The organism is Flavobacterium poyangense (assembly GCF_011751075.1).
Classification (GTDB): domain Bacteria; phylum Bacteroidota; class Bacteroidia; order Flavobacteriales; family Flavobacteriaceae; genus Flavobacterium; species Flavobacterium poyangense.
This window is the reverse complement of record NZ_JAALLN010000015.1, coordinates 1-57,671: the sequence shown is the minus strand read 5'-3', so window position 1 is coordinate 57,671 and position 57,671 is coordinate 1. Positions and strand designations below refer to the sequence as shown.

The window sequence follows — 57,671 nt, the reverse complement described above, 5'->3', positions numbered from 1 at the left end:
GCATTTTTAGAATTGTTGCAAGAGCAATCGGTAACAATATTAAATCAGACACCTTCCTCTTTTTATAATTTAATCAATAATGAGTCGGTAGCCGAAAAGAAATGCGATACACTCAGATATGTCATATTTGGCGGTGAAGCTTTAACACCATCCTTGTTGTTGGACTGGCATAAAAAATATCCGGATACAAAATTAATTAACATGTACGGCATAACAGAAACTACTGTGCATGTAACATTCAAAGAAATAGGCGAGAAAGAGATGCGCTCTGAGCAATCTAATATTGGTAAGCCAATACCAACTTTGAACTGCTACATCTTAGACGCTCATAAGAATATGGTTCCAATTGGTGTTACAGGCGAATTATATGTAGCCGGATCCGGTTTGGCAAGGGGGTATTTAAACCTTCCGGAACTAACCGATAAAAAGTTTATACCAAATCCATTTACAGCAGGAGAACGATTGTACGATTCGGGAGATTTGGCTTGTTGGCTGGCAGACGGTAACATTGCGTATTTAGGCAGGAAAGACCAACAGGTAAAGATTCGTGGTTTTAGGATAGAACTGGGGGATATAGAGTATTCTATTTTAGATTATTCAGAAGATGTAAAACAAGTAGTTGTTGATGTAAAAGAGCGTAACGGAGAGAAACTGTTAGTGGCTTATCTGGTATCGGCCTTGGATATTGACAAGTCAGAGCTCCGCAATTTTTTATTGAGTAAGATACCCGATTATATGATCCCGAGTTACTTTGTTTTTTTGAAAGAATTGCCGCTGACTTCCAATGGTAAAGTAAACAGAAAAGCATTGCCGGATGTTACCGGAAGTGATGTTGCTCTAAAAACGTATGTAGCTCCGGAGAACGAACTTGAAGAGAAAATTTTAGCCATTATTAACGGAATGACGCCTGAAAACGAAGGTAAAGTCGGAGTAACGGATAATTTTTTCGAAATCGGATTGAACTCGCTTTCCATTGTCAAAGTGACAAAAATAATCAAGAAAGATTTAGATATCGAATTAAAACTATTGGATTTGTTTCAGTTTCCGAACGTGAAAATGTTAGTAGAAAATATGCTTGATAAAAAAGAGGACACATCAGATGCCTTTCATGCGAATGTATCCGAAGATATGGATTCAATGGTTGATTTATTTTAATAATACAAAGAATGACGGATAATAGAAAAAAAGATATAGCTGTAATTGGAATATCAGGAATGTTTCCAAAATCTACCAACATCAATGAATTTTGGAATAATTTAATAAACGGCAAAGAATTAGTAGAGTTTTTGGACGAAGAAGAGCATGATAAAACGCTTTCTGGTAATTCAAATTACGTTCCTTCCGTTTCACGTGTTACCGGTGAAGATAAATTTGATTATAATTTTTTCGGATACACGGAAGAAGAAGCAAAATACATGGATCCTCAAGTGAGAATCATGCACCAGCAGGTTTACCGCGCGTTGGATGATGCGGGTTATACCAAGACCGATAATCAGATAACAGGTCTGTATCTGGCAGCTTCGGATAACTTAAACTGGAGAATATTTGAAATGATGTATCCCGGAGGGAAAGCATCAAAATTTCTAACGGAAAAATATGCCAATAAAGAGTTTATCAGCACCTTAATCTCTTATAAATTAGGATTGAAAGGGCCTGGTTTCTACCTCGATACAGCTTGTTCCAGTTCTCTTTCTACCGTTCATTTAGCATGTAGAGCACTGCTACTGAAAGAGTGTGAAATGGCGGTTGCCGGAGGAGTGAGCGTGAGGTCTACAACGACCAAAGGCTATTTGTATGAAGAAGGAATGATTGCCTCAAAAGACGGACATTGCAGGGCTTTTGACGACAAATCGAGCGGTACAATATGGGGAGAAGGAGCCGGAGCAGTTGTTTTAAAACGATACGAAGATGCCGTGCGCGACAAAGATTATATCTATGCCGTTGTAAAATCGACATTTGTAAATAATGACGGAAACAGAAAAGTCGGCTATGTTGCTCCAAGTGTAAGCGGGCAAGCAGAATGCATCAAAACGGCCCTTCGGATTGCAGGATTAGAAGCCAATGAAATCAATTATATAGAAGCTCACGGAACGGCCACAAAAATTGGTGATCCTATTGAGTTGGAGGCTTTGAATGAAGCTTTTCAATTTGATAAAGAAGGAAAATGCGCTATAGGTAGTGTTAAGTCCAATATGGGGCATTTAGATGCTGCTGCGGGAATTGCCGGTTTTATTAAAACCTGTTTGATTCTGAATAAAAAACAAATACCACCATCAATAAATTTTGATACACCAAATGCTGATATAAACTTCCATGAAGGGCCTTTTTATGTAAATACAAAACTGTTGAATTGGGAGCAAAAAGCAACTGTTTTCAGAGCAGGGGTGAGCAGTTTTGGTATTGGCGGAACCAATTGCCATGCAATATTGGAAGAGCATGTAAATAATGTGGAAGGCAACAACAATCCAATTAACGTTTTTTTCTTATCGGCTAAAACAGCGCAATCTTTACAATTGTATAAAGAAGCTTTGCTTGATTTTATTGCTGTTTCAGATGCAAATGCAATAGAACAAATCAGTTACTCGGTCAACAGTAAATCTTCTAAAACATTTGCTTACAGAGATTATATAGTAGTTGACAATAAAAATAATGCGGCAGCTAAATCGCAATTGCATATAAAAAATGCACCACATGCAAAGTCTAAAAAGGTAGTCTTTTTATTCCCGGGTCAAGGATCTCAATATTTTGAAATGGCTAAGGAACTCTACCAGAATCTTACAGTGTTTCGAGACATAATGGATGAGGGGTTTGAAATTTTGGAAGCGGTTTCTAAAATCAATTTTAAAGCCATTTTGGGTTACACAGAAGCTGCTGATGTTGATCAGGAACTCGTAAACAATACCTTGTATACCCAACCGGTTTTGTTTCTTGTAGAATATGCACTGGCACGAACGATTCTGAGTTTTGGTATTGTGCCGGACAGTATGATAGGTCATAGCCTTGGCGAGTATGTTGCGGCCTGTATTGCTGAGGTATTGTCTTTTGAAGATGCTTTAAAAATTGTATACAAAAGAGCCCAATTAATGAGCAGTGCAAAACCGGGTGTGATGATTGCTGTTTTAGAAAGCCCTGAAAAGATACAGAATGTAGTTTCGGGTAACTATTCGATAGCGGCTGTAAATAGTGCTAAATCTTGTGTTATTGCCTGCGATCTGACCGATAAGGCTGCTATCGTGTTGCAATTAGAAAACAATGCGATCGGTTTTGCTATTCTGAAAACATCCCATGCCTTCCATTCCTTTATGATGGATGAAATTTTGGAGGATTTTAGAAAGGAATTACTAAAAATAAGCTTTTCAGCCCCTAAGATTTCACTTGTTTCAAATTTCACAGGAGAGAGCTGGAATGCAAAGGAGGCCGTTACACCGGAGTATTGGGTGCAGCACCTCAGAAACACGGTTTTGTTTGAGAAAGGTCTAAAGCATGTGCTGCAAACAGTACCGGATGCTACTTTCATAGAAATTGGACCGGGGAAAACACTCTCCAATTTTCTGAATGCGATTTCAGAAAAAGAAGTTGTGTCAGTTTCAGTGCTCAGAAGTAAAAGAGAAGCGGTACATGACTATGCGCATTGGCTCAATGCTTTAGGTGTTTTATGGAATTCAGGTCATACGGTAAAATTCGAAAATTTATACAATACCGAATGGTCTAAGATTCCGGTTCCGGGTTATGTGTTTGATGAAGCGAGCTTTCCGGCAAGAATTAATGTTTTAGAATTATTAGGGAGTGTATCGGGCAGTTTTGAAGGTATTGTAAAAGGCGATTTCAGCGCTGTTTTTCAAGAGCAAAACGATCTTTTTGCGGCTTCGTCCGATCAGGAGGAAGAATACTCCTCGGATGATGCTTTTCGCCTTAGATTAAGCAGCGATTATGCCGAACCCGAAAATAAAATTCAGGAGCGATTGGTAACCATTTGGAAGACATTCTTTGGAAATAAACCAATAGGCATCAAAGACAACTTTTTGGAGTTGGGAGGTGATTCACTTAAGGCCATGTCAATTGTAAATGCGATCAAAAAGGAGTTTGATTTCGAATTAACCTTGCCGGAACTGTATGAATCCCTTACAATCGAAGTAATAAGTCCGAAGATTGAAGTGGTCAACAAACTTAAAAATAGGATGAGTAATCAATCTCAAGTCAAAAAAATAAAAATCTGATGGATATAATAAAAATATTAAACATACTGGAAGAGCATCATGTTTTTCTGTCCTTAGATGATGAAGATTTAGAAATCAGTTTTGAACAGGATGAAATTCCGGACAGTATCATTAATTTGTTAAAGACCAATAAACCACTGTTGGTTGAATACCTTAAGAAAGCACAAAAACAAGATGTTTTTCAGCATATACCCACTGTTGAGCAGGCAGAAAGTTATGCCCTGTCATCGTCTCAAATGCGATTATGGGTTTTAAGTCAGTTTGAAGAAGCTTCACTGGCCTACAACATGCCTTTTCAGATGGTGTTAGACAGCAGTTACGAAATACCATTGCTAAAAAAGGCTATCAATGCGGTTATAGAAAGACATGAGATTCTAAGAACAGTTTTTAAGTCTAATCAAAGCGGTCAGATAAGACAATGGATTATTCCGGCTTCTGAATTTTCTTTTGAGGCAGAGGTAGTGGACTATTCTCAATTTCCCGATGCCGGCTCATTGGCTGCTAAGGCTATAGCTGACGATGCCAATAAAAAGTTTGATTTAGAAAAAGGGCCGCTGTTGAGAGCTACATTTTTTATACTCAGCCCTTCTGAAACCCTGTTTTATTACAATATGCACCATATTATAAGCGACGGTTGGTCAGTAGATGTAGTGGGGGGAGATGTCATGAATCATTACGAGGTGCTTAAGAATAATTCCGGTACTAAAATAGCGCCTTTGACGCTGCAATATAAAGACTACGCAAGTTGGCAGCAGGATTTATTGCGTTCAGAAAAAGGAGAAGAATCAAAAGCGTATTGGTCAGGCGTATTAGAAAATCCTACTGCTGCTTTTCAATTGCCCGTTGCCGCTAAGAGACCCGTAGAGAAAACTTTTTCGGGCAATAAATTAAAGTACTATTTGGAGGATGAGGAATGTAAAAAATTAAAAGATTTCAGCAATCAGTATGCCGGAAGTTTGTTTAATAGCCTTTTGGCCATCTGGAATCTTGTTTTTTTCAAATTTACCGGAAATAATGAGTGTATAATTGGAACGCCTTATGCGGGTAGATTTCATCTTGATCTGGAAAATCAAATCGGATTTTATGTCAATACGATTGTTTTAAAGAATACCGTAAAGACGGGAAGCACTTTTGCAGACTTTTACAAAACGGTTGTGACAAATACACTGGAAGCTATTAATCATCAGAACTATCCTTTTGACGCCTTGTTGGATACGATTAAAGTAGAGAAAGATTTTTCAAGGAATCCAATTTTTGATGTAATGGTAGCGCTTCAGAATGGTGGTGATGTTGCTGTTGATGTAAGCCAACCATCAGGTGAGATAATTGATCTTGGAAAATGCCATGCTAAGTTTGATTTTGAAATCAACCATTTTGAAGAAGGGAATACCATAGCCATACAATTTGAATACAATACCGATATCTATCAGCGCCAGACCATAGAACAATTGATCCGTAGCTTTCAGTTTGTATTGAATACGGTTTTAGAGCATCCTGATCTGGATTTGTCTGATGTTCCCGTGGCGGATAATGCGGCTCAGTTCGAGGAGATCACTCGCTTTAACAGGACCGAAGTATCCTTGGATACCGCAGCAAACGTACTGGATCTGATAGAAGAGCAAATTGTTGCAAACAGTAGTGGTATAGCATTAGTGTACCATGAGGAGCGATACAGTTATAAAGAGTTTGGCATTTTAGTAAACAAGTTTTGCCATTATTTGAAAGAACAGGGTGTTAGTTCCGGTGATTTTGTGGGCTTGCAATTAGACAGAAGCTCCGGTATGGTAGTGGCTATAGTTGGGGTATTAAAAGCAGGAGGTTGTTATATCCCCTTGGGAGTAGACTATCCTGAAGTAAGGGTGTCACAAATTGTAAGCAGTTCCGGTATAAAAAAAGTAATTCGGGAAGCAGAGATAAGTTTGTTTTTTGAAAACCTCTCCCAGTATCCGGACGACTATACCCATAGTATAAATTCGGAATCTTCGGCCTATTGTATTTACACTTCAGGTTCGACGGGAGTACCAAAGGGAGTAGTAAACAGCCATGCAGGATTATACAACCGCTTGTTGTGGATGCGTTCTTATTTAGGAAATGACAGCAAAGGAATTTATTTCCAGAAGACTCCTTATACGTTTGATGTATCAGTCTGGGAGTTTTTGTTGCCGTTTATGAGCGGAGGAACCTTGGTAGTTTGTGCTCCGGAAGGACACAAGGACCCCGCGTATTTGAAACAGACCATAGAAACCGAAGAAATTTCGGTTATTCATTTTGTTCCGTCTATGTTAGGAGCTTTTCTGGAGCAGATCAATAAAAATGAGGTTCCCGGGCTAAAACAGCTGATCTGTAGCGGAGAGGAATTACCGTCATGGATGGTGGAACAGGTTCGCGAGAAAATGCCACGAGCAAGAATCCATAATTTGTACGGACCAACAGAAGCTTCGATAGATGTGACCGCAATAGATGTTACCGATTTAGAAGTTAGCAATGGAGTAAGTATTGGCCGTCCGGTATGGAACACCAGTATTTACATCGTCGACAATAAGATGAATCTATTGCCGCCAGGCATACCCGGAGAATTGTTGATCTCCGGAGTACAGGTCGCTAAAGGCTACCTGAATCTGCCCGAACAAACTAAGGAACGTTTTATAACTGATCCTTTTAAAGCAGGAAACAGAATTTACAGAACCGGTGACATTGCCTACTGGAAATCCGATGGAACGATACAGTACCTGGGACGAATGGACAACCAGGTCAAAATTAGAGGAAACAGAATAGAACTGGGTGAGGTTGAAAAAGCAATTTTGGAGTACGACGGAATCAAACAAGTCGTAGTAGCGGCTAAAAAGGTAGATGAAGAAAATGTACTCGTGGCGTATTACTTGCCTGAAATTGGATTTGAGATAGATAAAGTTGATTTGCTCAAGTATTTGCGAACAAGACTCTCCGACTATATGCAACCCGGTTTTTATGTCAAAATCGAATCAATACCTATGACCTCTAGCGGTAAAGCCGATAGAAATGCATTGCCCGATGTAAGAGAAAAAGACCTCATCCGACGCAATTATGTCGCTCCTAAAAATGAGACTGAGGAAAAACTAATCGAGCTGTGGAAAGAAGTATTAGGAGTAGAAGAAGTTGGGGTAGAGGACGACTTTTTTGAGTTGGGCGGACACAGCCTCAAAATCATCAAACTTTATGAATTAATCAAAAAAGACCTGTCAGAGGATATCGATGTTACCCATCTGTTTTCAATGACTACTATTCGGTTACAAGCTCAAAATATAAATAAATGCGCAACAAATTCGGTAGTAGAGGACCAAACGAATATTGTTGAAATTGATTTCTAAATACGTATAAAAAATGGAAATAAAAGATATTGCGATTGTTGGATTTTCAGGGGTATTTCCTGAGGCTAATTCTGTAAGTGCGTTCTCTGAAAACTTACGGAATGGAAAATGTTCTATTAAAGAGATTTCAAAAACAAGGCTATTTAATACAGCTATTTCAGATGAACCTCATTTTCGTAAATCAGGTTATTTAGAAGAAATTACGCTTTTCGATTACAATTTTTTTAATGTTGCTTTAGGTGAAGCTGAAGAGATGACCCCTCATCAGCGTCTCCTATTGCATGAAGCTTACAAAACTTTTGAAAATGCAGGATACAGACCCAAAGACCTAAAAGGGTCTAATACTTCGGTTTATGTAGCCAATACCCTGACGAATTACTTCTTATTGGCGCAAGAGTCTTCCCCAACTTTAATAGCTGGTAACACCGCTGCCATGATGGCCAGCAGAATCTCAAGATCGTTTGATTTAAGAGGTTTGGCGATCAATGTAGATACCACCTGTTCCTCGTCCTTAACCGCCATAACCCTCGCCTGCAAAGACATCCAGCTCGGAGAGTCGGATCTGGCATTGGTATGCGGTGCAAACATTGACGCAATTCCCGGACTCAAAGACAATAAAGTAGTACTTGGCGTAGAAGCTAAGAACGAGAGTTGCAATCCTTTTTCAGCCAATGCAGAGGGAACGATGATGGGAGAAGCAGTTAGTTGTATTCTCCTTAAATCAAAGCAACAGGCAGAAGCTGATGGCGATATGATTTATGGCGTAATAAAAGGATTTGCTTTGAATCAGGATGGCGGACAATCTTCCAGCATCATGGCGCCAAGCAGTGACGCTCAGGCCGATGTAATTAAATCAGCACTAAAAAAAGCAGGTCTTTTACCAAATGATATAACTTTTATAGAGGCGCACGGAACCGGTACAAAACTTGGAGACCCTATTGAAATCGCGGGTATTGCAGAGGTTTTTAGCCCCGTGCTTGACAAGGACGAAAAAGTATATGTTTCTGCAGTCAAATCAAATATAGGACACACTGACGGCACTGCGGGAATTGTTGGCGTGATAAAGGTTTTACTTTCTTTTAAATACAATACAATATTTCCATCAGTCAATGCGCTGCCTCTGAGCCCTTTTATTGATTTTGAAAAAGCCAGGGTAAAAGTGGTTACCGATCCTGTAAGTTGGGATGAGGTGCAAAAAACAGCTAAAAAACGAGCCGGTGTTAGTGCTTTTGGCTTAATGGGAACCAATGTGCACCTGATTTTAGAGTCCAGCGATAAAGCAAATGCAACACCTTTAGAGCATGCTCAGGTGTCCTATACTTTATGTTTTAGCGCAAAGAGCAAGCTAAGTTTAATTCATTATCTGGACAGTTTTAGAAGTTATTTAGATGCTACCGAAGATAGTCTGCACGATATTGCATTTACACTCAACAATTATAGAGCGTTGTACCAGTATCGCTATTGGGTAACCGTAAAAAGTAAAGCTCATTTAGCAGAAGTTCTGGCAGAAAATACCAATGAAACTATAACAAACAGTGCCGAATATGTTCAGGAAAACATAGTGGTTTTTGATGATGCCATAGTGGTAAAACAGGAAATACTGGAGCAAATAACCGCTTATGCAGATTATAGAGAGCAACTGGTCAATGATGCCCAAAAATCATTATTTGTGCAATATTTCAGTTATCTGTCTCTTTTAGAATCAGGAGTTTATATCAAAGAGATGATTGGTATTGGCGTAGGAAAATTGATTTTACAAGTGTTAAAGAAAGAGATTTCCTTAGAGGAAGCACTGAAAGTTTTGGGCACCGGTACTCAGGAACTTCCAATCAGCAAAGAGGAATTAGAAATACGTGCAAAAAAACTGGCAGACAGATATCCGGACGGTTTAACTATAGTTGAAGTTGGTTATCAGGGAGCACTGGGGAAAGTTTTTGAGCAGTTGGGCAATACTCGTTTACACTACTTTTTAGTGGGCTATGCGCAACCGTTGTATAAAAATCTTAGTGCCTTATTCCAACTGAATTTTGAGATCGAACCAAGAGTATTCTCCGGCAATGAGCAGTTTACCAGAGTAGAATTACCATCGTATTGTTTTGATAATAAAAGATGTTGGATTCGCTCTACGGCTAATCCGTACAATCCAATTGCGGGCACTTCAGAAAATACAGTATTGTCTGAAGAAGCAGAGCAACTTTCTGTACTGGACCAAATGATCGGGTTGTGGAGTGAAATTCTAAAAACGGAGATGCAGGAAGAGGATGATTTTTTTGAATTTGGCGGACACTCATTAAACGGATTGCAATTAATAAATAAGATCAATAAAAGGTTTTCATTAGATTTTACTATTGATACTTTATTTGATAACGGTACGCCAAAAGAAATGGCGGCAGCAATAGAAGCAGAGCGTAAAGAGCATATCACTTTGCCGGTGAAAAGTGTAATAACAGAGAGTGCGGATGTTATTGAAATCTTGGCAGCTCAGGAGTTTTACGAGGTATCTTTTGCGCAGAAAAGACTTTGGCTATTGGCTAAAATGTCTGATAATACGTCAAGTCTTAACGTTCCTGTAATCATTCAGGTTGAAGGAAAGTTAGATTATCTTAATTTAAACAAAGCCTATCAGACGGTTATTACCAGACATGAATCGCTAAGAACCTCGTTTATTTTTACCGAAGATAAACTGAAACAAAAGATTCATGCTTTCGACGAAAGTCTAAACAGCATAGTGTACGAAACAAAGGAAAATTGGGGTACAGATGCACTAAACAACTATCTGCGTGATTTAATCGTACTGCCTTTTGATCTGGAAAGCAGCAAGCTGATTCGGGCTAATCTGATTAAAATTGAAGAAGATCGTCATATTATCGTCATTGCGTTGCATCATTTAGTTTGCGACGGCTGGTCGGTTACCGTATTTCAGAAAGAATTCTTCAGCATTTACAATACCTTATGTTCACATAAAGAAGTAACGCTGGAGCCTTTAAAAATTCAGTATAAAGAATATGCGGCGTGGCAACTGAAAGAGTCAGGAAAGACAGCCTTTCAGCAAAGCGAATCTTTTTGGCTGGAACAATTCAAGGCGCCATACCCGATGTTGGAGTTGCAATTGCAAAAAAACAGACCTGCAATGAAAACTTATAACGGACATGTAGATTACTTTAAAATTCCGCAGGAATTGGTTGTTTCCATAAAAGAGGTTTTGAAAGAGGAAGGGATCACTTTGGCTATGTTCTTTGGAGGAATGCTAAATCTGTTTTTGTCCAAATTGTCAGGAGAATCCGATGTAGTGCTCGGATTACCCATCACCAGCAGAAGTCTGACACAATTAGAAAATCAGGTAGGGCTTTATTTGAATACAATAGCAATTCGATCCCGATTTAGTGAAGAAATATCGATCAAAGAATTTCTTAAATATGTTGCAAACAATTTTAAATCAGCTTACAAACATCAGGAGTATCCTTTTGAACTTTTGCTGGAAAAGTTGCAGTTGCAAAAGAATCTTAGCCATTCACCTTTGTTTGACATTGTATTTACGGTTCAGAATTTCTTAAATATTGACTTATTAGACAGTCTGGATAATTTGACCAATGACGATTTAAAATTCAAACATTATGAGTTAGACAATCAGTCCGGAGCTCAATTTGACTTGTTTTTTAGATTTTTCGATGCAGAAAACGACTTGTCTTACGAGTTAGAATACAATACCGATTTATTCACCAAAGAAACGGTTGTCAAGTATCATGAATTTTTGGTCAACATCATACAGCAATGTGTTCAGAGCAGTGCATTAAAAATTAAAGATATTTCGTTAACGTCAGCTAACGAATTAAAACAAATTGAAGCGACGGTAAACGGATTTAATGATACGCAGGTTGCTTATCCGAAGGATAAAACGGTGGTTACTTTGTTTGAAGAACAAGTTAAAAGAACACCCGATAATCCAGCCTTAAAAGACGATTTCAAAACCTATTCGTACACGGCACTAGACAAGCTGTCTAATCAGATTGCGGAGCATCTTTTGTCGGTTTACGGTCAGGAGGACAAAACGCCTATAGCAGTTTTACTCGGAAGATCGGCCGATATGGTAGCGGTTTTATTGGGAATTCTAAAAACGGGAAGATCGTACATACCGCTGGATCCTAATTTCCCGAAAGACCGATTAGAATACATTATCGACAATAGTCAAAGTCAAACGCTTATTTACGAAAAACAGTACCGCTTAAGCAGCAGTGATGCGGTAACAAAGCTTGCTCTGGAAGATCTTTTAGAAGTGATTAAGGAGTATGAAGGAGTGGTGTCTGAAATAATTTCGCCAAAAGATACGGCTTATATTATTTATACTTCGGGCTCCACAGGAAACCCAAAAGGAGTAGAAATCGGACATCAGTCATTGGTTAACTTTTTAACCAGTATGCAGAGTGGATTAAAGTTTAGTGCAACAGATATCTTGTTTTCTGTAACCACTTATTCTTTTGATATTTCGATACTGGAATTTTTTACGCCATTATTGTCAGGTGCAGTACTGTATGTTGCACAACAGCAAGTATTGTCCGATGCTCATTTGGTAGTGGAAAAAATAGAAGAAATACAACCTACCATCATTCAGGCAACACCAAGTTTTTACCAAATGTTATTCAATGCGGATTGGAAGGGCAATAAAAACTTAAAAGTTTTGTGCGGAGGAGATTTGTTAAGCGAATCTTTAGCCGATAAACTGGTGCAGCATAGTTTAGAAGTTTGGAATATGTACGGACCGACCGAAACGACTATCTGGTCGAGTATGAAAAAAATAGAAGTTCCTGGAGATGCTTCTAATATAGGAAGTCCAATACACAATACACAGTTTCATATTTTAGATGCCTTCTTAAATCCACTGCCTATTGGTTTTACAGGCACAATTTACATTGCCGGTGACGGATTAGCCAAAGGATACTATAAAAATGAAGCGCTCACAAAATCGAAATTCATCACGAATCCGTTTCAAGAGGGTACTTTGTTGTACGAAACAGGCGATGTGGGGAAATGGAACGCTAAAGGAGAAATTGAATTTCTGGGCAGAAATGACAATCAGGTCAAAATACGAGGCTACCGAATTGAACTGGGTGATATAGAGAATGCTATATTGCAATATTCGGAAGCTTTAAAAGAAGTAGTTGTCGGGGTAAAAGAGGTAAATTCTGAAAAGGCATTGGTGGCTTATTTGGTAGGGACACAAGAAGTTGATAAAACCGAATTGCGAACCTTTCTCCAAAAGAAATTACCGGAGTATATGATTCCGGGATTTTATCTCACCTTGGAGGCTTTTCCGTTAACACCTAACGGAAAAATCAACCGAAAAGGATTACCCGATATATCCGAGCACGATATTGTAAAAAGAGAATACATAGCACCGCGAAATGCCACAGAAGAAAGTCTGGTGGTGGTATGGCAGGAAATGCTGAATGTTGAAAAAATTGGGATTGTAGATGATTTTTTTGCATTAGGAGGACACAGTCTGGTGATGGCACAGGTCATTAACAGGATCCAAAAACAATTGGGACAAACCGTATCGTTTACCGCCTTTTTTGAGAACCCGACGGTAGGAGGTTTAAGCGAAAGGCTGCAAAATAATGCCTATCAGGCCATACCAAAAGTACCGGAAGCTCAGTCCTATCCTTTGACAGCTGCGCAAAGCAGATTGTGGATTTTGAGTCAGCTCCCGGGGGGCTCGCTGGCTTATAATATGCCCGCTGCTGTTGAACTGAAAGGAGTGGTAGATACCGATAAATTTAAGCAATCGTTCCAAGTGTTAATAGAACGACATGAGATATTAAGAACGTATTTTAAAACAACCCGGGAAGGAGAAATTCAGCAATACATAGTGCCGTTTGAAGAAACTGATTTTGTGATTACAGAAAAAGACTTCAGTGTTTCAGATGATCAGGAGAATACCATTGCTGCGTATCTGAAAGAAACCAATAGTATCCGTTTCAATTTAGAGCAGGCACCATTGGTAAGAGCCTCTTTAATTAAAGCAGATAAGGAACGGTATGTATTTTTCTTATCCATGCATCATATTGTTGGAGACGGCTGGTCTGTACAGTTGTTAATTTCAGAGGTTGTAAAAATTTACAATGCCCTGATGTTGGATACAGCAGCAGGTTTACCACAATTAAACATACAGTACAAAGATTATGCGGTATGGCTCAATGATGCCTTGCAGCAGGAAAAACAGCAACAGTCTGAACAGTACTGGCTGAAACAGTTTGAAGGAGAATTACCGGTTCTCGAATTACCAAGTTTCAAAACTCGTCCTGTAATTCAGACCTACAACGGTGATTATAGGATACAACAGTTTTCTGCTTCGTTTTTAGAAAAACTAAAAGCATTTTCGAAAGAACAGGACGTTACCTTATTTATGACTTTAATGGCCGGTATAAATGCTTTGTTGCATCGCTATACGGGTCTGGAGGATATTATAGTGGGAACTCCGATTGCAGGAAGAGACCATCCGGACTTAGAAAATCAAATGGGATTGTATCTCAATACACTTGCGATCCGTACGAGATGGAAAGAAAAAAGCAGTTTTCTGGATTTACTATCCGTTCAGAAAGAAACTTTATTGGAGGCCTATGACCATCAGCGTTACCCTTTCGATGAGCTGGTAGAAAAACTAAAACTAAGAAGAGACACCAGCCGCTCTGCTTTATTTGATGTGTTGATTGTACTGCAAAGTCAGGGTCAACTCAATAATAGCAATAAAGAAGGATTGGCCAATCTGGAAGTCAGCGATTACAATTTTGCCCGAAAAACATCTCAGTTTGACATGAGTTTTACTTTTGTTGAAGGAGCGGGATTAGGACTTACAATTGAGTACAATACAGATATTTATGACGCATATCTGATCGAAAGAATGTTTGAGCATTTTGAAAGCCTGCTGTCTCAATTTTTAGAAAATCCGCAAACATTGCTCACCGCTGTTGATTTTGTTTCCGGGTCTGAAAAACAGCAACTTCTATTTGATTTTAACGATACACAGACAGCTTATCCGTCGAACCAGACAACGATCGATTTATTTAGAGAACAAGTAAAAAGAACGCCGAATCAAAAGGCACTAAAAGACGATAGCAAATCTTACTCGTATGCAGAGCTTGACCATTGGTCCGATCAGATTGCAGAGCATCTGATTACAGCCTATGGCAAAGAGGATAAAACACCTATCGCCGTACTGTTAGAAAGATCGGCCGATATGGTAGTTCTTTTGTTAAGCATATGGAAAACAGGAAGATCATATATACCGTTGGATCCGAATTTTCCAAAAGACCGCTTGGAGTATATCATAGACAATAGTCAAAGTAAGACACTTATTTACGAAAAAGAATATGCTTTAAAAAGCAGTAATGAGGTAACGACGGTAGCGTTGGAGACTATTTTAGAAACCGCTAAGCAGTACAAAGGAGTGGTAACTGAAAAAGCTATCGCATCCGACACCGCCTATATTATTTATACTTCGGGCTCAACCGGAAATCCAAAAGGGGTAGAAATTGGTCACCAATCGTTGGTTAATTTTTTAACCAGTATGCAAAAAGGATTGCAATTTAGTACAGCAGACACCTTGTTTTCGGTAACCACTTATTCTTTTGATATTTCGATATTAGAATTTTTTACGCCTTTATTGTCCGGTTCTGTACTGTATGTAGCCAATCAGCAAGTAGTAGCTGACCCTCGTTTGATTATCGAAAAAATAGAGGAAATACAGCCTACTATTATTCAGGCAACGCCAAGTTTTTACCAAATGTTGTTCAATGCAGATTGGAAGGGTAGTAAAAAATTAAAAGTGCTTTGCGGAGGAGATTTGTTAAGTGAGGCCTTAGCCGAAAAACTAATACACCATAGTTTAGAAGTCTGGAACATGTACGGACCAACCGAAACCACTATTTGGTCGAGTATGAAACAAGTACTGCAGCCCAAAGACGCTTCCAATATCGGAAGTCCTATACAAAATACGCAGTTTTACATTCTGGATCAATTTTTTAACCCACAGCCTATTGGCTTTACCGGAGCGATTTATATTGCCGGTGACGGACTGGCCAAAGGATACTATAAAAATGAATCTTTAACCAAAACGAAATTCATCCACAATCCTTTTAATGAAGGCAGTTTGTTATACGAAACAGGCGATGTCGGCAAATGGAATACCAAAGGAGAAATTGAGTTTTCGGGACGAAATGATTTTCAGGTCAAAATACGAGGGTATCGAATTGAACTGGGCGATATAGAAAGCACGATTTTGCACTATTCCGAAACTTTAAAACAAGTAATAGTAGAGGCCAAAGAAGTAAATGCAGAAAAGGTTTTGGTGGCCTACATCGTATCGGCTTCGGTACTTGATAAAGCCGAACTGAGGGGCTTTCTTCAACAGAAATTACCGGAATATATGATTCCGGGCTTTTATGTTCAATTAGAAGAAATGCCGTTGACGGCTAACGGAAAGATCAATAGAAAGGCTTTGCCGGGTATACTCGAAAATGACCTTATCAGAAGAGAGTACGAAGCACCGGGCAATGAAGTCGAACAAAAACTGGCTACGATATGGCAGGATATCCTGAACATTGAGAAAGTCGGGATCACCGATAATTTCTTCGAATTGGGAGGTACTTCTCTTCAGATTATCAAATTGCATCACAGGATTGATTTGTTGTGGCCGGGCGTACTGAGCGTTCCGGATTTGTTTGAGTTTAATTGTATAAGAGACATAGCCCAGTATGTGTACAGAAATGGGGAACAGGTCACTTTAGAAGCAGAAACAGAAGAAATGAAATTTTTTGAAATATAATAAGCAGGCATATGGATATCGCAATAATCGGATTAAGTTTAAAATGTGCCAATATCAGTACATTAGAACAATATATTGAGCTTTTGAGAAATTGTGGTGTGAAGACAATTCAACCCACAGAAGAGCGAATTGTAAATTCAAAGCTTTTAAGAAAAGAATCCTATCATCCTTATGGATTTTTGGACCGGGTAGATCTGTTTGATCACGATTTTTTTAATTTATCAAAAGCAGAGGCCAATACAATTGACCCTAACCACAGGATGATTCTGGAAGTCATCTGTGAAGCAGTAGAAAACAGTGGATATAATCTCGAAGAGCAGACTTTCAGATCGACCGGTTTGTTTACTTCATTTCCTGCGACGGTTTATAATGTACTTTACCAATCTGAAAATAAAGGATTGGATTTTGTGGGAGGAATACCTTCAATTGGAGGAGGAAGGGTAGCCAATATTTTAAATATCAGAGGGCCGGTAATGAATATCGATACAGCCTGTTCCTCTTCGTTGGTGGCGGTACATGAGGCGCTTCAGTATTTAAAGCGGGGAGAAATAGAAAAGGCTATTGTTGCCGGTTCTCATATCAGGTTTATGTTCAGTGAAGCCAATAGTCTTGCGAATGACCCGATCATGGCGGCTGATGGAATTTGCAGAGCCTTCGATGATCTTGCTTCCGGGACCTCGGGAGGTGAAGGGGTCGCTGCTATTATCTTAAAACCATTAGAGCAGGCCATACGAGATCAGGACAATATTGTCGGGGTACTAAAAGGCTCGGCCATTAATAACGACGGGAACCGATCCAGCAGTGTAACAGCACCCAGTCCTGTGGCGCAAAAAGAAGTAATCCTGACTGCCTGTAAAAATGCGGGTATTCCCGTAGCATCAGTCGGGTACATCGAAACGCACGGAACCGGAACAAAACTGGGAGACCCTATTGAATATAAGGGAATAAAAGATGCTTTTTCATCACAGACCGAACCTTATGCGGTGCGATTGGGAAGTTTAAAACCCAATATCGGACACCTGGATAATATGGCAGGATTATTTGGTCTGTTAAAAGCAGTTGCCGTACTCAAAGAAAAAGAATTTTTTCCGCTGGCCAATTTTACAAATGCGAACAGATTTATTGAGCAAGAGCAGCATGTAGTACTTCAGAAAGAAGGGAACCCCTGGATTAGTGCGATCAGCAGAAGAGCAGGTGTGAGTTCGTTTGGATTAAGCGGAACAAATGCGCACGTAATTCTCGAAGAGTATGTGCCCAAAGAAAAGCAGAATCTAAAAAACAATAATAAAGACAATTGGTTTAAAATAGCGGCAAAAAGTAAAAAGGCATTAAAGCAGTATATTGACAATATACACTATTTTGTTTCTGAAACGACCAATATTGAGGATCTGGCCTATACGTTAAATAACGGTAGAGCAGACTATAAATACCGATTGGCAGTAAGCGGTGACAACATAGAGCAGTTAAAAGAATCGCTTTCAGTTCAAAGGGAGAAATGTGATAATTTAAATACAACGAAATACAGTAAAATTGCGCTGTTGTATCTTTCAGATGATCTTGGGAATATTGAAAACGCCTTAGGTTGCGTTGCATTTAACGATATTTTCCGGGCTAAGGAAAAAGAAATGGAATCCGGCACCATTAAAGCTGCCGTTGCTCAGACATTAGCATTTCAGACGGCGTTGTTCCGCTATCTTTCAGAAAAAGGCTTTGTGATAGATCAATTGATCTGTAACGGAAATGCAGCAAAAGTTTCTAAGGCTCTTATTGAAGGAAAGAGCAGTATTCCGGTAGATTTAGACTTTGAGGAGAAGGCACAGCTGGATTTTGAAAGACTAAAAGTATTGGCTAAAAACTGCAACGAAAACAACATCTTATTACTGTTGGCAGGGAAGGGAACTTTGGTACAAAATATCCTTGCTATATTAGAAGAAGAGCAAATTCCGGCTACTGATGTGGTACAACTCCTGTCAGACAAAAACTGGAGTGCGTTGTGGAGTACCCTATACAACAACGGGCTGTCATTTGACTGGAATAAATTTTATCAGAATGAATCGTTCAGTAAAGTGGCTGCGCCAACCTATCCTTTTGAGAAGATATCCTGCTGGAATGAGATAGAAAACCCTTTGGTCTTTCAAAGTACTGAAAACAAAGCAGCCAATCCGGAAGTAAAATCCCTCTCTGAAAACAGGAACGAGGAAGAAGTGGTTATGGATATTCTGAAAGAAGTTTTACAGAATTTTGAGATTAAAGGTACTGATGATTTTTTTGAATTGGGAGGGAATTCAATAGTAGGAATTCAATTCATCAACAGAATAAACGAACTTTTTGCTATAAAAATCATTTTTGATGATTTGTTTGAGTGTTATGAAATAAATGACATTATCGCACTGGTAAAGAAGGAAATCCTTAAAAAAGAAAATACTGCCGTGACCCCTAAAGAGGAGCATGTGGTGACAATAGACAGATTTGAAGCCTCCAATTCGCAAAAGCGAATGTGGGTCGAATCACAGTTTGACGGATCTTTTTACAATATTGATTTAACCTATAGTGTAAACGGACCGGTAGACACCACTGTTTTTAAGGAGACATTGGTCGAATTAATAAAAAAACACGCCTCTCTGCGCTCCTTTTTCTTTCTGGATGGAGACGGTACTATACAGCAAATAGCCGGAGATACTAATGCCATTAACATTGATGAATTTTTTGTTCTTGAATCCGAAACGGAAGTTTCAGCTGTAGAAATAAAAAAAGAAGAGGCAAAAAAATTCAGGTTTGACTTAGAAAAAGGACCATTGTTTAAGGCAACCTTACTACAGTCGGATCAGGACAAGTATAAACTTATTTTTGTTTTTCACCACATTATTTTTGACGGCTGGTCCGTAGGAATTTTTGTCAAAGACTTTGTGACCATTTACCAGCAAATTCTAAACAAAAACTATACTCCCGAATACAACAAAAGTGATTATTTAGAGTATCTGGCCTGGCTAAAGGAAAGTTTAGCTCCTGAAAAAATGGAGTCCTGCCAATTGTATTGGCAAGATAAATTAAAAGACATTAACTCCAACCTGCAATTAGGCAATCCAAACCCGGAAACAGATAAAGGGGCAAAAATAAAATATGTGATAAACGAACAGCTGCGAAATAAGCTGAATGATTTGGCAGGTAAGAACCGAACCACATTGTTTGTGGTCTTAATGGCCTCAGTACGAGCCTTTCTGTATCGGGTGTCTCAGGAGAATTTTGTGATCGGAACACCAATCTCCGGACGCGTTAAAAAAGAGTTTGAATCGACTATCGGGATGTTTATCAATACCTTGCCTATCTACGTCGAAGTAGACCATGATAAAAGTTTTACAGCCTGTTTGTCTGAAGAAAAAGCAAGCATAAATAAAGCTCTAGAATATCAGATCTATCCTTACGACAGAATATTGAATGATTTGAAAGTGGTTAACAAACAAGCCTTCTTTGATGTGCTTGTCGTGCTGCAGAATCAGGACAACAGAGCGGGACTGCTTAGCAGAGGCGACTTGCCGTTTGATATTGTTATGGACACCAATCTGGCAGAGCAGCTTTCGAGATTTAACATGACATTTAATTTCTACGAGGCCCCGGATTTTATAGAGCTGGAGCTGGAATACAAAACAGCTGTATTTGGTTCTGCATTTATGGATTCGTTATTGGATTCTTATTTCTATTCGCTGGAACAGTTTATAGCATTGCCGGAGGAAAAGATTTCTCAACATTCCATGTTAAACGATAAACAACACAATCAGATCGTAAATGAATTTAACGAACTGAAAAGGGATTATCCGGCAGATAAAACGATGATAGACCTGTTTGAAGTGCAAGTCGAAAAAACACCGGATAACATTGCTGTTGTATTTGAAGACAATGAATTAACCTATCGTGAACTTAATACACTGGCCAACCAATTAGGTCATTATCTAAGGGAAAAATACACGATAAAACCCGAAGATTTAATCGGAATCAGACTGGATCGAAGCGAGAAAATGGTGGTTGCTGTCTTAGGTATTCTAAAATCGGGAGCGGCTTATGTGCCGATTGATCCGAATTATCCACAAGAAAGAATCGAATATATAGAGAAGGACAGTGATGCTAAAGCTGTAATTGACGAAAACAGTTTAGCATTATTTTTAAGAGATAAGAATGAATATGCGAATACTAATCCTGAGAAAATCAACCAGCCGCATGATTTAGCTTATGTGATCTATACTTCAGGTACCACCGGAAACCCAAAAGGGGTAATGGTTGAGCATTTTAGTGTGGTTAGCATTGCGGAAAATTGGAGAAAACATTACGAATTAGATCGCTTTGAAGTCAATCTGCTGCAATTGGCCAGTATTTCATTTGACGTATTCGTGGGAGACGTTTGCAGGTCTTTGTTAACGGGTGGTAAAATGATAGTATGTTCCAACGATATCAAACTAAATCCCGAACAGCTTTTTGAAGTAATGGAAGCACAAAAAGTATCCATTTTAGAGGGAACTCCCGCTTTGTTATTACCGTTAATGGAGTTTATAAAAAGTGAGGAGAAAGATTGCAGCTTCTTAAAACTGTTGATTTTTGGTTCAGACAGTTTTAACAATAAAGACTACAACGACTTAAAGGACCGATACGGAAACACGATGAAAATCATCAATAGTTATGGTGTTACCGAAGCTACTATTGATTCAACGTATTATGATGATTATAAAACGGAGCTGAATGGAGTTACACCAATTGGCAAACCCTTTTCGAATACCGAAATCAAAATACTGGATGGCTATCAGAATTTAGTGCCTCAAGGCGTGATTGGCGAAATAGTAATTGGAGGTGACGGATTAGCACGTGGTTATTTTAAAAGGGATGATTTAACGGCGGAAAAGTTTGTAACAGATCCGTTTGATGCCCAAAAAAGAATATATAAAACCGGAGATTTAGGAAGATGGTTGCCCGATGGCACTATCGAATATCTGGGCAGAAAAGACAATCAGGTAAAAATAAGAGGCCACCGTATAGAGTTGGGCGAAATTGAAAATACCATTTTGCAGTTTTCACCCATTTTAAAACAAGTAGTGGCTGAGGTGAGAACCAATAAAGGCGAAAAAGTATTGGTTGCTTATCTGGTAGCTGAAGCTGAGGTAGATAAATCGGCTTTAAGGGCTTTTTTATTAGACAAGCTGCCGGATTTTATGATTCCCGGGTTTTATCGCATTCTGGACGTATTGCCTTTAACGCCTAATGGAAAAGTCAACAGAAAGGCACTACCGGAGATTTCTGAGGAAGATATCGTAAAAAAAGAATACATCGCGCCAAGAAATGAAACCGAAGAGAAGTTAGTTGCGATCTGGCAGGAAGTCCTCGGAATTGATACTATCGGTATGGCAGATGATTTTTTTGAATTAGGAGGGCATAGTTTAAATGCAACGAAACTCATCAGTATTATTCACAGGCAATTTGATATAAAATTATCCATAGTCGATTTGTTTGACTATACCACCCTGGAGAACTTGGCATTGTTGCTGGAAAACACTATAGCCTATAGTACCTGCGAGAAAGGGGATGTCTCTGTTGAAGAAAGTGAAAATTTCACTTTGTAACTTTTTTATCTAAATATTAATATTTTAAAAAATTAAGAATGAATCGTTTATTATTTGTTTTATTTATGTTGAGCAGTGCATTAAGCGCCCAGGTCAAAGTTTCCGGAAAGGTAGTTACAGTAGAAAGCAGCCCTCTGGAATTTGCTGAGGTTACCCTTTTTTCAGACAAATCTGTTCCCGTGATCAATCAGTTGACCAATGAAAAAGGGGAGTTTCTTATCGAATGTGAGAAAGGGACCTACAGACTGGAAATTCGTCAGCATCAGGAACTTTTACATACTTTGAATATAGATGCAAATTCGGATTTTGATGCGGGAACGATCAAAGTAAATGTGACAAATGTACTAGAAACCGTTGTCATTTCTAAAGCTAAAAAAGTGGTGGAAAGAAAAATTGACCGACTCGTTTTTAATGTCGAAAACACCATCAGTACCGTAGGGGGAGATGCATTGGATGCCATAAAAATTACACCGGGAATGCAAGTCCGAAACGACAATATTATGATGGTCGGCAGAAGCTCTGTAAGAGTTTTGCTCGACGATAAATTGCTTGAATTAGGAGGTGAGGAATTAGCCAATTTATTAAAATCAATTCCGGCTGACAATATTAAAAGTATTGAGGTAATAACGACTCCACCGGCTAAATATGATGCCGCAGGAAATAGTGGTTTAATCAATATTAAACTAAAAAAAGCTAAAAAAGATTTAACGAGTCTTTCATTAGGAACTAGTTACCTGCGCCGTCAAAGTGATGATGAAGGCGCTGTTACGAGTAATTTCATGTACAATAGAGACAAGCTGAGTTTAACAGCTTCGGTAAATTACAGAAAAGGAGGAGAAACTTTTAACTATACTGATTTAATACATTTTCCGGACGAATTATGGAACTCGGATCAAATTTATGCAAGAGATTACAAAAGAGCCAACGGAGTGCTGAATATCGAGTATGCGGCTAGTCCAAAATGGATCACAGGAGTTCAGTACATTACCAATTTTAATCAGGTAGAAGGCTTAAGGACTGGAAATACTGTTGTTAACGACTATGATTCAAATGCGGTTTTAAAAAATGTATTATCAGATACAGATGTCGATCAGAAAGCAACCTTTCATTCGCTAAACATATTTAACGAATTTAGATTGGATACAATTGGGAAAAAAATGATTGTCAATCTGGATTATTTTAAATTCGGTAATACAGATACCCGTCCTTATGACGGAACCATAACCGAGTACAATCCGTATTCGAGACAATATTTCAGAGGGATTAACTCTAACGATCAGAAAACCACCAATTTTTCAGGTAAGGTTGACTTTGAGCTGCCTACAAAAGCAGTAAACTGGAGCTTTGGAGGAAAAGTGACTATTGTAAAAACAGCCAATGATCTTTCTGCCTTCAATAGCGGATTGGTTGCTGCACCGGTACAAGATATGCCACGAACCACGAACGAATCCGAGTACGACGAAAACATACAGGCCGTTTATTTTTCCGGAAATAAAAAATTTAAAAACAATCTCGAAGTGCAGTTCGGTTTACGATACGAAGCCACACAAACCAAGTCATTTAATGCCAATTTAGCTCAATCTGTGACAAATAATTACGGAAAACTTTTTCCTACCGTTAATATTTCCTATAAGGCAGGAGAAAATTCGACCTGGGGATTCAATTACAACAGAAGGATTGTGAGACCAAACTTTGCCGAACTAAATCCCAACGTAACTTACATTAATCCATTCCTGACGATTGAAGGAAATCCTTTTTTGAGACCTTATACAGTTGATAATTTTGAGTTGAATTATGCCTACAAAAAACTCGAAACGAAATTTTATTTCAATATAGAAGACAACGCCTACAATCAGATCGGTTTTCCCGATTCCGGTACGTATAATGTGCGTTTGACCAATAGAAATATGGTTAACATCAGAAGATATGGAATATCGGAGCTTTACATTTTCGATAAGTTGAACTGGTGGAGCAGTTACACCACCTTTGATTTGAGTTACTCTACTTCTGAAACGATTAACATACCGGCCAAAGGAGTAGACGGCTATTACATTAACTTTTCTACGAATAATGATTTTATTTTAAACAAAGAGAAAACCTTGTTGTTTAATTTGTATTTCGAGTGTATGCCTGTAGGAACCTGGGGGATAAACCGTTTAGATTTATCAAGTTCAACTTCGGTTTCGCTTCAATATCTGTTACTCAACAAAGACTTAAGAATTACGCTGAGAGGCAACAACATCTTCAAAACCGATCAAATGAAGTTTAATTCAACCGTAAACGGGGTATACAGAGATGCGAACTATTATACAGATACCAGACTGGTACAACTTTCTGTGAATTACAAATTTGGAAACAAAAAGGTAAATGTGAGAAAAAGAGACACCGGTAATATGGATGAAAGAGCCAGAGCAGGAAATTAAAGTTATGGGCAGCAGCCCTTTTTATGCTGTGTCAGTGAAAAAACAAACCAGTACTCCTTACGAACTGCCCTATTAATTAAATAAAAAACATGCAAACATTACTCAAAAAATTAAATTCCCTAAATATAAAGCTCTCTTTGTATGGTGAGAAGCTTGATATAAATGCTCCCAAAGGAGTAATGACTTCTGAATTGCTGGAAGAAATAAAATTAAACAAACAAAATATAATTGATTTTATTAAACGTTCACAAAACGTAAGCAGCAGTCATATAAGCATCCCCGTTTTAGAGCAGCAGGAAACCTATACCATATCTTCGGCACAAAGAAGGCTGTGGCTTTTGTGTCAGCAAGAAAGCCAGAACGCAGCGTATAATATTTTCAGAGTACTCGAATTTAAAGGCAGTTTAAACACAGAAGCACTTCAGAATGCCTTTATAGCATCGCTGGAACGTCATGAATCTTTGAGAACTGTTTTTGTCGAAACACCGGATGCCGAAATCAGACAGCGAATAGTGGGCATAAAATACCTCGGTTTTCAGATTCAGCAGTTGGATTTGAGTGCCAATTATTCCGATAAAAAGCTCCGTACTATTGTGGAGAAAGAGACCAAACGTCCGTTTGATTTAGCAAAGGATTGTTTAGTTCGTGTAACCTTAATAAAAACTGCAGCTGACAGTTATGTATTTGTTTTGGTGATTCACCACATCGTGAGCGATGGCTGGTCTATGGAGCTAATGGTCAATGAACTGTTTGTTTTTTACAATACCTTTTTAAATGGAGGAGCAAATCCGCTACAACCACTGCCGATTCAATATAAAGACTATGCCCTTTGGCAACAAAATCAGATTAGAGAAGAGCAAAATTCAGAACATAAAAGCTACTGGCTGAACCACTTTGAAGGATACACTTCCTGTTTAGATTTACCTGTTAATACAACAAAATTTGAAAATGAAACTGTTGAGGTTAATTCAATAAACAAGAGGATTGATACTGAGGTTTTAAAGAAATTCTCAGCCCTTTGCAAATCGCAGGAAAGTACCTTGTTTATGGGCTTAGTAAGTGTCTTGAATGTGTTGTTTTACAAATACACCAATCAAAGCGATATTGTAATCGGAAGTCCTATTGCGGGACGAGTACATGCCGATTTACAGAATCAGATCGGATTTTATGTCAACACGCTGGCTCTGCGAACACAATTTGAGGAAAAAGACAGTTTTATCGACCTCTTGTCTAAGGTCAGAGCAGTAACTTTAGGAGCCTTTGAGCACCAGATATATCCGTTTGACGAGTTGGTGGAGAACCTGAACATTAAAAGAGAAGCCAATAGAAATCCATTATTCGATACCCTCTTAACACTCGAAAATATAGATAATTTTGAAAAAAAATCACATCGTATTGGAGGTTTAGATATTCAGGATTATACACTTGAAGAAAAAGTACTTAGCAAGTTTGATCTTGAGTTTACCTTTAACGAGTTTAATGACGAATTAAACCTCAATTTGGTTTTCAATAGCAACCGTTATAGCTTCAGGTTTGCAGAGAATATGGCAGCACATTTTGGTACTATACTAGAAAATGTTCTCACAGCATCTCAAACTCCGTTAGCAGAGCTTCACTATTTAGCGCCAAGCGAAATAAAGCAATTGACCGTAGATTTCAACCCTGCAAAGACAGTCTATCCGGAGGATAAAACCATTGTAGAATTGTTCGAGAATCAGGCCAGTGCAACACCGGATACTATTGCACTTGTTTTTGAAGAAGTCAGCTTAACGTACAAAGAACTTAACGAGCAATCGAATGCGTTAGCTCATTATTTGCGAAAAAATTATGCCGTTGCACCAGACGATTTGATCGGAATAAAATTGGAGCGCAGCGAGAAAATGATTGTAGTACTGTTGGCTATTCTGAAATCAGGAGCAGCTTATGTGCCTATAGATCCGTCTTACCCGCAAGAAAGAATAGCCTATATCGAAAAAGATTCAGGCTGTAAAATTGTGATTGATGAGGGCGTTTTGGAACAATTTGATACGGTTCAAGGGGAATATTTCAATTCAAATCCTGAAAAAATCAATCAATCGGCCGATCTGGCTTATATTATTTATACCTCGGGAACTACCGGAAATCCAAAAGGAGTTATGGTGGCGCACAACAATGTGGTGAACTTAATAACATCGCAGACCAAAGAATTTAAAGTTGAAGCAAACGAAAGAATTCTTCAGGCTTCCAACCTTTCGTTTGATGCTTCGGTAGAGCAAATCTTTTTGGCACTTTTAAACGGAGCCGCCCTGTATGTTTTACCAAAAAGAATGTTGTTGGATCCCATCGAATTAGAAAGGTTTTTAGTCGAAAATAAAATTACACATTTCCATTGCGTGCCATCGGTAGTGAGCACTGTAACACCTTCGGAAAAATTCAGTTTAAAACGAGTAGTGTCGGGAGGAGATACCTGCTCAGAAAAGCTCGCCGCATCTTGGGGAACAATTTGTGATTTTTACAACGAATATGGTCCTACTGAAACCACGGTTACCTCTATCGAATTTCTGTATCGTGAAAATGCACCTTTTAGTATTGGTCGCCCGATTGGTAATACTCAGGTGTACATACTGAGCAATGCTTTATTGGTAAATCCATTAGGTATTTGGGGCAAAATATACATTTCGGGAGCAGGTATTACCAGAGGGTATTTGAATCGTGACGAACTTACCGCCGAAAAATTTATTGACAATCCGTTTATTTCCGGTATCAAAATGTACGATACGGGAGATTTGGGGCGTTGGCTCGCCGATGGTACCATCGAATTTTTGGGCAGAGACGACCATCAGGTAAAAATAAGAGGGTTCAGGATTGAGTTGGGTGAAATCGAAAGCAGTCTATTGCAATTTTCAGAAGCAATCAAACAAGGAGTTGTGGAACCCAAAGAGGTTAATGGAGAAAAAATACTCGTTGCCTATTATGTAGCCGAGACCGAAATAGATAAAAGTGAAATCAGAGCCTACCTTCAAGGAAAATTACCGGAATACATGGTTCCGGCTTTTTATATAGCCTTAGAAAGCATACCCTTAACGGCTAATGGCAAAACAGACCGAAAAGCCTTACCAGGTATTTCAGGCGAAGACAGAATTAGAAAAGAATATGTGGCGCCAAGAAACCAAACAGAAGAAATAATTGCCGGAATATGGCAGGAAGTCCTTGGAATTGAGCAGGTAGGAATTACCGATAATTTCTTTGAATTGGGTGGACATAGTTTGATTGTAGGACAGATAATAAGCAGAATAAACAAACAATTAAACCAAACTGTATCGTTCAAAAATTTCTTTGCTACGGCAACTATAGAAGCCTTATGTAAAGTTTTAAATCAGGATGATTATGTAGCTATACCTCAAACTGTTAATAAAGAAAGTTATCCGTTAAGCGACTCGCAATACAGACTTTGGATTTTGAGCCAGTTAGAGAATGGTTCAGTAGCCTACAATATGCCCGCAGCGGTAAAATTGACAGGAGATCTTGACAAAGCTAAATTCAACGAAACCTTTAAGCAACTAATTCAAAGACACGAAATTTTAAGAACGAGTTTCCGAAACAATTCAGAAGGACAGATTCAGCAGTATATCACACCAAAAGATCAAATTGACTTTGCTGTAACCGAAGAAGATTTTAGCAACCGTAACAATCAGCAGCAAGCGGTTATAGACTACCTGCAAGAGCAGAACAGTTTAGAGTTTGATTTAGAACAGGCTCCGCTAATAAGAGCTTCGTTGATAAAATTAAGTGAAAAAGAACACATTTTCTTCTTCTCCCTGCACCATATCATTGGTGACGGTTGGTCGATGCAATTGGTCGTTACCGAGGTCGTTAAAATATACAATGCGATTAACGAAAATCAGGCTGTTGCTTTACCGGAATTAAATATCCAATACAAAGATTATGCTGTTTGGACGACCCAAAAGAAAGCAGAAGAAAAGTATGAAAAATCAAAAGCCTATTGGCTGAACCAGTTTAGCGGAAAATTACCGGCATTAGTACTTCCAAGTTTTAGAAAAAGACCTTTGGTACAGACGTATAATGGGGACGATCGATCGTATGCATTCCCGCAAGAGCTTTTAGAGAAACTGAAAACTTTTTCTAGAGCTCAGGACAGCACCTTGTTTATGACCCTTATGGCGGGTATAAAAACGCTGTTGTACCGTTACACCAATGAGGACGATATTATTGTGGGAACCCCGATAGCGGGAAGAGACCACCCGGATTTGGAAAACCAAATCGGACTTTATCTGAATACCTTGGCGATTCGCACCAGGTTTGAGGAAGGAGATGACTTTTTGACGATCCTGAACAAAGAAAAAGAAACCTTGTTAAACGCCTACCAGCATCAGGATTACAGCTTTGATGAACTGGCCGGAAGCCTGAACCTGAAGCGAGACCTTAGCCGTTCGGCTTTGTTTGATGTATTGGTCGTGCTCCAGAATCAGACACAGCTTAAAAATTTAGCAAACAATACAGCCTTGACAGGACTGGAAGCAGAAGAGTTTATTCTTGAAAGCAAGACCGCAAAAGTTGATGTGAGTTTTACTTTTGTTGAAACGGAGCAACTGCAGCTTACCATCACGTACAACACCGATATTTATGACGCGTTGTTTATCGAGGCAATATTCGGGCATTTGGAAAACCTGTTTACAGAAATTACAGCTCATCCTGAAATAGCGATAGAGGAGCTGGATTATTTAACAGTGGCAGAGAAAACAAAGGTATTAGCTGATTTTAATGATACTTGGGCAGCTTTTCCGCAGGATAAAACTATGATTGATTTGTTTGAAGAGCAGGTCATAAAAACACCGGATGCCGTGGCTGTGGTTTTCGAAGAGAAGGTATTGACGTATAACGAACTTAATAAACAAGCCAATCAATTAGGACATTACCTTAGAGCGCATTATAACATTGCAACCGACGATTTAATTGGAATTAAATTAAACCGTAGCGAGAAAATGATTGTTACACTGCTGGGAATCCTTAAATCAGGTGCGGCTTATGTGCCAATTGATCTGGCTTATCCTGAGGAAAGAATTGCCTACATCGAGCAGGACAGTAATAGCAAAATTGTAATCGACGAAACGGTACTCGAATTATTTTATAACAATCGGGACCAACAGGCTGACTCAAATCCCGAAAGAACCAACACGGCAAATGATCTCGCTTACATCATTTACACCTCCGGTACTACAGGTAATCCGAAGGGGGTAATGATCGAGCATAGAAATGCCGTAGCCCTTATTTACTGGTCACAGGCAGAATTTGATAGTACTAAATTTGATACTGTATACGCCGTAACCTCTTATTGTTTTGATTTATCAGTTTTTGAGTTGTTTTACACGCTTTCGACGGGTAAGAGAATAAAGCTGTTGAAGAATGGTCTGGAATTAAAAAATCATATTGAAACTGATAAAAACACCTTGGTCAATACGGTTCCATCGGTTGTAAATCAACTTTTAGATGACGGAGTTTCATTTGAGTCCGTAGGCATTTTGAATATGGCAGGAGAACCCATTTCGCACAATGTGATCCGAAGACTGCCTTTGGATCAGGTCGAAGTATACAATTTGTATGGCCCGTCTGAGGATACTACTTACAGTACTTATTTTAAAATCAAAAAGAAAGAGTATGTATCGGTTCCTATCGGTAAAGCAATTTCGAATAGTCAGGTTTATATTTTGGACTCCAAACTACAAGTGGTTACTACCGGAGTATATGGTAAAATATACGTTGCAGGAGCCGGAGTAGCAAGAGGTTATCTCAATAAACCGGAGCTTACAAAAGAGAAGTTTGTCGATAATCCGTTCGAATCCGGTACGATCATGTACGATACAGGCGATTTAGGACGTTGGTTGCCGGATGGTACAATTGAATTTTTAGGAAGAAAAGACCATCAGGTAAAAATAAGAGGCTTCAGAATAGAATTGGGCGAAATAGAAACCTGTCTTTTACAATTTTCCGACCAAATGAAACAAGTGGTTGTAGAACCAAAAGAAGTCAATGGAGAAAAAGTACTCGTGGCGTATTATGCAGTTGAAGGCGAGACAGACAAAGCCGAAATCAAAACGTATCTGCGAAGCAAACTGCCGGAATATATGTTGCCTTCTTTTTACGTAGTCTTAGACAGTTTGCCTTTGACTCCAAATGGAAAAACGGATCGAAAAGCGTTGCCGGAAATCTCCGGAGAGGATGGCATTCGAAATGAATATGTGGCACCAAGAGACCAAACCGAACAAAAAATGGCCGAAATCTGGCAGGAAGTTCTTGGACTTGAGAAAATCGGGATTACAGATAATTTCTTTGATCTGGGTGGAAACAGTTTAACTGTGGCTCAGGTAATCAACCGATTTGGTAAAGAACTGAATAAAACAGTATCGTTTAAGGATTTCTTTGTGAACACCACTATAGAAAGTTTGTCTAAGGTTTTAAATCAAGATCAATATTTGGCAATACCTGAGGCGACCGTTAGCGAAAACTATCCGTTAACCGGCTCCCAATACAGACTTTGGATTCTGAGCCAGTTAGAAAATGGTTCTGTGGCTTACAATATGCCCTCAGCCGTAAAATTGACAGGAGATCTGGATATCGCTAAATTCAATGCCACCTTTACGCAAGTAATCCGCAGGCATGAAATCCTGAGAACGAGCTTTAAAAACGATACAGAAGGTCAGGTACGTCAATATATAAAAGCAGCAGATGAAGTTGACTTTGCTGTAAACGAAATTGATTTTACCGATCACAGCAACCAGCAGGAAGCCGTTTTAAATTACGTGCAAGAGCAGAACAATTTGGCTTTCAATTTAGAACAGGCTCCACTTATAAGAGCTTCGTTGATTAAATTAAGCCCAAAAGAACATGTTTTCTTCTTCTCAATGCACCATATCATTGGTGACGGATGGTCTATGGAACTTTTGGTTACTGAAATTGTAAAAACATACAATGCAATAGTAGAGGGAAATACGGTCGATTTACCAAAATTAAATATTCACTACAAGGATTATGCGGTTTGGAGCAATCAGAAAAAAGAAGAACAAGAATATCAAAAGTCAAAAGAGTACTGGTTAAACCGGTTTAAAGATGAGATCCCTGTATTGGAGCTTCCCGGTTTCAGACCAAGACCTTTGGTACAAACCTATAATGGAGCAGATGTTTCCTACCAATTTTCGGATGCATTTTCAGAACGCTTAAAATCGTTTTCAAAAGAACACGATCTTACCCTGTTTATGACTTTGATGGCCGGAATAAAAATATTGTTTTACCAATATACCGGTCAGGACGATTTTATTGTGGGAACCCCGATAGCGGGAAGGGAGCACCCGGATTTGGAAAACCAAATCGGACTTTACTTGAACACCTTGGCGATTCGCACCAAGTTTGGCGGAAGCGATACACTTTTGGAAATCTTAAATAAAGAGAAAGAAGCACTCCTAAACGCCTACCAGCACCAAAAGTATCCTTTTGATGAATTGGCCGGAAGCCTGAACCTGAAACGAAACCTTAGCCGTTCAGCACTGTTTGATGTACTGGTAGTACTTCAGAATCAGGCACAGCTAAATAGTTTTGCCAATCAGACCATGCTAACGGGACTAAAGGCGGAACCTTTTAATTTTGAAAACCATTCGGCAAAGTTTGACCTTACTTTTACTTTTGTAGAAACACAACAAGTAGGACTCACCATTACCTACAATACAGATCTTTACGATTCGTTTTTTGTGGAGCGGTTTTTTACACATTTAGAAAATATCTGGATCGGAATAATGGATAATCCGCTGCAGTTGGCAAAAGATTTAGAGTATGTGTCGGCTTTTGAGCAAACACAACTGACTCTGGATTTTAATCCTGCAATGACGGCCTACCCTGAGGACAAAACGATTACGGAATTGTTTGAGTATCAGGTCAGCGTTACACCGGATGCTGTGGCGCTGGTTTTCGAAGATGTAAAATTAACATACAAAGAACTCAACAAACGATCTAATGCGTTAGGGCATTATTTGCGAAAAAATTATGCCGTTGCACCGGACGATCTGATCGGAATAAAACTGGAGCGCAGTGAGAGTATGATTGTAGTGCTGTTGGCCATTCTGAAATCAGGAGCAGCTTATGTACCTATAGATCCGTCTTACCCGCAAGAAAGAATAGCCTATATCGAAAAAGATTCAGGCTGCAAATTGGTGATTGATGATCGTGTTCTGGAGCAATTTGATGCGGTTCAGGATACTTATTCCAATTCAAATCCTGAAATAATCAATGAGTCCGCCGATCTGGCTTATATTATTTACACCTCGGGCACTACCGGAAATCCAAAAGGAGTGATGGTGGAACACAGCAATGTGGTGAACTTAATATCGTCGCAAACCAAAGAATTTAAAATCGAGGCAAACGAAAGAATTCTTCAGGCCTCCAACCTTTCTTTTGATGCCTCGGTAGAGCAAATCTTTTTGGCACTTTTAAATGGAGCTGCCTTATATGTTTTGCCTAAAAAAACACTGCTGGATGCCATCGAATTAGAAAGGTTTATAGCAGAGAATAAAATTACACACTTCCATTGTGTGCCATCGGTAGTGAGTACCGTAACACCTTCCGATAAATTCAGTTTAAAACGGGTAGTGTCGGGAGGAGATACCTGCTCAGAAAAACTGGCAGCATCTTGGGGAACAATTTGTGATTTTTACAACGAATACGGTCCTACCGAAACCACAGTTACCTCTATCGAATTTCTGTATCGTCAAAATGCACCCTTTAGTATTGGTCGTCCAATTGGCAATACTCAGGTATACATACTCGGCAATACTTTACAGGTGAGTCCGTTGGGGATTTGGGGTAAAATATACATTTCAGGAGCTGGTATTACCAGAGGGTATTTGAACCGTGACGAACTTACTTCCGAAAAATTTATCGACAATCCGTTTACTGCCGGTACCAAAATGTACGATACGGGAGATTTGGGTCGTTGGTTGCCTGACGGAAACATCGAGTTTTTAGGCAGAGATGACCATCAGGTAAAAATCAGAGGGTTCAGGATTGAATTGGGCGAAATTGAAAGCAGTCTATTGCAATTTTCGGATGCCATTCAACAAGGCGTTGTAGAGCCCAAAGAAGTTAATGGGGAAAAAGTACTCGTTGCTTATTATGTAGCCGAGGCCGAAATAGATAAAAGTGAAATCAGAGCGTACCTGCAAGGAAAATTGCCGGAGTACATGGTGCCGGCTTTTTATGTAGCCTTAGAAAGTATGCCTTTAACGGCTAATGGCAAAACAGACCGAAAAGCACTACCAGGTATTTCAGGCGAAGACAGAATTCGAAAAGAATATGTGGCACCAAGAAACCAAACAGAAGAAATTATTGCCGGAATATGGCAGGAAGTCCTTGGAATTGACCAGATAGGAATTACCGATAATTTCTTTGAAATGGGTGGACACAGTCTGATTATTGGACAAATTATAAATCGACTGAACAAACAACTTCATAAAAATGTCACGTTCAAAAACTTTTTTTCTAATGCGACGATAGCCACATTAGCAGAAGTGTTAAGTCAGGAGGAATACGAAGCCATACCACAAGCCGTATTGATGGACAGTTATCCTCTAACAGGCTCGCAGTACAGACTTTGGGTACTCAGTCAGTTCGATAATGGTTCATTGGCTTACAATATGCCTTCGGCTATAAAATTAATGGGAACTTTGGATAAAGCCAAATTCAATGAAACAATTAATTTGCTGATTCAAAGACATGAAATACTTAGAACAAGTTTTAGAAATGAGAGGGAGAATGAAGTCCGTCAATTCATAACGCCGGCAGATCAAATTGACTTTGCTGTAACCGAAATGGATTTCAGTCACTACAGCGATCAAAATGGGGCTGTATTGTCCTATTTAGAGGAGCAAAACAATATCACTTTCAATTTAGAGCAGGCTCCATTAATAAGAGCTTCATTGCTTAAACTCAAAGACAATGAGCATGTCTTTTTCTTTAGCATGCACCATATTATCGGTGACGGATGGTCGACGGAATTGATCGTTACCGAAGTAGTTAGGATTTATAATGCTATTGTTGAAAATCAGCCGGTTGATTTACCTGAGTTAAAGATTCAATATAAGGATTATTCGGTTTGGCATAACGATAAAATGAAAAAGGAGGGTTACCTAAAGGCAAAGGAATATTGGCTGAATCAATTTTCGGGCACATTGCCTGCCATAGAGCTTCCAGTCTTTAAGAAAAGACCATTGGTACAGACTTTTAACGGGGATCATAAGTCACATCAGTTTTCAGAAGAATTTGGTAAAGACATAAAGGCTTTTGCTAAAGAAAATGAGGCTACACTCTTTATGGTATTGATGGCCGGTGTGAAAACGTTGTTGCATAAATACAGCGGTCAGGAAGACATTATTGTCGGAACTCCTATTGCAGGAAGAGAGCACCCGGATCTGGAGAACCAAATCGGATTGTATCTCAACACACTGGCTATAAGAACCGGATTTGAGCAGGGTGATGACTTTGCACGAGTTTTAAACAGAGAAAAGGAAACCCTTTTAAATGCTTACGAGCACCAGGAGTATCCTTTTGACGAATTGGTGGGTAATCTGAACCTAAAGAGAGACCTTAGCCGCTCGGCTTTGTTTGACGTAGTGGTAGTGCTGCAAAATCAGACGCAACTAAACAATCTGACCAATACCACTGCTTTGACCGGATTACAGGTTGAATTGTTCGATTTTGAAAGTACTACAGCAAAGTTTGATCTGACTTTTACCTTTTTTGAAGCAGAACAACTACAGCTTACCATCACGTATAACACCGCTATTTACGATGGCTGGTTTATTGAGGCCTTATTGAAGCATCTGGAAAATATTTACAAGGAGGTAATTAAAAATCCGAAGCGAGCGATAGCAACAGTAGATTATTTGTCAAAAGCGGAGAAAACAAAAATAGTGACAGACTTTAATAATACACAGTTGGATTATCCGGGTGATAAAACAATAGTGAGTTTGTTTGAAGAGCAGGTCGCAGACAGACCCGATGCTATTGCTGTTGTTTTTGAAGATACAAGATTAACTTATGAGGAACTGAACAAAAAGGCGAATCAATTAGGTCATTATCTAAGAGAAGAATACAAGATTATAGCTGATGATCTGGTTGGAATCAGGCTGGATCGAAGTGAAAAAATAATAATAGCCATTATGGCCATCTTAAAATCCGGAGCAGCTTATGTGCCTATTGATTCCAATTATCCGCAAGAAAGAATCGACTATATCGAAAAAGACAGTGCATGTAAACTGGTTATTGATGAGGCGGTATTAGCCGGATTTGAGAAAATAAAACAAGCTTATTCGTGCTCTAACCTTGAAAGAATCAACCAACCGGATGATTTAGCCTATATCATGTATACTTCGGGAACTACCGGAAATCCAAAAGGAGTTATGGTAGGACATCGAAATGTAATCAGACTGGTTAAGCCTTCTTTTGCACTTCCTTTAGATCCGGATAGTGTGTTGCTCAGTACGGGATCTATCTCGTTTGATGCCACAACGATAGAGTATTTCGGTACCTTATTGAATGGGGCAAAACTAATAATTGTGCAACAGGATGTGCAGTTAAATCTAGACCGACTGGCAGAAGCTATTCAGACCCATCAGGTCAATAGTATTTTTATGACAGCGTCCTGGTTTAATCAGGTAGTGGAAAGTAAAATTTCACTTTTTGAAACCATAGCCAATATGATGGTGGGTGGTGATGTCGTTTCGCCTGTACACGTGCAAAAAGTGTACGACCATTATCCGGCTATTAAAATAGTAAATGGTTACGGTCCGACTGAGAATACGACACTTTCTACGAGTTATGCCATTACGACAAAATCATACAGTACCATTCCGATAGGGAAACCGATTCCAAATTCACAGGTTTATATTTTAGACGATGCATTGCAAGCTACCGCCATTGGTGTTATAGGAAAGATGTATGTGTCAGGCGACGGTGTCGCAAGAGGTTATTTGAATAAACCGGAATTGACAGCAGAAAAATTTATCGATAATCCGTTTGGTACGGGCACAAAAATGTACAATACCGGAGATTTGGGGCGTTGGTTACCGGATGGAACCATTGAATTTTTAGGAAGAAACGACAATCAGGTCAAAATACGAGGATTTAGAATCGAATTGGGCGAGATCGAAACCTGTCTATTGCAATTTTCGGATGTCATTAGAGAAGCTGTGGTCGAGGCGAGAGAAGTGAAGGGAGAAAAAGTGTTAGTAGCTTATTATAGCACAGACGCTGAGATCGAGAAAACAGCAATACGAAGCTATCTTCAAGATAAGTTACCGGAACACATGGTACCTGCTTTTTATGTGGCTTTAGAGCAAATGCCTTTGACTTCTAATGGTAAAACCGACCGCAAAGCACTACCTGAAATTTCAGGAGAGGATCGCATTCGAAAAGAATATGTAGCCCCAACCAACCCAAACCAGCAAGCTATTGCCGAAATATGGCAAGAAGTGCTTGGGATAGAAAAAGTGGGGATTACCGACAATTTCTTTGAACTGGGCGGAAACAGTTTAATTGTGGCACAGGTCATCAACAGATTGGGTAAGGAACTTCATAAAACGGTATCGTTTAAGAGCTTTTTCTCGAGTCCTACAATAGAATTGTTGTTTGCGGAACTAGATCAAAAAGAATACAGCGCTATACCGCCCGCAGCTGTTATGGAAAACTATCCTGTAACAGCATCTCAGAACAGGTTTTGGATTCTGAGCCAGCTTGAAGGAGGTTCGCTGGCTTACAATATGCCAGCTGCTATAAAATTAAAAGGAGATTTGAATACAGTAGAGTTCAAGGAAACTTTTAAACGGGTAATTCAGCGACATGAGATTTTGAGAACAAGTTTCAAAAACAACGCCGAAGGACAAATTCGTCAGTATATAACCCCTTCGGAAGAGGTGGATTTTGAAGTCGCAGTAGTTGATTTTACAAATATGGAGGAGCAGGAAAAAGCAGTTTCCCAATATTTACTCCAACAGAAGAATATCGCTTTCAATTTTGAACAGGCTCCGCTGATGAGCGCGTCATTGCTTCGATTAAGTGAAAACGAACATATTTTTTTCCTTAACATACACCATATTATTGGTGATGGCTGGTCTATGGAACTTTTGGTTGCTGAAATTGTAAAAACATACAATGCAATAGTAAATGGAAGTCCTGTTGATTTGCCCCATCTAAATATCCATTACAAAGATTATGCGGTGTGGATTAATGAAGCAACGCAGCAAGTTAAATACGAAAAATCAAAAGCCTACTGGCTGAATCAGTTTAGCGGAAAATTACCGGCATTAGTGCTTCCAAGTTTTAGAAAGAGACCTTTGGTACAGACGTATAACGGAGATGATCGATCGTATGCATTCCCGAGAGCGCTTTCAGAAAAACTGAAAACATTTTCAAAGGAACAGGACAGCACATTGTTTATGACTCTTATGGCCGGTATAAAAACGTTACTGTTTCGCTATACTAATGAGCACGATATTATTGTCGGAACCCCGATAGCAGGAAGAGACCATCCGGATCTGGAAAACCAAATCGGACTTTATCTGAACACCTTGGCGATTCGCACCAGGTTTGAGGAAGGAGATGACTTTTTGACGATTCTGAATAGAGAAAAAGAAACGCTGCTAAATGCCTATCAGCATCAGGATTTTAGCTTTGATGAATTGGCCGGAAGCCTGAACCTGAAGCGAGACCTCAGTCGTTCGGCGCTGTTTGATGTATTGGTAGTGTTGCAGAATCAGGCGCAGCTTAAAAACGTAGCCAACAACACAACCTTAACAGGACTGGAAGCAGAAGATTTTAATCTGGAAAGCAAAACAGCAAAAGTTGATGTAAGTTTTACTTTTGTTGAAACGGAGCAACTGCAGCTTATCATCACATACAACACCGATATTTATGACGCTTTGTTTATTGAAGCAATATTCGGGCATTTGGAAAACCTGTTTACAGAAATTACAGCCCATCCTGAGCGCGAGGTAGAAGAGCTGGATTATTTAACAACCGGAGAGAAAACAAAAGTATTGGTTGATTTTAATGATACTTGGGCAGCTTTTCCGCAGGATAAAACCATGATTGATTTGTTTGAAGAGCAGGTCATAAAAACTCCGGATGCCATAGCAGTTACTTTTGAAGATACAGTACTGACGTATAACGAACTTAATAAACAAGCCAATCAATTAGGACATTATCTAAGAGCACAGTATAAAATCGAAACCGACGATTTAATTGGGATTAAATTAAACCGCAGCGAGAAAATGATTGTTACACTGCTGGGAATCCTCAAATCGGGTGCGGCTTATGTGCCAATTGATCTGGCTTATCCTCAGGAAAGAATTGCCTATATCGAGCAGGACAGTAATAGCAAAATTGTAATCGACGAAACGGTACTAGAATTATTTTATAACAATCGGGACGAATACGCTGACTCAAATCCTGAGAGAACCAACACGGCAAATGATCTCGCTTACATCATTTACACTTCCGGTACTACAGGTAATCCGAAGGGGGTAATGATCGAGCATAGAAATGCCGTAGCCCTTATTTACTGGTCACAGGCAGAATTTGATACTACTAAATTCGATACTGTATACGCCGTAACCTCTTATTGTTTTGACTTATCAGTTTTTGAGTTGTTTTACACGCTTTCGACGGGTAAGAGAATAAAGCTGTTGAAGAATGGTCTGGAGTTAAAAAATCATATTGAAACAGACAAAAATACCTTGGTCAATACGGTTCCATCGGTTGTAAATCAGCTTTTAGATGACGGAGTTTCATTTGAGTCCGTAGGCATTTTGAATATGGCAGGAGAACCCATTTCTCATAATGTGATCCGAAGACTGCCTTTGGATCAGGTTGAAGTGTACAATTTGTATGGTCCGTCTGAGGATACCACTTACAGTACTTATTTTAAAATCAAAAAGAAAGAGTACGTATCAGTTCCTATCGGTAAGGCAATTTCGAATAGCCAGGTTTATATTTTGGACTCAAAACTACAAGTGGTCACTACCGGAGTGTATGGAAAAATATACGTTGCCGGAGCCGGAGTAGCAAGAGGTTATTTGAATAAACCTGAGCTAACAGCCGAGAAATTTATTGACAATCCATTTAAGTCGGGTACAATAATGTACGACACAGGTGATTTAGGACGTTGGTTGCCGGACGGTACAATTGAATTTTTGGGAAGAAAAGACCATCAGGTAAAAATAAGAGGATTCAGAATAGAATTAGGCGAAATAGAAACCTGTCTTTTACAGTTTTCCGACCAAATGAAACAAGTGGTTGTAGAGCCAAAAGAAGTCAATGGAGAAAAAGTACTCGTGGCCTATTATGCAGTAGAAGATGAGACAGATAAAGCCGAAATCAAAGCGTATTTGCGAAGCAAACTGCCGGAATATATGTTGCCTTCTTTTTATGTAGTCTTAGACAGTTTGCCTTTGACTCCAAATGGAAAAACAGACCGAAAAGCGTTGCCGGAAATCTCCGGAGAGGACGGTATCCGAAATGAATATGTGGCACCAAGAGACCAGACCGAACAAAAAATGGCCGAAATCTGGCAGGAAGTGCTCGGACTTCAGCAAGTTGGTATTACCGATAATTTCTTTGATTTGGGCGGGAACAGTATTTCGGCCATAAACACCATCGGAAGAATGAACAGGGAGTTTTTAACCACTTACCCATTAGACCTGTTGTTTCATCACGGCAGCATTGGAGAACTGGTAAAATACCACGTAGATACAGCTTTAAACAATGCTTATTACGAATACGGTAACCCTGAGGCTGATCATATAATTTTTGCATTTCCTGCTATATCGGGTTATGGAAATGTGTACAGAGAGTTATTTCATGCTAATGAAGACTGGAAGTTTTTTGCCTTTAATTTTATAGAGAATGAAGCTGAGGTAACGGCCTATTATGCCAATAAAATTAACGAATTACAACCACAGGGAGCGATCATTTTATTTGGTTGGTCGGCCGGCGGAACTCTGTCTTATGATGTTGCTGCTTATTTGACCAACACGCTGAACAGAAAGGTTTCCAGAATAATAATGTTTGATGCTTTGGTTTTGGATCCGGAACTGCTGACAGATGAAGTGCTGATTGGTTTGCATGATCCCGAAAAGGAAAGCGAGGCGCTTATGCAGGAAGCGCTGCTACGGGCTAAAGAAAAGCAAAAAAGCTATCTCAAGTATTTAAGAACCGTACCGTATAACAACAAAGTTCCGACTGAAGTCGATCTGGTAAAACTTAGTGATGCTGCTTATGACAAATGGGAAGAACTCTTTGAGAAGGTTAATTATGTTATTGGACAAGGAGAACACTATCTGATGCTGGAAGGAGAAAACCTGGCATACAATAAGGATTTGTTAAATCAGGTATTGGGCAACATATTACAGACAGGGAATGTTTTGGAAACGGCTTCCCAGGATTAAAAACAATTAAAAATTTTAGAAAAAAACAATGAAGAATATCCTTTTTTATTTAATGCTGGTACCGTTTGTAAGTTTTTCGCAAGTACAGGTTGCAGATCAGTCAACGGCGGCAGTTCAACAGACGGATTCGGTAAAAAGTCAGGCTGAATCCCCATACAGTGTAACGTTAAATACGAGTTATAAGCAGAATAGATATGCCAGTTTTAACAACGACATCAACATCGTATACGAGTTTAAAAAGTGGAAAATCAATTCAAGTATCGCGCATGGATACGAGAATAGTTTTTGGGAGAATGATCGGGAGACATTTTATCCCGATATTACTTTTATCGGTAAAAAAAGAAGCAGGGCAAAGTCTAATGGCTTGACGACCTTTATCGATGTGCAATACCAGATTTCAGACAAAACAAAAATTAATGTCTACACCGGAAATGATATAAGCAGTGGGGTACTAACATCTTATGACGGGATTAATATGTATACTAATGCTAATGCCTTTGCAGGAAATTATACAGGCGACAGAAGGATGGACTCCGATAGTAACCGGAATACGGTGAATGTACTGTTAAGACACGATTTTGAGAGTCCTAACAAATATTTTACGGTCGAAGGAGATTGGTTGCATAAAGCCGGCTCTTACGATCAGCATACCTATGGACAGAATTATACCTTTAACGGTGTTGCAGTGCCTGATTATCCTTATTCCGTATTTACAGATGGCGATTTTGATTTTGATGTGTATGCTTTAAATGCACTGTTTAATGCGCCTGTAAAATGGTTTGATTTTGCGATCGGGGGTAAGGTAGTGCTGGCTGACCTGAATTTTGATGCCAATTTTTCCAGAAAGTTTTTAGATGTTATAAGATATCCTCAATTTTCGCCGGTGACGCGTTATAAAGAAAACAGACAATCTGTTTTTACGGATTTCAAAAAAACGCTTGGTAAATGGGAATTTCAGACCGTTCTTAAATTTGAGAATACCGTAATAAACGGAAACGTTTCGGATATAGCGAAAAAAGACATAGACCATAACTATTTTAATTTTCTGCCTTCTGTAAGTGCGAAGTACAGCTTTGATGAAGGAAATAATATAAACTTTTCTTATGATAAAAGTATTAGCAGACCCTCTTTCAGATTTCTGAATCCTGCTATCGGAGTGTATAATGAGTATGAAAATTATAGAGGTGACCCGTTTATGAAACCCTCTCTGTGGGATAATCTGAGCTTGGTGTATACCTTCAAATCAAAGTATAACATTGGTTTTTCGTATTCAAAAGTAAAAGACAATATAGGCGGACTGGCTACTTTTAACACAGATCATGTAATACGTCACAGATTAGCGAATTATTTTGATTTGCAGACTTATCAGCTTACGGCAAATGCCAGTGTGACGGTTCTGAAGTTTATTGAAACAAGTGCACAATTACAGGGTTTTTATAAAGCGAATGAATCGCAGATTCCTGCAATTAACAATAATTACATCTGGGGATGGTACGGGATGTTAAACAATCAGTTGACACTGAACAAAGCCAAAACACTGACAGCGAATTTAAATTTCTGGTACAAGTCCAAAACCAATGAGGGTGAATTTCTTTTTCAGGAGCGTTATGCTATGGATTTAGGGATGCAGGTGGCTTTACCCAAACAAAACTTAACAATTAATTTTAATGTAACCGATGCGCTGCGATCTCTCAATGAGTATGCGGAATCTACCGTGGACAATATTAACCAAAAGTTCAGAAATTACTGGGAACCAAGGTCTTTTAAGATTTCGGCTACCTACAAATTCGGAAACAGCAAATTGTATTATAACGCCAGGACGGCAGAAAATGTAAACGACGATTACAGATAAAATCCTGTATAAAGAGTAAACTATTTAGTAACACATCAAAACCACTTTATTATGAAAACAAAAGGAACATTTTTAGTAGTGCTTATCGCAATTTTTTTCAGTAGCACTGCACAAAGTCAGGAGAAAACGCTTATCGAAAAAACGATCGAAACCTATTTTGATGGCTGGCAGACAGGGGACACTCTTAAGTTGGGAAAAGTAATACACGCGACCTGCAGATTAAAAAATGTCACAGACGATCAGATTCAGGTAATAGACAGAAAAACATATTTAGGAAGATTTGAGTTACATCCTAAGCAGGAAAACACAGGAGGCAAAATTATTAGTATCGACATTACAGGAAATACGGCAGCGGCAAAATGTCAAATCAATACGCCGACAATGTTAATTACAGATTATTTCAATTTGCTGAAAATAAAAGACCAATGGTTCATTGTAGATAAAATTTACAGCCGCGCTCAAAGCAAATAGAATGTCAGATTTTGAAAAAAGGGTACAATAGAGAGTTAAAAAGAACAGTAAGATGAATACGCAAACTAAATATCAGTTGTTTTTGCTTCATTACGCAGGGGGAAACCGATATTCATTTGAATTTCTAAAAAAAGAAATAACAAATATCGACTTTATTTCTCTGGAATTACCCGGAAGAGGAAAAAGACATCGGGAGAAATTAATCAAAAATAAAAGTCTGGCTATAGAAGATTATTACAATCAAATCAGCGCTTTAAGAAACGGAGAACCCTATTTGATTTATGGTCATAGTATGGGAGCAATTTTAGGATTTTCTGTAGCAGCAAAATTAGAAGCTAACGGAGACAGCCCGGAATCACTTATTGTTTCCGGTCACCCGGGACCCGGTGTTAGTAGTAAAAAAGATTTTCTCTATCATGAACTTGACGATTCTAGGTTTAAAGAAGAGCTTTTAGATCTTGGAGGTGTCACTTCTGAAGTCATTGAGAACGAAGAATTGTTTAATTATTTCGCTCCTATAGTCAGAGCTGATTTTGAATGCCTTGAGAAAGATTCTTTTTCTGAAAAACAGCTGAAACTGAAAACACCCATATACGCATTAATGGGATCCGATGAAGAAAATGCTGATTTAATAGCCACGTGGAAAGATTTTACGTATAAAAGTTTTACGCATAAAATAGTAAAGGGGAATCATTTTTTTATCCATAATCATGCGACCGAACTGGCAAATATTTTTGCAAACGAATTTAAAAAACAACTAACTCACTAAAACAACTATGCTTAAGCTAAAATTTTCAGAGGTTATGTACCTTTTGCTCTACGCTATTCCAAATACCATTCTTAGCTTCGGAATCATATATATTATGAACAATGTAATTTCCGGTAAAGAAGAGTTCTTAACAGATTATATGGGAATCGTATTTGGAGCAGTAGTAATTTACACCTATCAGTTGAACATTATTTTTCAGAAGAAAATCAACAAACACTCTTTTGAAATATTATATGAGAATGAGAAAAAAATATTCGACAAGATATTAAAAACCCCATTGCTTACGCTCGAAAAATTGGGATCACAACGATTTTATACCGTAATCGAGGATTTGAGAATGTTTTCGATTTTTCCGCAGATTGTAACCCACACAGTCAATTCTTTGTTGATGCTGTTGCTTTGTATGATCTACCTGTTTACCTTATCGGTTTCATCGGCACTGACCGTTATTGCACTCATCGTTTTAATTGCCATTACCTATTTTCTGGTCATTAATACGATGTCTCAGAAAGTAGAGGCCCTTAGAAAATTTAATGAGTTTTATTACGAATATGTAGATGATGTAATCAAAGGATTTAAAGGCTTTAAATTAAGCGGACTAAGGAGGGAAAATTTAATGAACCGACATTTGTCTCCTAACAGAGAAGAGGCAAAAGTTTTGGATTTTAAAGTAAACTATGTCTTTTTATCCATCAATCTGATAAGTCAATACGGACTATATCTGGTAATCGGAGTGATACTGTTTTTATTACCTGTAATCGGACTGCTGCCAAGAGAAGATGTGATTTCTTATGTGGTGATTCTCTTATTTCTTTCAGGGCCGATAAACAACCTGATTAATATGCAGAACATGTATACAAGATTATTGGTGGCCAATAACAGAATCAACGCCTTTTCAGAGGATTTTGACACGGTAGAAGTGACGTCTGAAATTCAAAGTGCAAAGCCGGAAACCTTCAACTCATTAGCTTTTAATAATATCAGTTTTGCTTATGAAAATGATACAGAGGAGAAAACATTTGCTTTAGGCCCAATAAATCTTTCTATAGAAAAAGGAGAAACCATATTCATTATCGGAGGAAACGGTAGCGGTAAAAGTACTTTTATCAACATTTTGACCGGTATGTATCAGCCTTCGGAGGGTGAAGTAGTATTAAACGAACAGAATACAAATAAACAAAGTACACCTACACAAAACCTAATTTCGGCCGTTTTTACAGACAACCATATTTATTCTAGTAACTATGATGATTATGCATTAGAGAACAATAAAGAGTATCAGGAATTGCTGAAAATAATGGAATTGGATAAAGTGATTTTAGATGACGCGGAAGATTCAGCAAGACGACCTTTTTCTAAAGGACAAAGTAAAAGAATGTCATTGATCTTTGCTCTTTTGGAAGACAAACCAATATTGGTATTAGACGAATGGGCTGCCGATCAGGATCCTCATTTCAGAAAGTATTTTTATGAAAACTTACTCCCAAAATTAAAACAAGAGGGTAAAACGATCATTGCTGTAACGCATGATGATACTTATTTTAAACATGCCGACAGAATTCTAAAATTTGATTATGGCGAAATTGTAGCGGATTTTAAAGTAGATGGCGAAATCTTACACGCCGGAAGTTTATGGCATAACGAAAATGTGAACTAAAGGTTGAATTGCTAAAGTTTAGATTTAAGAAGCCATAATTTTTGTAACAGATATTATTTAAAACACAACTTTTACAATGAAACTTACTCTTCCTCAACAAGATGTTTATTTCGAACAGTTATTATTCCCTGGTGAGCCCATATATAATATTGGAGCCAAAATCGAAATCAAAGGAATTATAGATGCCGAAGTATTCAAAAAAGCATACCTGGCGCTTATTGATCAGCATGATTCTTATAGAAGTATTCTTGTGAAAAATCAAGATGATATTGCCATTAAAGTAGTAGACGAGCATCAGTCTGAATTGGGATTTGTAGATTTTTCTGAGGATGAGAACCCAATAGAAAAAGCTACAGCCTATATGCAGCAGGAATTTATAAAGCCCTTTGATTTATTTGATGAAAACCTTTTGCATGTTTTTACTTTAGTAAAAGTGAATGAAAGTTTTCATTATTTGTTTTCCGTGTATCATCATATTATAACCGATGGTTGGGGGACCTCATTGATGTTTCAGAGGTTAGTTCAGAATTATAACGAAATTTATGAATTTGGTGCGGTTAACACGGTTTATCCATTTAGTTATAAAGACTTTATGGAAGACGATGAGAAGTATCAGGATTCAGAGTCTTTTGCAGAAGATAAAAACTATTGGTTAGAGACGTTTAAATCGATGCCGGAATCTCTTCTGGAAAAAGAAACGGCATCAGATCACGCATCACTGACGCATAAAAGCTCCCGCAAAGAATTAATTATTAAAAGAGAGTTGTACAATCAATTGACTCAATTGGAAACGGAATATAAATGCTCTTCGTTCCACTTAATTTTGGCTGTTTTATATCTCTATTTTGGCAGGAAACATCAAAATGATGATTTTGCAATAGGTTTACCGGTTTTAAACAGGAGCAAGTCTGTTTATAAAAAAACGGTAGGTCTTTTTATGGGAGTTTCTCCTTTAAGGATTCAGTTAGATTACGATATGACTTTTGAAGAATTAATCATCAAGATAAAGAATCAATTGAGAGCCGATTATCGTCATCAAAGATTTCCTTTAGGCAAATTAATTCAGGAACTCCAAATTTTTAAAGAAAAAGACAGAATATTTAATATCACGCTTTCGTATGAAAAGCAAAATTATTCCAATCATTTTAAAGATACAGAGACCCGCGTAATACCATTAACCCATCAATCAGAGCGCGTGGCTTTGGCCATTTATATTCGGGAATTTGATGAGTTGGAAGATGTCAAAATTGACTTTGATTACAATCTGGACTATTTTAATGAGGTACGAATTACACAAGTAGTTCATCATTTTGAAAACCTTCTTAAAGGCATTCTATTGCATCCGGGTAAAAAGTTAAAAGAGTTCAGCTATCTAACAGAAGAAGAAAAACACCAGGTTCAGGTTGCATTTAATGACACAAAGTTTGATTATCAAAAAGAAAAAACAATACTAAATTTATTTGAAGAACAAGTTGAAAAATTCCCTGTAAGAGAAGCTTTAAAAGACGATTCAAGATCGTACTCTTATAATGAACTTGATCAATTATCGAATCAAATAGCCGAATATTTGCTAACTCATTTTGGCAAAAAAGATAAATCTCCTATTGCTGTGCTGTTAGGACGATCGGCCAATATGGTGGTTGTGCTATTAGGCATATTAAAATCGGGGAGATCCTATATTCCCCTGGATCCGACATTCCCGGAAGAACGATTAAACTATATTATTGAAAACAGTCAAAGTAAAGTACTAATAACAGAAAAAGACTATTCTCTGGATACAACTAGTGGTGTGACCATACTTTCGTTGGAAAATATTTTTGACCAGTTGGATCTGTTCAAAGGAGATCAGGATCCGGGAATAAAAGTTGCTCCGACAGATACAGCTTATGTTATTTACACATCAGGTTCAACAGGAAACCCCAAAGGTGTTGAAATTGGGCATAAATCGTTGCTTAATTTTTTAATTAGCATGCGGGAAAAACCGGGAGTATCTTTAAATGATGTATTGTTTTCTGTAACTACTTATTCTTTTGATATTTCAATTTTAGAGTTTTTTACACCCCTGATCTCAGGTGCTACGACATATATAGCAAGTCAGGAAGTTTTATCAGATCCTCAATTAATTATCGAAAAATTAGAAGAAGTACAACCTACAATAATTCAGGGAACACCAAGCTTTTATCAAATGTTATTTAATGCGAATTGGCAGGGAAACAAAACATTAAAAGTATTGTGTGGAGGTGATTTGTTAAGTGAATCATTGGCAGAAAAACTGCTGTATCATTGCAGTGAAGTTTGGAATATGTACGGACCAACTGAAACTACTATTTGGTCCAGCATAAAAAAAATACAGCATCCAAAAGAAGCGTCAAATATTGGGAAACCGATACATAACACCCAATTTTACATTTTAGACCAATACCTAAGTCCAAAACCAATAGGTACGACAGGGGCAATCTATATAGCTGGCGAGGGATTGGCAAAAGGGTATTATAATAATGAAACATTAACCAAAGAAAAGTTTATTACAAATCCATTTGATGCGACAAGTTTATTATACGAAACCGGTGATGTAGGGAAATGGAATGATGAGGGTGAAATAGAATTTTTAGGAAGAAATGACAATCAAGTCAAAATTAGGGGATATAGAATTGAACTTGGGGACATAGAGACACAATTAAATCAAATCGAAGGCATTCAGGACTCTGTTGTAATTGCTAAAAAAAGTGCACAACAAGAAGCTTTTTTGGTAGCCTTTATTCTAAAGAGTGAGAAAGAAAGCAATGAAAAAGAAATCACTACGCTATTGAAGAAGAACCTGCCGTACTATATGATTCCGAATGTGATCATTCCATTAGAAAAATTCCCATTGACGCCCAACCAGAAAGTAGACAGAAAATCGTTGTCGCAAAGAGACATTCAACAAAGTAGGGATGAAGATGATTTTAAAGCTCCGACTTCTGATTTAGAGAAGAAACTTTCCGAATATTGGAACGAGGTATTAAATACAAAAGCACCCATAAGTATAACCGAAAATTTCTTTTCGCTCGGCGGACATTCATTGAACGCAGTAAAATTAATTGGATTAATCAACAAAGAGCTTTTATTTTCAATTAGTTTGAAAACGGTTTTCGACTATCCAACAATTGAGTTATTAGCCAATTATCTGCAAGAACTTAAACCGAACCAATCTGCTGTTATGTCTGTCGCTGAGGTTAAAAGTTTTTACAATGTAACCCCTTCTCAATACAATATTTGGTTTGCCTCTCAACAAATAAAGGGGTCAATTGCTTACAACATGTCAGCAGCTTACAAGGTAGACAGTTTCGTAAATGTTGCTACTATTGTAAAATCAATCAATAAAATAATTAATAAACACGAAATCTTAAGAACAAATTTTATTGAAATGAACGGGGTTCCATTTCAAAAAATTAATTCATTTGAAAACGTTAGGTTTGAAGTAACAGTTGCTAAAACAACAAACGAAGAAGTTACCGATACCATAAACCAATTAATTAACACACCATTTGATTTAGAAACTGATTTATTAATCAGAGTACAACTTCTTCAGTTAGAAGCAGATCAGTTTCTATTACTTTTTTCTACGCATCATATTATAATGGATGGTATGTCGTTGGAAATTTTCATCAAAGAATTTATTGAAAACTATAATGACAGTAACTCTCTTGACGTATCTAAAGAAAATGCGTTAGAATTTCAATTTAAAGATTACTCCGAATGGTTTAACAGAACATCAAAAGAAAATGCCGTTAAAAGTGAATTGTTTTGGGAAAATTATCTTCAAAATTATCAACCCAAAGATTCTTTTGAAAAGGATTTTGGTATGGAAAGCAACCAGCAAAACGGAAGTAACTGTTTTTTTGAATTAACAGTTGACACTACTTTGGCGTTAAAAGCATTAGCCCTTGCAGAACAAACTACTTTTTATACCATTCTGGTGACAGCTTTAAATATTCTGATTTATAAATTTTCCAATCATAATGATATTTGTATAGGAACTGTAAACTCCGGAAGAAATAGCACTGAGTTAAACAATCAAATCGGAATGTTTGCCAAAACACTTGTTTTGAGAACCAAAATAGAGCCGGAGCAAACGGTTGCTACCATGCTTAAAAATACACAAAACAATTTATTGGAAGTAAACGAGAATCAGGATGTCCCATTTTATAAGCTTCCTCCCTCAGTTTTTGATATAATGTTAGTATATCAGAATCCGGAATTTTCTTTTGTAGATATCGATGCATCTAACGGGTTTAAATTAATTTCTTATCCTATTGATAACAAATACAGCAGAATGCCGATCGTGCTTAATTTAGCCGAAAGTGACAATAGGCTAAAAGGTGTTATAGATTATAATTGTGATTTGTTTGACAAAAACACGATGCAAACCATAGCATTAAAGTACAGTATGATTTTAAATGAAATATTAAATAACCCACTAACGAAAATAGACTTAATTGATGCTAAACTGGATATTGAAAAAAATACAGCATTAGACTTTGAGTTTAATTTCTAAAAAAATGTAAAATGTTATACTGTGAAATGTAAGATGTATACTGTAAGATGTATACTGTAAGATGTATACTGTAAGATGTATACTGTAAATTGTAAAGTGTGATATGATAGTTTTGAAAGGACAAATGCTTTAATTAACGGATTTTCTTGTCTTTAAGCAAAGCGTTAGATTGTTGCTGTATTTCAGTGATTTATATGTTCGTACAATGTAAGATAGTAATCAATTAAACAAACTCATTACTTCTCACATTTTACATCTCACATCTCACATTATACATTTTACAGTATACATTTCACAACTAGCTACTTGAGTTAAATAGTACCGAAATATTAATTATTAAATAACATAAAACCAATACTATAATGAAAAACCAACTAAACAATCTAATAAGGTTTCTTTTATTGCTCTGTCTGTTCCCAACATGTTTATTTTCTCAATCAACTCCTTATAAATTTGAGAAAACGGCCACCTTTTTTCCTGATGAAGAAATTATCAATAACGATAATATTGAATGGGGATATCTAACCGTTCCTGAAAACTGGGATAAACCTGAAGGAAAAAAAATCAAATTAGCCGTTGCTGTTTTAAAGAGAAAGGCAAAGACCGGTGACGCAAATCCGGTTCTTTTTATAGAAGGAGGGCCGGGTGCCGGCGAAATTGCTTCAATATGGACTTGGTTGCAACATCCGTTAAGAGAGAAAAGCGATATTGTTCTGGTAGATTTAAGAGGAATTGGTTTTTCTTTTCCTAAGTTCTGTCCGGATCTGGGGAAAAAATTCCTTGAAATTCTCGCAAAAAATCAAAACAGCACGCAAGACGAGCAGCAAAAAGTCATGGCTGCAATGGCTTGTAAACAAGATTTAGTCAATAGGGATATTGACCTAAACGCTTACAACAGTAAATCGATTGCCAAAGATCTGAATGCTTTAAAAACAGTATTAAAATATGACAACTGGAACGTTTACGGCGTATCCTACGGGACTTACACCGTTCAGGTTTATGCCAATGATTTTCCCAATGATGTAAAAACACTGGTATTGGATTCTACTATTCCGGATATTGCTAAAGACTATTACAATAAGAATACTTCAAATTATATGAGTAGCCTGCAGAAAGTTTTTGACGCCTGTAAGGAAGATCCTAATTGCAACAAACAATACCCGGATTTAGAAAAAATCTATTACGAAACAATAGAAAAATTGAATAAAAAACCTATTACGGTTAAGGTAGATAAAAAAGTAGTGCCCAGCGGATCGTTTACGTATAACCCGGAAGATTTTAAAGTGTGTATTCAGCAATCTTTATACCGCCAGAATCTGATAGAGATTATTCCGTTGTTAATCACAGAATTTAGTAAGGAAAACAAGGCGACTTTGGCATCACTTGTTGCTGCTTTTTCAGGAGCTTTAAGCTTAGATTATGGGGTGTTTTATTGCACGGCCTGTGAGGAATCTTTACCTTATAATTCGATCGGGGCATTTAATAAAGACGCGCTTCAGTACAAAAAGCTACAAGGCGGGCTGTCGTTTTATAAGTCTGACTTTTTGGTATGTGACAAATGGAATTTAGGACTTAAAAGAACGTCAACGACCCCAAATGATTTATCGAAGTTGTCTACATTAAACATACCGGTACTAGTACTTTCGGGTAAATTTGATCCAATTGTTCCGGTTGAAAACGGAGAAATCACAAAGGATAGATTTAAAAATGCATTTTTGGTAGAAGGGCCTATTTTGGGACACGGCTCCAGTTTTTCAGAATTTGGATTCGAAATAATAGCGCATTTTGTAAAGAATCCGAAGCAAAGACCGGATACAAAAAAATTAGAGGCCGATAACAAAGTTCATTTTGTTACAGATGTAAATATTAACGGTGGAATATCAAATTTTGCCAATAGTGTAGGGCAGTTAAACCTGTTGTTTTTTGCTCCGCTCTTTATTGCGATTGTTATCCTGCTAATTTCAATTTTGAATTTTTGTTATGTATTAATCAGAAACCGGAAAGATGACACCAAAAATAAATTGATAAAGTATTTAATTATAATAACTTCTTTATTGAGTTTGTTTGCAATTGTCGGGTTAGTTATGGCCTTATACAGCACCGTAAATATCAATTTTTACATACTTGCTTTTGGGTTACCCGCTAAGTTTGCTTATTTATTTACGGTTCAATGGATCTTTTTTGTACTTACGATACTTTCAGTGGTTTATTTTGTATTCAATATTAAGACCATTGCTAATAGAAGTGTAATCAGTACGATCTTGTTTTCATTTGTTCTTATAAATATATATTTTCAATACTGGGGGCTTTTATTTTAAAGTATAACTTAGTAGCAGAACCAAGAAATAAAAGAGAGGGAATTAGTGCTATTGGTACTTGCTTCCTCTTTTTTACTTTAAATTAAAAAGTTAAAGGAGAAGTAAAATTTATTAAGCTTCCTGGAAGCGACATGTTTATAGAAAAATTCTAAAAAATTAAAAAAACGCAGATATGTACAAATCAAAGTTCAGGTTATCGCTTTTAATAAACATTTGTTTTTGTTTATTCTCTTCCTTTGTTTTTTCGCAAGACAAAATACTATTTGTAGTTTCTAACCAGGACTACTATGGAACTTCACAGATTAGAACTTCTAATCACTTTGGAGAGATTGTTGTGCCCTACGACGTATTTACAAAATCAGGATTTACGGTAGATTTTGTAAGTCCAAATGGTGGAGCTGTTCCAATTGGCTATATCAATGCTTCAGACAGTATTCATAAAAAGTTTCTGTATAATAATTTTTTCATGAGTAAACTCAAAACTACGAAGAAACCTAACGAAATTATTCCTGAAAATTATAGTGCGATTTTTTATGGCGGCGGGGGAGCAGCTATGTTTGGTGTAGCAGAAAACACAAGCATTCAAAACCTTGCGAAACAAATTTTTGTGAAAAACGGAGTGGTTTCGGCTATTTGTCATGGTACGGCAGGTTTAGCATATTTGAAAGACGAGTCGGGGAAATCCCTTTACAAAGGCAAGAAAATAACCGGTTTTGCTGATAAATTTGAAGACAGACAAGAGGAATATTACAAAACATTTCCTTTTGCCATTGATGATGCTATAAAAAAGAATGAAGGCAACTTTGTACATTCTGATAAATTAGGAGAGGGTTTTTATGTAGTAGACGGTCGGTTTGTGACGGGACAAGACCCAAGTGCTGCTTCAAAAATGGCTTCAGAAATCATCACTCTTATAGAAAAAAACAAAGCTGTTGCACAACCGGAAGTCATTAGAAATTTGGATAAAGTATTCTCTGAGTGGGATAATGTTAAGGCAAAACCGGGTGTAGCAGGAGCTCTTCTGAAAGACGGGCAAATTGTGTATACAAAAGGTTTTGGAAGTGCAGATATAGCCCACGAAATTCCCGTAAATACCGATACCAAATTTCAAATAGGGGCAATGAGTAAACAATTTACAGCTTTCACTATTTTGTTGCTGGAAGAACAGGGAAAATTGTCTTTATCTGATGATGTGCGCAAATACATTCCGCAACTTCAAGATTTTGGGTCTAAAATCACCATAAAACATTTGCTAAGTCAATCGAGTGGTTTGCATGATTTTTTGGCTTTAAAAGAAATTGCAGGTTGGCAGGAAAAAGATGTTTTTACACAAAAAGACGCTTTGGATTTAATTTTTCGTCAAAAAGTATTGGATTATGAACCGGGAACAAAGTTTTCGCAGACGTCATCAGGGCTTATTTTATTAGCTGAAGTTGTTAAAAAAGTTACAGGTCAAACACTTGCTGAATTTTCTCAGAAAAATATTTTTCAACCTTTAGGCATGACCAATACCTTGTTTTGTGATGATAATGAAATGATCATCCCCAATGCAGCTGTTTCGTATCAGGTATCCAAAAACGGATTGAAGAATAATCTTATCAATTATTCCATCGTCGGGACTACCAATCTTTATACTTCGGCGGCTGATTTGAGCCGCTGGTATCTCAATTTTGAGAAACCCAAAGTTGGCAGTAAAAAATTGATAGAAAAATTAACTTCTCCGGTTACTTTAAATGATGGTAAAACTACTTTTACCCCGACCTCGGGAAGGCTTTTGTATGGACAACAGTACTTACATGCTGAACGCGGTGTTCCAAAAATCTGGGCATATGGTTTAGAAGGCGGTTATGCAAGTAACATTTTCATATTCCCTAATCAAAAAGTTACTTCGTTTGTGCTTGCAAATAATAACAGATATAATGGTATTCTTGCTATGAATATGGCTGTTGAAGTCCTTGGAAATGCATTTCCGCAACCTCCAACTATTGACTTTAGTAAGCTTAAAACCATAAAAATGACACCCCAACAATTAGAAGTTTACAATGGCTTTTATTGGGATAATGAGAGAGTGTCCGGACGCAGGGTTTTTGTAAAAAATGACACTTTACGCTATCAGGTATTGGGCAGTGCAACTGAAAGTTTGTTACTACCTATTGCAGACAAAAAGTTTCAAATGGTGGTTGATGGAGACGATGTAATTATGGTCGAATTTCGCAAAGAAAAAGATCACTTTAAATTGATTTACACTTCCGGTGAAAGCGACGAATATGTCTATGAATACTATACTCCAAAAGCATATTCTACAACAGATTTAGAGGAGTTTTCAGGTACCTATTATTGTAAAACTTTGGGATCAGGTTATACATTGGCTAAAAACGAAAAAGGTTTATTTACCAATAATAAGAGTCAAACTATGATTAATTTCACTCCGATTCAGCCAGATTTGTTTCTGAGTAGCGCAAGAAATTGGGGAGGCATTCGGTTTGTTCGTGATAAGCAACAAAAAATCACAGGATTTTATATAAATTCTGATAAGATTAAGAATTTACTTTTTGAGAAAATCTAGCAGAAGAGCTATACATTATTGATAGTTGTGAGATGTGGGTTGTGAGTTTTGGGTTATGGGTTTTGAGTTATGAGTTTTGAGTTATGAGTTTTGAGTTATGAGTTGTTAGATGCTAGGCGCTGAATATGGTAATTTCTGTTTATCGTTGGCAAACATTTATGTATACAATAATAATACAAGTAGAATTATCAATTTAACAAAAATTAGTATAAGCTTTTGTTTTCTAAATATTCTATTGATTAGGATTTGGCTACCGTAAATAAAACGGACTACTTTTTAGACTTACATTTCACAACTCACAACTCACAACTCGCATCTCACAACTCACATCCACAACTCACATCCACAACTCACATCCACAACTCACATCCCACATCTTACATCCCACATCTCACATCTCACATTTCAGATCCCACAACTCAAAACTCACAACTCAAAACTCACAACTCAAAACTCACAACTCACAACTCACAACTCAAAACCCACAACTCGAATTAATTCCTAGTACTTCCAATACAATTAAATAGAGCAAGTTATTAAATCGTTAAGTTTTGTGAGAAAAAGTCCGTAATTTTTTTAATAAAACTCCGTAATTTCTTTATATATGTAGTTGCTACTTTAGTAAATAATCTATGCATGTTACAATTTGAACGTCATAGATGATTTATGGTAAGAATCAAAATAAGGATACTATAGAAGTATTTAGTCTAGTAAAATCCTTAATACTTATCAAATAAACACTACAAAAGAGTACCGGTTCTGATTAAAAACACGAATGTGAAATTTATGGATAGAAACATGGAGTCAAGTAATATTTATTTAGTTTCAAAATATTGGAATAAAAAGATATCAAATAGAGAAAAAGTTCTTGGGTTGCAACACAAACAAAATAGTCTTCCCTGTATTACTATTGATACCAAAGAATTACATTATTTTAATAAGATTACCAATAAAAACGTAATAGCTCAGTATACAGTTATAAATTCTATTTATTCTTTTTTATTGAAGAGATTTATCAATGAATTTGATGGTTATCTGGTGTCAAACTATAACGATCAATATAATTCTTTGCTTCTGTCATTTCCGACAGATTTAAAAATGTCATTTAAAGAATATCTTCAAAATGTAAAACTTGAAATTTTAGAGACATTAAAACATTCTGATTCTAATAATGCCCTTATTGCTGAAAAAATAATTGGTAATGATTTAAGTCTTTTGTCTAACTACGGGATCAATTTCAACTCCGACTCTAAGTTAGATTGCAATGGTATTTTGTTTGATATAAAGATAAACGATACTATTGAAATTCATGCATCTTTTTTAGAAGGTTTTGTAAAAAAAACAATAGTTGCATATTTAGCTCAGCATTTTAGCCATTTTATTGTCAATTTAGAGCATAATATAGCATCTGATTTATCCGAATATCCTCTACTGTCTGTAAAAGAAAAGCACCAATTAGTAGTAGATTTTAATGATACCGATATAGCATATCCGAAAGATAAAACGATACTAGCCTTATTTGAAGAGCAAGTAGCAAAAACGCCAAATAATGTCGCTGTTGTATTTGGAGAAATAGAATTAACCTATCTGGCATTAAGCGAAAAGGTAAATCAGCTAGCGAATTATATTTCTTCAAAATACATCGTAAATAAAGGAGATATAATTGGAGTGTTTTTGCCTAAATCAGATACGGGAATCATTTCGTTATTGGCGGTAGTAAAGTTAGGCGCAGTTTATCTGCCAATAGATACCAATTATCCCCAGGAGAGAATTGACTATTTAATAAAAGACAGTGGTTTAAAGTTGTTAATTGCTACTACTGCCACTTTAGAGATTGATAATTGTGATATAATTGCTGCAGAATCAATGCATTTTGATAGTGGTAGCAGTGATACTATCAATAAAGAGATTTCATCCAAAGATTTAGCTTATGTAATTTATACTTCAGGTTCTACTGGGCATCCAAAAGGAGTACTGGTAGAACATCGGAGTGCGATAAATATGTCTTTAGATCAAATCAGATCTTTTGAAATTACCGAAAGAGATAAGGTGGCATGGTTTGCTTCTGTTGCTTTTGATGCGTCTATATCGGAGATTCTGATGAGTTTGTATAGTGGTGCTACGTTATGTATTCCGACAGAAGAAACCATAAAAGACAAGGATCAATTTATAAACTTTTTAAAAGAAACAAAATTATCTGTAGTAACCTTTCCGCCAAGTTATCTGGGATTATTGACAGAGGAGGATATTTCAGAATTAAGATGTATTATTACGGCTGGCGAATCGGCTAATCCGGGTAAAGCAAAAGAAATTGTAAAATCAGGAATTGATTATTACAATGCTTACGGACCTACAGAATGTGCTGTTTGCGTATCTATATATAAAGTCGAAAATGATTTTGATAAGTCTATTGTCCCAATCGGCAAACCGATCTCCAATACTCAGGTGTACATCTTAGATGAGGCCTTACAACCGCTCCCGATAGGAGTTACAGGGAAGCTGTATGTATCAGGAGCAGGTGTTACCCGGGGGTATTTGAACAAACCTGAACTTACAGCAGAAAAGTTTATCGCTAATCCTTTTATTGAAGGCTCCCGAATGTATGACAC

The 57,671-nt window shown here is 37.7% G+C and carries 15 protein-coding genes (1 of these 15 running past the window's edge); all 15 read left to right on the top strand.

Annotated elements, in window-relative coordinates:
• Window positions 1–1,155: the 3' portion of a non-ribosomal peptide synthetase gene (locus G3A47_RS18210; RefSeq protein WP_166924929.1), read on the top strand. Its footprint begins 2,247 nt before the window's first position; only the last 1,155 of its 3,402 coding nucleotides appear in the window; the start codon falls outside the window, past its left edge; its stop codon occupies window positions 1,153–1,155.
• Between the two features lie 11 nt (window positions 1,156–1,166).
• Entirely contained in the window at window positions 1,167–4,217 is a 3,051-nt protein-coding gene (locus G3A47_RS18205) for a type I polyketide synthase (RefSeq protein ID WP_166924927.1), read from the top strand.
• Complete coding sequence (locus tag G3A47_RS18200; RefSeq protein WP_166924925.1) at window positions 4,217–7,564, top strand: non-ribosomal peptide synthetase; 3,348 nt, start codon at window positions 4,217–4,219, stop codon at window positions 7,562–7,564. The genes G3A47_RS18205 and G3A47_RS18200 overlap by 1 nt, the downstream gene beginning before the upstream one ends.
• 13 nt (window positions 7,565–7,577) lie before the next feature.
• The gene (locus G3A47_RS18195; protein WP_166924923.1) at window positions 7,578–16,382 is read left to right on the top strand and encodes a non-ribosomal peptide synthetase; all 8,805 of its coding nucleotides are present in this window, start codon (window positions 7,578–7,580) and stop codon (window positions 16,380–16,382) included.
• 11 nt (window positions 16,383–16,393) lie between these two features.
• Entirely contained in the window at window positions 16,394–21,985 is a 5,592-nt protein-coding gene (locus tag G3A47_RS18190) for a non-ribosomal peptide synthetase (protein ID WP_166924921.1), read from the top strand.
• A gap of 38 nt (window positions 21,986–22,023) precedes the next feature.
• Window positions 22,024–24,408 (top strand): outer membrane beta-barrel family protein, encoded by a 2,385-nt coding sequence (locus G3A47_RS18185; protein WP_166924919.1) that lies wholly within the window; start codon window positions 22,024–22,026, stop codon window positions 24,406–24,408.
• Window positions 24,409–24,497: 89 nt separating this feature from the next.
• On the top strand, window positions 24,498–40,892 hold the full coding sequence (locus tag G3A47_RS18180; RefSeq protein WP_166924917.1) for a non-ribosomal peptide synthetase: 16,395 nt from the start codon (window positions 24,498–24,500) through the stop codon (window positions 40,890–40,892).
• A gap of 28 nt (window positions 40,893–40,920) precedes the next feature.
• Complete coding sequence (locus G3A47_RS18175; RefSeq protein WP_166924908.1) at window positions 40,921–42,744, top strand: outer membrane beta-barrel family protein; 1,824 nt, start codon at window positions 40,921–40,923, stop codon at window positions 42,742–42,744.
• A 51-nt stretch (window positions 42,745–42,795) separates the two neighbouring features.
• Window positions 42,796–43,215 (top strand): nuclear transport factor 2 family protein, encoded by a 420-nt coding sequence (locus G3A47_RS18170; protein WP_166924906.1) that lies wholly within the window; start codon window positions 42,796–42,798, stop codon window positions 43,213–43,215.
• A 52-nt stretch (window positions 43,216–43,267) separates the two neighbouring features.
• Window positions 43,268–43,984 (top strand): thioesterase II family protein, encoded by a 717-nt coding sequence (locus G3A47_RS18165; RefSeq protein WP_166924904.1) that lies wholly within the window; start codon window positions 43,268–43,270, stop codon window positions 43,982–43,984.
• A gap of 7 nt (window positions 43,985–43,991) precedes the next feature.
• Window positions 43,992–45,641 (top strand): cyclic peptide export ABC transporter, encoded by a 1,650-nt coding sequence (locus tag G3A47_RS18160; RefSeq protein ID WP_166924902.1) that lies wholly within the window; start codon window positions 43,992–43,994, stop codon window positions 45,639–45,641.
• A 76-nt stretch (window positions 45,642–45,717) separates the two neighbouring features.
• Window positions 45,718–50,178, top strand: a complete 4,461-nt coding sequence (locus G3A47_RS18155) for a non-ribosomal peptide synthetase (RefSeq protein ID WP_166924900.1) — start codon at window positions 45,718–45,720, stop codon at window positions 50,176–50,178.
• 362 nt (window positions 50,179–50,540) lie between these two features.
• On the top strand, window positions 50,541–52,496 hold the full coding sequence (locus tag G3A47_RS18150; RefSeq protein ID WP_166924898.1) for an alpha/beta fold hydrolase: 1,956 nt from the start codon (window positions 50,541–50,543) through the stop codon (window positions 52,494–52,496).
• A gap of 172 nt (window positions 52,497–52,668) precedes the next feature.
• On the top strand, window positions 52,669–55,062 hold the full coding sequence (locus tag G3A47_RS18145) for a serine hydrolase (RefSeq protein ID WP_166924896.1): 2,394 nt from the start codon (window positions 52,669–52,671) through the stop codon (window positions 55,060–55,062).
• Window positions 55,063–55,848: 786 nt separating this feature from the next.
• Window positions 55,849–57,671: non-ribosomal peptide synthetase (locus tag G3A47_RS18140; protein ID WP_166924894.1), on the top strand; the 1,823-nt coding region annotated here is incomplete at its 3' end.

Excerpts from the sequence above, each read along its gene's own strand:
- G3A47_RS18205 (WP_166924927.1), top strand. The coding sequence starts at position 1,167 with ATGACGGATAATAGAAAAAAAGATATAGCTGTAATTGGAATATCAGGA.
- G3A47_RS18200 (WP_166924925.1), top strand. The coding sequence starts at position 4,217 with ATGGATATAATAAAAATATTAAACATACTGGAAGAGCATCATGTTTTT.
- G3A47_RS18195 (WP_166924923.1), top strand. The coding sequence starts at position 7,578 with ATGGAAATAAAAGATATTGCGATTGTTGGATTTTCAGGGGTATTTCCT.
- G3A47_RS18190 (WP_166924921.1), top strand. The coding sequence starts at position 16,394 with ATGGATATCGCAATAATCGGATTAAGTTTAAAATGTGCCAATATCAGT.
- G3A47_RS18185 (WP_166924919.1), top strand. The coding sequence starts at position 22,024 with ATGAATCGTTTATTATTTGTTTTATTTATGTTGAGCAGTGCATTAAGC.
- G3A47_RS18180 (WP_166924917.1), top strand. The coding sequence starts at position 24,498 with ATGCAAACATTACTCAAAAAATTAAATTCCCTAAATATAAAGCTCTCT.
- G3A47_RS18175 (WP_166924908.1), top strand. The coding sequence starts at position 40,921 with ATGAAGAATATCCTTTTTTATTTAATGCTGGTACCGTTTGTAAGTTTT.
- G3A47_RS18170 (WP_166924906.1), top strand. The coding sequence starts at position 42,796 with ATGAAAACAAAAGGAACATTTTTAGTAGTGCTTATCGCAATTTTTTTC.
- G3A47_RS18165 (WP_166924904.1), top strand. The coding sequence starts at position 43,268 with ATGAATACGCAAACTAAATATCAGTTGTTTTTGCTTCATTACGCAGGG.
- G3A47_RS18160 (WP_166924902.1), top strand. The coding sequence starts at position 43,992 with ATGCTTAAGCTAAAATTTTCAGAGGTTATGTACCTTTTGCTCTACGCT.
- G3A47_RS18155 (WP_166924900.1), top strand. The coding sequence starts at position 45,718 with ATGAAACTTACTCTTCCTCAACAAGATGTTTATTTCGAACAGTTATTA.
- G3A47_RS18150 (WP_166924898.1), top strand. The coding sequence starts at position 50,541 with ATGAAAAACCAACTAAACAATCTAATAAGGTTTCTTTTATTGCTCTGT.
- G3A47_RS18145 (WP_166924896.1), top strand. The coding sequence starts at position 52,669 with ATGTACAAATCAAAGTTCAGGTTATCGCTTTTAATAAACATTTGTTTT.